The organism is Symbiobacterium terraclitae (genome assembly GCF_017874315.1).
Lineage (GTDB): Bacteria > Bacillota > Sulfobacillia > Symbiobacteriales > Symbiobacteriaceae > Symbiobacterium > Symbiobacterium terraclitae.
In genome coordinates this window covers 1-53,875 of record NZ_JAGGLG010000030.1, presented here as the reverse complement: position 1 = coordinate 53,875, position 53,875 = coordinate 1, and the positions used below count along the sequence as shown (strand labels likewise).

Below are 53,875 nucleotides of genomic sequence, written 5' to 3'. Positions count from 1 at the left end.
GAATCGACTCGGAGTGCTTGACGAAACGCCGGATGCGTGACCCGCATGTCCGGTGTTGTGAGAGGCCGTAGGGCGACCCTACGGTCTACTCGATTACAGAAAGGTGAGTTGCCATGCAGCCTCAGCGGGTCTACACCCGGCGCAGGGAGGCCTACGAGAGACTCCACGAGCGGCAGCGGCGCGCCGCGCTTCGCCTCAGCAACGGCCGGCTCGCCGCGCTGGTCACAGGACTCGCGCTCGCGGTTCTGCTCTACCGGGCCTTCGGCGCGCTGGCCGGCTGGGCCGCGGCCGCGCCAGCCCTCATCCTGTTCGCTACCCTGGTCTGGCGCCACCGGCGCCTAACCCGCAGGCTGCGGTACACGGAGGTCCTGATCGCACTCAACCGGCGGGGTGAGGCGCGCACAGCGGGCCGCTGGAGCGAGTCCCCCGACCGGGGGACGGAGTTCGCCGACGACAGCCACCCGTACGCCGCCGACCTGGATCTTTTCGGGCAGAACTCGCTGTTTCAGCGGGTGTGCTCGGCCCACACGGTGCGGGGGCGCCAGGCCCTGGCGGCCTTGCTGGCCGGACCGCCGCCGGACCCGGCGGAGATCCGGGCCCGGCAGGAGGCTGTGGCGGAGCTGGCGCGCGCCCTCGCCTGGCGGCAGCGGCTGGAGGCGGAGGCGCGAATGGTCGAGGGGCGCCTCGCACCGCCCGAGCCGCTGGTCGCGTGGGCCCGCGAGTCCCACCCGGCCTACGCGCGCCCGCTGGTGCGGTACGGCGCGCTGGCGCTGCCGGCGCTCACCCTCCTCGCCATCCTGCTCTGGGCCGTCAGTGTGCTGCCCTGGCAGGTTCCCGCGGCCTGCCTGGCGGTGCACGCCCTGGTCCTGCGCATCGGCCGGGCGGAGCGGTCTGCCGCGCTGGACGCCGTCTTCCACCAGGAGCGGCAGCTCAGCACCTACGCGGCCATGCTGGCGCTCCTGGAGCGCCGGCGCTTCGCCGCACCGTGGCTGCGGGAGCGGCAGGCCCGCCTGAGGAGCGCAGGAGGCGAGACCGCCTTCCGGCAGATCCGCCGCCTCTTCAGGCTCGCGGAGCGCATCTCCGACCGCGCCAACGCGGTGTTCATCGTGGTGAACCTCGTGCTCCTGTGGGAGGTCCACTGCATGATCGCCCTCGAGGCGTGGAAGCGGGAGTCCGGCAGGCGGCTGAGCACCTGGCTGGAGACGCTCGGCGAGATCGAGGCGCTGGCCAGCCTCGCCAACATCCGCTTCGAGCACCCCGACTGGGCGATGCCCACGGTGGCCGACGGCCCGGTGGGCCTCTCCGCCCGGGAGATGGGCCACCCGCTGATCGGGGCGGAGCGGGTCTGCAACGACTTCGCCCTGGCGGAACCCGCCCGGGTGGCGGTGATCACCGGCTCCAACATGTCGGGGAAGTCCACCTTCCTCCGGACGGTGGGCGTCAACCTGGTGCTGGCCTACGCGGGCGCCCCCGTCTGCGCCGCCCAGTTCACCTGCGGGCGCTTCCGCCTGTGGACCTGCATGCGGGTGGCGGACAGCCTGGAGCAGCGGATCTCGTCGTTCTACGCGGAGATCCTGCGCATCAAGCGCATCGTCGAGGCGGCCCGCGGCGGTCAGCGGGTCTTCTTCCTGCTGGACGAGATCTTCAAGGGCACCAACTCGCACGACCGCCACCAGGGGGCGAAGGCGCTCGTCGCCCAGCTGCAGCAGGCCGGGGCGCTCGGGCTTGTCTCCACCCACGACCTGGAGCTGGGCGAACTGGAGCGGGAGAGCGGCGGTCGCATCGTTAACTACCACTTCCGGGAGTACTACGAGGGCGACGAGGTCCGCTTCGACTACAGGCTGCGGCCGGGCGTCTCCACCACGCGCAACGCGCTCCACCTGATCCGGCTGGCCGGCATCCACCTGGCCGGGGAGGCGCAGTAGCGCTACCTTCCCCCAGGCGGCTGTCCCCGGCGGAAGAGCGGCGGGCGGGCCCGGATGCCCGCGCCCGGCGGGATGGGCGGCTCCTGCTGCAGCACCGTGCGTGGCGTCGGCAGGACATCGGCCAGCTGGCGGTACCGGTGGCCCAGCGCCTGCCACGCGAACTCCGCCGCCCGGGCGCGGGCTGCCTCGCCGAGCCTCGCCCGCTCCTCCGGCGAGTCCAGCAGCCGGCGCAGCCCCTGGGCGAGCGCGGCGCTGTCGCCGGCGGGAAAGAGGTAGCCGGCCCCGCCGGCCAGCAGCTCGGCCGCGTAGTCGTAGGGCGTGGAGAGCAGCGCCTTGCCCAGGAAGGCCGCGGTGGCCAGCGTGGCGCTGGAGGTCTGCTCCATGACCACGTACGGCGTGACGTACAAGTCGGCCGCGTGCACGTACTGGACGACCTCCTCCTCGGTCAGGTAGCGGGCCACGAACCGCACGTGGCCGCCGATGCCGAGGTGGGCCACCTGCTGTTCCAGGCGGGCCCGGTACCCCTCCCCGCGCAGCCTGACCTCCTCGGGGTGCGTGGCCCCGGCGACGACGTAGAGCAGCTCGGGGTGGTCGGGCGCGACCTGCGCGACGGCGGCCAGCGCCGTCTCGATGCCCTTGCTGGGGCTGAGCAGCCCGAACGTCAGGGCGACGGTGCGGCCGCTGAGGCCGAGCCGCTCCTTCCACTCCTCGCTGTTCCCCTCCGGCGGCAGCGGGGCCCCGTTGGGGATGTGGACCACCTTCCCGGGCGGAACGCCGAACCGGGTGGTGATCAGCTCCCGGGCCCGCTCGCAGAGGACGACCACGGCTGCGCTGGCCGCGGCCACCCTCCGGACCATGTCGATCATCTGGGGCGGGGCGCTTGCCATGATGGTGTGGAAGACCGTGATCACCGGAGCGCGCAGGGCCCCGAGGAGCTCCAGCACGTGCGCCCCCAGCGGCCCCCCGAACAGCGCGAACTCGTGCTCGAGGATGACCGCCCGAAGCGGGAGGGCGTTCAGGACGGCCGCCGCCTTCCTGTAGTCCCCTTTCACGTGCTGGTGGATCTGCGCCACCACCTCGGGGCCGGCGAGCGTATCTGTCGGGCTCTTGACCAGCGCAACCACCGGGACGAAGTCCTCCCCGGCCGCCAGGAGCGCCTGGCGCAGGTGGAACGCGACGCTCGCGATGCCGCAGCGCCGGGGCGGGTAGGTGCTGATCACGCCGATTCCCATCTCGTCCTCACCTCAAGCGGGGGTGCAAGCCACCTCCAGCACCTGATTGCGCGACTGCCAGATACGCTCCATCGCCGCGTAGTCGTTGGCGTCGTGGGCTGTGAACATGGGGTCCAGGAAGGCCATGCGGTAGCCCAGTTCCCGCACCAGGCGATGGAGGTCCTCTGCGGTGTGTCCGTCGAAGAACCGCGCGGTTTCCTGGTTGAATTCGATGATCATAGTCGGGCGATGGCGTCGCAGCGTCTCCGCGGCGCCCTGCAGGACCCGGTGCTCGGAGCCCTCCACGTCGATCTTGATCAGGTCCACGCGCTCCAGCCCCGCCAGGGTGACGAGCGTGTCCAGCGGCACGCCCAGCACCTGGTACTGCACGCCGTCCCACGGGCGTTCATCACCGGTGAAGGCGACGTGAGATCCCCCGACGACCTGCGTGATGTGGCGGAACCGCAGGATTTCGGGCCGACTCCAGGCGGCAGCGTGCACCGCAACGGCCCCGGGGCAGCCCATGTTCGCCAGGTTCTGCGCCAGCAGGCCGAGGGTGACCGGCGAGGCCTCCACGGCCAGCACGCGGCCGGCGTCACCCACGCGGGCGGCGGCCAGCGCGGCGTGGATGCCGAAGTTGGCTCCCACGTCGATGAAGGTGCCGCCGGGCGGGAGGAAGCGGACGATGGCCTCCATCACGTGGGGCTCCCAGCGGCCCCTGCGCCGGACCTCGCCGACGATGCTGATGTCGGATTCCACGCCCAGCAGGGTGAGGCTCGGCCGGTTGACCGCGGCCGCGACGTCGGACGGCAGGGGTACCGTGAACGTGCAGGCGGTGTAGGGAACGGGCGGCGGAACCTTCGAGGCCTTGCGGTGGATCAGTCGCGGCCGGCGCCTCTGGACCATGGGATCACTCCCTCGAGCGACATACATGTGCATTCTATGCCCGGGTTTACAGAATCGTGCGTTCCGGTCTACCTGAGGGCGGCATAAGGGTGCCGCACACGCTCATATCCTCCTCCGACGGCGTGAGGGGAGGAGAGGGCATGGCACGAAAGGCGCTGATCACGGGAGTCACGGGGCAGGACGGCGCCTACCTGGCGAAGCTGCTCCTGGAGCAGAACTACGAGGTCTACGGCGCCTACCGCCGCAGTGCCTCGGCCAACTTCTGGCGGCTGGCCGAGCTCGGGGTGGAGGAACAGGTCCGCAAGGTGCCGCTGGACCTCCTGGAGCTGAGCAACATCCAGCGGGTCCTCGAGCAGGTCCGTCCGGACGAGGTGTACAACCTGGCCGCTCAGAGCTTCGTCGGCCTCTCGTTCGAGATGCCCGTCTACACGGCCGAGGTCGACGCCCTGGGCGTGACGCGGCTCCTGGAAGCCCTGCGGCAGGTGCGTCCCGACGCACGCTTCTACCAGGCGTCCACCTCCGAGATGTTTGGCAAGGTGCAGGAGGTCCCGCAGCGCGAGCAGACGCCGTTCTACCCCCGGAGCCCGTACGGCGCGGCGAAGGTGTACGCGCACTGGATCACGGTGAACTACCGGGAGGCGTACGGCATGCACGCCTCCTCCGGGATCCTGTTCAACCACGAGTCCCCGCTCCGGAGCATGGACTTCGTCACCCGCAAGGTGACGGCCACCCTGGCGCGCATCCGGCACGGCCAGGCGCAGGTGCTGGAGCTGGGCAACCTGGAGGCCCGGCGCGACTGGGGCTTCGCCGGCGACTACGTGCGGGGGATGTGGCTGATGCTGCAGCAGCCCGAGGGCGGAGACTACGTGCTGGCCACCGGGGAGACCCGTTCGGTGCGCGAGTTCGTGGAGCGTGCCGCCGAGGCGGCCGGCTACCACCTGACCTGGGAGGGGGAGGGGGCCGGGACCCGGGGGTTCGACCGCACCTCCGGGCGGCTGCTGGTGCAGGTGAACCCGGCGCTCTACCGCCCCGCCGAGGTGGACCTCCTGATCGGCGATCCCACCCGGGCTCGCCACCAGCTGGGCTGGGCACCGACGGTGAGCTTCGACCAGCTGGTGGAGATGATGGTGCGGGCCGACATGGACCGCGTGGCCCGGGGGGTGCCGCTCCGTTGAGGGATCTCAGCGGCGCGGCGCGGAAGAACGGCGTTCGAAGATGGGGAAACGGAAGGTGTTCGATGCTGCGGCCACCCGCCTGCGCGTGCTCTCCGCCGGTGCGGGCTCGGCCGCAGTCTCCGCGCCGGGCGCACCGGATGGTGCCGTTGACCCCGGCGCCGCCTCGGCCGCCGCACCGGACGGTGCCGGTCCCGTGGCTGGATGCGCCTTCTGCGGGGGCTCGGCGGGTGCACCGGCGCCCGCTGGCTTCGACGGCGCCTCGGCTGGCGCAGCGGGGAGCGCCGCCAGCTTCGGCGCTGGATCGGCTGCCGCAACCGGTACTGCCGCTGGCGTCGGCGCCGCCTCGGCTGCCGTGACGGGTGCAGCCGCGGGTCTGGGCGCCGCATCCGTAGAACCGGCTACCGCCGCCGGCGGCCCCGTCGGGGCGTCCGCGGACGGACCGGCCGCCGCCGGAGCATCCGCAGCCGTACCGGCCGCCCCCTGCGGATTCGGGCCGGCGTCGGCGGGGGCAGGGGCGGGTGCCACAGGTGCGCCCGCCGCCCTGGGCTGAGCGCCGATGGCATCGCCAGGTGCGTGGAAGCCCCCCTGGTCCATCCCCGGAGCCTGGGCGGCGGCCGCCTCCTCGGGTCCGGCCGCCGGCGCGAAGACGGCGAAGGGCACGGACGGCGCCCCCTCTGCGGCGGTGCCCGGCTCAGGGAGCACGGGGGTGCGCGGGGAAGGATCGCGCCCCTCCGACTCCCACACGATGCGCGGCCGCCGGCCTGCGACGGGGTCAACCGGCGCCCGCAGCCCCGGGCGGCCCGCGCGCGGCTGCGCCGCCGGCCGCGCGGGGGATAGCGGTTCGACAACCTCTGCTGCCGGCCGGGACTCCCACCATTCCAGCGCCTGCACGATCCAGGCGTGGGACGGCTCGCGCTCGCCCCGGGAACGGCCGCAGGTCGCCATGAGCGCCAGCCAGATCGCCCGCGCGACGGCGTGCGACACCCGGATTTCGGGCGGGACCTTGATGCGCACCTCCACCTCGGCGCCGTCGGTCGGGCGGGAGATCACCCCTACCGGCACGTCGACCAGGTCGCGCAGGCAGTCGGCCACCGCGACGACCAGGTCGCTGCGCCGCGGCAGGAACCAGCGGCGCCGGCCCCCCGAGACCAGGATGGACGGGAGGTCATGGGCCGCGCATGGCTCGGCCACCAGGCGGATCACCGCGTCGGCCACGAGCCCGGGCGCCGCCGGCACCCCGCCAGCCATGCGGACCCAGCGGAACAGTTCATCCAGCGACTGCGCCGCGACGCCGCGGGCATCGCCGTGGGCCCGGCAGCCGATGATGCGCCCCTCCAGGGGGGAGTCGACGAACAGGCACCCCACGTCGGGCTGCCAACGCACCCGGTGGCCGGCCAGCCGCAGGACGCGTGCGATCTGGGGAATTGCGTCTGCCGCGATCCGTTCGACGGGCCGGTCGCCCAGGAAGAGCAGTGCCTCCACGATCGTTCACTCCTCAGATCAGCAATACGGCCTGCGTGGCGGGACCGCCACGATGGTTTGTGGCCCGACACCGCTGGGTGTCGGGCCACGTTGCTCAACCCCGGAATACCCCTGGCTGCCGGGTGATGAAGACGCTGCTGGGCAACCCGACCTGGCTCGGGCAAGGGTTGGGCGGGCATGTGGGGACCACGGGTCCAGGGATGATGGTGGCCGGCGTGATGGACACCGCCTGGTTCCGGATGGTCTGGACCTGCAGCAGGATGCACACCTTCTCCTCGAACTGATCGGGGACGCCGTCGCCGTCTGTGTCGATGAGCAGCTCTTTCTCGGCCTCGACGCAGGCGTTCTGCACCAGGCAGGTGTCGCCCGGGCACGCACCCGGAACCGGGACGCACGCGCCGAACGGGCAGTCGATGACCAGGTCCAGGGTCTCTGCCAGGATGAACGTGCAGTCACTACCCGTGAGGCTGAGGTCGGTGGCGAGGGGTTGCGTGATCGCGGCGAACTTGAAGAGGAGGTCCTTATGCAGTACGCCGTTGATAAGAACCTTGTTGGTAAACACCTCGCACTCAGTAATGGAGATGCGCTTCGACAGCGCGACGACTTCGAGCGCGACCAGGGTAGCCGATGTCAGGAGCCCTGCTCCGGCACCTGCCGCAGCGAGCTCGGCCAGATCAAGGACGATGCGCTCCAGAACCTCGGATTCGCCCTGCCCCGAGACGATGGGCGCTGCAATGGAAACCGGGTCGGGCTGCGGCCTCATCAGGTACTGCGGATCCGTGTTGTGATCACCGGACATGGACGCCTATTCCCTCCTCACTGGGTCGTGCTACATAATACGGTCTTCATGCGCGGATGACACCACGGGGCTGCGCGACTTTGTATAATGGAGGGACTGTTGGTGCGACTGCTCGGAGGTGACGCCATGTACGAGCGATGGGCCGTTCACGCCCTGGGCGCGACGGGCGGCGTCCTGATCCTGTGGGGCCTCTTCACCCTGCCGGCCCCGGTCGCGCTGCTCATCGCCGGCACCCTCCTGTCCGGCGCGGCCGTGCTGCTTCACCTGCGGAGCAGCCCGCCGCCACACTCCCAGCCCCAGCCGCCGCCGGCCATCGCTGCGCTCCTGGCGCTCATGCGGAGAGGGGTGCCGGGCGAGGACGAACCGGCGGGCGAGATCGACTGGGGCAGGGACGAGGCGCCGGAGGGTGGGGAGCCGCCGGGAGCGGACCCAGCCCAGCCCACCGGGACCCAGGGCGGTGAAGGGAAGGTTGCGGTGGCGCAGGCGCAGGAGGCGTCCGGCGCGGGCGGTGCTCCCCGGCATCGGGGGCGCCCGTTCCGGCCCGGGCGCTGGGCGGTGGTGAAGGCGACGGCCACTACTTATCAGGAGGGCGGCGAGACGGCCACCCACCGGGTTCGGGTCAGGATCAGCGGGGGCGGGCGACGTTCGCCCTGAGGGCCACCACTCCGGCCCGCTGCGCATAGGGTGGCAGAGAACGGCCTGCCAGGCCGAGACTGCACCACAGGAGCGCGATACACATGCCTGTGCGTCTGAGTCTATGCATGATCGTGCGCGACGAGGAGACCTTTCTCCCCCGCTGCCTGGAGAGCGTGCGCGGCGTAGTGGATGAGATCGTGGTGGTGGATACGGGATCGCGCGACAACACGGTGGAGGTCGCCCGCCGGTTCGGCGCCACCGTGTTCGAAATGCCGTGGCCGGACGACTTCAGCGCCGCGCGCAACGCCTCGCTGGAGCGGGCGACGGGGGACTGGATCCTCATGCTGGACGCCGACGAGGTCCTGCTGCCCGCGTCGGCCGCCGGCCTTCCGGCGCTGCTGGCCGACCCGGATGTGGAGGGCTACTTCGTGCAGATGCGCCACCTGGTCGGCTCCGCCATGCAGCCGGAGGTGGAGGAGAGCTCGCTCTTCCGGCTCTGGCGCAACCGCCCGGAGTACCGTTTCGCCGGGGAGGTGCACGAGCAGATCCTGCCCACCATCCTGGCGCGGCGTCCGGGGAGCAGGACGGCCCACAGCGGGCTGCAGGTCGTGCACTACGGTTACCTGCGGGAGGTGCGGGCCGCCCGGCGCAAGTTCGAGCGGAACCGGCACCTGCTGGAGAAGGTGATCGCCCGCAGCCCGCAGGACGCCTTCGCCCACTTCAACCTGGGCATCGAGTACTACGACCAGGGGCTGCTGCAGCAGGCCGCGGCGTCGTTCGCCGCCGCGCTGGTCCGGGCGCGGCCCGGCGACGTCTGGCGCCCGAAGCTGGTGAAGGCGTACGCCGCCACGCTGCTGGAGCGGGAGGAGTGGGCGTCGCTCTTCCGCCTGCTGGACGAGGAGATCGCACGCTACCCCGACTACACCGATCTCTATTTCTTGAAGGGCGTGGCGCGGGTGCGGGCGGGGCAGGCGGAGCAGGCCGTCTCCGCCTTCGCCCGCTGCCTCGAGCTGGGGCCCGCCCCCGCAGCGCGCTACTCCTCGACAGACCCGGGGACCGGCTCTTACAAGGCGCAGCTGGAGCTGGGTGCGGCCCTCGAGGCCCTGGGGCGCGACGCGGAGGCCCGCGCGGCCTACCGGGAGGCGGCGCACAGCCGGCCGGGCTGGCACGAGCCGCTGAAGCGGCTGGCCGCGCTGCTGGGCCGGACGGCCGGGGACGACGAACTGCTGGAGGAGCTGCGGGCGTTCTTCCCCGGCCGGCAGTATGCCGACCAGGTTCAGGTGGCCACGCTGCTCCTGCACGCGCGGCGCCCCCACCTGGTCGTCCGTCTGCTGGAACCGTTCCGCCAGGAGGGCAGGCTGGACCGGGCCGGTCTCTTCGTGCTGGCGAGGGGCCTGGCGGGAGCCGGAGACCGGGAGGGCGCCCTGGCGATCTGCCGCCTGGACTGGACCGGCAGCCCCCTCGCCCCGCAGGTGCAGCGCCTCAGGGCAGAACTGGAGGCCAGGGAAGCGCAGCCCGCCGGAGGTGAGGAGCCATGACGGATGCGTGGCAGGACGTGCGGGTGGTGCTGCTGGCCGGCGGCCGGGGGGAGCGCTTCTGGCCCCGTTCGACCGAGGCCAGGCCCAAGCAGTTCCTCCAGGTGGACGGCAAGGAGTCGCTGCTCCGGGCCACGTTCACCCGGGCCGCCATGCTCACGGCGCCGGAGTCGATCTACGTGGTTACGCACGAGCGGTACGCGGACCTGGTGCGGCAGGAGCTGCCGGCCCTCCCCGAGGCCAACCTGATCCTGGAGCCCTGCGCGCGCAACACGGCCGCCGCCCTGGGCCTGGCGGCCCGGCGGCTCGGGCCCGATTCGGTCATCGTGGCGATGCCCTCCGACCACCACATCACCGGGCCGGCCCGCTTCCGCGTGACACTGCAGGCCGCCGTGGAGGTGGCCAGGCACGGGTACCTGGTGGCCATCGGGATCCCGCCGACCCGCCCGGAGACCGGGTACGGCTACATCAGGCGGGGGGCGCCGCTGGAGCTCCCCACGGTCCTGCCGGCCTTCCGCGTGGACCGCTTTGCCGAGAAGCCCGACCGGGCAACGGCCGAACAGTACCTGGAGTCCGGCGAGTACGCCTGGAACAGCGGCATCCTCGTCGCGCGGGCCGACGTCCTCGACCAGGAGATCGGCCGCCACATGCCCGAGCTGCACGCCGTGCTGGAGCAGGTGCAGTGGGCCGCCCCGCTTCCGCCCGGCCTGGCCGGGCAGTTCGCCGGGTTGCCCGGCACCTCCGTCGACAAGGGGGTGCTGGAGCGCTCCGACCGGGTGGCCGTGGTGCCGGGTCACTTCGGCTGGAACGACGTGGGCGACTGGGCCGCGCTCAGCCGCCTGCTGCCGCTGGACGAGAACGGCAACGCCGTGATCGGCGAGGTGCTGCTGCAGGACGCCCGGCGGGTGGTGGTGCACGGCGGCGACCGGCTGGTGGTGCTGCTCGGAGTCTCCGACCTGATCGTCGTGGACACCCCCAAGGTGCTGCTCGTCTGCGCACGGGAGCAGGCCCAGGAGGTGCGGCAGGTCGCGCGCATCGGCGCCGCGTTCGCCGACGCCCTGTTCGCCTGCGGCGATGCGGAGGACCTGCGAGGTGGCCCCCCGTGCCCGGCGTGATCTACCAGTCCGTATTCTTCAACGGCAGCGGCTACGCCGCCGAGTCGCGCACCTTCGTCCAGGCGCTGGTGCGGGCGGGCATCGCCGTCAGGATCGACCCCCTGGACCCGGTGCCACAGGGCGAGGGGGCAGAGGCTTATGCCCCGCTCCTCCCGCTGCTCCAGACGCCCGTGAGCGCCGGGGACGCCCTCCTCGTGCAGGCCCAGCCCGTGCCCTGGGTCAAGGGGCGTCCGCCCGCGGCCCGGGCCATCCTGCGCACGATGTACGAGACCGAGCGCATCCGGCCGGAGTGGGCCGCGCAGTGCAACCTGTTCGACGAGATCTGGCTGCCCTCGCGCCAGAACGTCGAGGCCTTCGTCGCCTCCGGCGTGCGCCCGGAGAAGGTGCGGCTGGTGCCGGGCGGGGTGGACGTCCGCCGGTTCAGCCCCGGCGCGAGCCCGCTCCCGCTGGCGCACCACCGGGGCTTCGCCTTCCTCTCGGTCTTCGCGTGGCACTGGCGCAAGGGCTGGGACCACCTCCTGCGCGCCTACTGCCTGGAGTTCGGCGCCGACGAGCCCGTCACGCTCTACCTGAAGGTCGACCCGCTGGACAGGCGGCCGGACGTGGCCGGCGAGCTGCTCTTCTACATCCGGCACGTGCTCGGGCGCGACCCGGCCGACGTGCCGGAGATCGTGCTGCTGGACTTTCCCCTGTCCGACGCCGAGATGGCCCGGCTCTACGCAGCAGTGGACGCCTTCGTCCTGCCCACCCGCGGGGAGGGGTACGGGCGCCCCTTCCTGGAGGCGATGGCCTCAGGCCTTCCGGTGATCGGAACCGCCTGGGGGGGGCAGGCTGACTTCCTGCGCGAAGGGGTGGCGTACCCCGTTCCGGTGGCCGGGATGGTCGCCGCGCCGGACGGCGACCTGCACACCTTCCGCGGCCTCCGCTGGGCGGAGCCGGACGGGGAGGCGCTGCGGCGGGCCATGCGCCACGTCTTCACCCACCGGGAGGAGGCGCGGGCGGTGGGCGCCGCCGCCCGGCGGCTGGTGGAGGACGGTTGGGACGCGGAGCGGATTGCGGGCGACCTGGCCGACCGCCTGCGGAACCTGGCGGACGAGGGGAGGTAGCGCCATGGCGGTCTGGGTGCAGCGTGCCCCCGGGAGGGAGGTCCTCCCGCTGGACGTTCGGCGGGTCGCCCTCATCCTGCTGTCGGGGCGCGGGGAGGAGGGGCTGGAGCCCTTGCTCAACCTGGCGGTGCCCGGGGTTGACGGTGTGCTGCGCGCTGCGGCCGGCGTCTCCGGGCGCGCGCTGGCCGGGCCGGACGGGGCCCGGCACCTGGCGGGTTACGACCTGGGCCTCTGGCTCCGCCCGGGCGAAACGCCGCTGGTGGGCCTGCAGCCCACGATCCTGCGGGCGGCAGCCGTTCGGATACCGCTGCCGGCGCTGGTGCCCGTGCACTACCCGGTGGGGGCGGGGGAGATCACCCTGCTCGGGCTGGAGCCCCGCTGGATCTCCCAAGCAGCCGGCGGGCGGGTGTTCCTGCCGGTGCCCATCGAGAGCGACCGCCCGCCGGCGGCCGACGTGCCGGCGGAACGGGACGACCTGGCGTGGGCGGTTCTCTACCGGGCGCTGCAGGCCCTGACGACGGGCGACCGCCGCCAGGGCCTGCAGATGCTGGATCACATCTACCGCCAGGTATACGGAAAGAACCAGAGCCTGACCGCCCTGGTCGTGCGCAACGGCCTGGCCGCGGCACTCGCCCTGGGCGAGCGCCCGTGGCAGGACGAGTGGCTGAGGCGGGCCGGTCCCTTCACGGATTACGGCGAGCTGCGCCTGCTCTGGGCGCTGATCCCGTACGTCCGAGGCGACTTGGAGACGGCCGCGGACCGGCTCCGCCGGGTGCTGACCGAGCGTGAGGAGGACCGGTCGGACGGGCTGATCAGCGGGGGCGGCGCAACCACCTACCGGGCGCGGACGTTCCTGGGACGCGCCCTCGCGCGGATGGGCGACCTGAGCGGGGCGGTGACCGAGTGGGTGATGGCGCTCCGCGTGGGGCCCGACTACCTGCCGCCGCTCCGGGAGCTCGCCCGGCTCCGGATTCACGCCGACGTGCTCAACCGGATGGAGCTGCAGTACTTCTGGATCGGCAGGTCCCGCGCAGCGGTGGAACTGGTGGCCGCCATCTACGCCCGGAGCTCCGACCCCGCACAGGCTGCGCCCATCCTGGCGGCCCGCCCCGACGTGAAGCTGCCGGCGGACCTGCGCCGCGCCGTGCAGGGGCGGGGCGACCGCCGGCAGAAGGCGCCGGTCCGGGGGCAGAAGGGAGCGCGGAGCGGCGGACGCGCGCCCAAGGGGCCGGGCATCGTGTGGGAAGGGCCGCTCTTCACGCTCTCCAGCCTCGGGCGGGTCAACCGGGAACTGGCCGCCCACCTGCTGGCCCTGCGCTGGGATCTGGGCGGGCTGCCCACGGAGCCGGACGGGTACCGGCCCGACGCGGACGGGCGCTTCCGGGCGCTGGCCGACCGCCTCTGGCACCGCCCTGACCGCCCGGCGGTCTGGGTGCGCCACCACTGGCCGCCCAAGTTCGAGCCGCCGCCCGCGGGCCGGCTGGTGGTGATCCTGCCCTGGGAGTTCGGACCGCTGCCGTCCGACTGGCTGCCGGGCATCGCCGCGGCGGAGGAGGTCTGGGTCTACTCCCACTGGGTCCGCCGGGGGGTCATCGACTCCGGGGTGGACCCCGACCGGGTGCACGTCATCCCCTGCGGCGTCGACCCCGAGGTCTTCCGCCCCGGCGAACGGCCGCCGGCCGGAGCGGAGCCGTTCCGGTTCCTCTACGTGGGCGGCACCATTGGCCGCAAGGGGTACGACCTGGCGCTGGACGCCTTCCTGGCCGAGTTCGGGCCGGACGAACCCGCCGAGCTGGTCGTGAAGGACTTCGGCTCGGAGACCTTCTACCGCGCGTCCAGCGGCATCGGCACGGTCCGGGAGGCGGCGGAGGCCACGGCCGGATCCGCGCGGCGGGTGCGCCTGATCGCGGCGCGGTTGGACGACGCGGGCCTGGCCGGGCTGTACCGGGGTACCGACGTGCTGGTGGCCCCCTACCGGGCCGAGGGGTTCTGCCTGCCGGCGCTGGAGGCCATGGCCTGCGGCACGGCAGCCGTCCTGCCGGCGATGGGCCCCGCCCTGGACTACGCGCCCGAGGGCGGCGCCCTGCTGGTTCCGGCGCAGGAGGTCGCGCTGGGGAGCTCCGTGGGCGGATTCCAGCTGGCTGCGCCCGGCCGGGCGTGCCAGGTGAGCCTCGCCGAGCTGCGCCGGGCGATGCGCTGGGCCTTTGACCACCGGGAAGAAGTCTGGGAGATGGGAAAGCGGGCGGCCGCGCACGTGCACGCCCGGTTCACGTGGGCGCACGCCGCACGGGCGGCGGAGGCCCGGCTGCAGGCGCTACTCAGCCGGCAGCCCGGGACCAGAACGCCCTGACGGCCGCGGCCGCTCCCTCGCCCTGCCGCCGGCCCGCCTCCAGGGCGTCGAAGGCGCGCGCAATCTCCATCAGGTTCTCGGCGAAGACGCGCTCGGTGGCTGCGTCGGGCAGGACCGTCATCACGCGGATGCCGGCCGCCTCGAGCCGGGCGCGCTCCCGCGCCAGCATCTCGTGCCCCAGGACGTACCTGGGCCCGCCCATCGGGGCGATGATCAGCACGCGCTCGCAGCCCAGGGCCTGGTCCGCGTGGGTCCCTGAACGGGCGCCGCCGTCGATGTAGCGGCGCCCGTCGATCGTGACCGGGGGCAGGAGGTTCGGCACCGCGCAGCTGGCGGCGACGGCCCGGGCGATGGGCACGCCGGACGCACGGGTCCACATCACCACCTCGCCGGTGTCCTCCGCGACCGCTGAGATGCGCAGGTCCTTCGCGGGCCAGGGGGCGTCGCCCAGCGGTACGGCGAAGATGGACACCCACTCCTCCTCGGTGAGGCCGGCGCCCGTGACCACCTTCGCCACGGCCGCCGGCGGCAGGCCCATGCCCGCCTGCACGAGCCCGGCCAGCTGGCCGGGCTCCGCACCGTACGCCAGGAGCGACCCGACCACAGACCCCGCAGAGGTGCCGACCACCAGGTCGGCATCGTTCAGTTCCACGCCGGCCTCCGCCAGGGCGGCCCAGAGCCCCAGCATCCAGGCGATGCCCAGGATGCCGCCGCCGCCCATGACCAGCGCCCGCCCCGCAAGCCTCGTTCCTTCCTGCACTGCGGATGCCTCCTTTCAGCGGCTGGGTGGAGCGGAACTGCCCGCGCCCAGTATGGCAAAGATCGACAGGGGAGATACTGAAGCCGTGCCCGTTCATCGGACCTCCCGGGCAGGCGGCCAGGGGTCCGTGGGGGCAAGTTAATGTCGTAACATTTCGTCCGTAACCCATTCACATCCAATGCGTCTGTACTAGAGGAACGCTCCTTAGAGAGATTCTAAACATCAGCCAAGGAGGTACCATCAAGATGCGACTGGTAGGCAAGCCCGCCCCCGACTTCACCATGCCGTCCACCAAGAACCTGGAGACCCTGAGCGAGACCGTCAGCCTCTCCGACTACCGCGGCAAGTGGCTGGTCCTCTTCTTCTACCCGCTGGACTTCACCTTCGTGTGTCCCACCGAGATCACCGCCTTCAATGACCGGGTCCAGGAGTTCAGGGACGCCAACTGCGAGATCCTCGGCGTCTCGGTCGACTCGATCTACTCGCACCGGGCCTGGATCCGGACCCCCAGGGAGCAGGGCGGCCTCGGCCCCGTCAACTACCCGCTGGCCTCCGACATCACCAAGGAGGTCTCGAAGGCCTACGAGGTCCTGATCGAGGAGGAGGGCATCGCCCTGCGCGGCCTCTTCATCATCGACCCCGACGGGATCATCCGCTACCAGGTGGTCCACGACAACAACATTGGCCGCAACGTCGACGAGGTCCTGCGCGTGCTGGAGGCCCTGCAGGCCGGTGGCCTCTGCGCCGCCAACTGGAAGCCCGGCGACGCCCTGCTGAACGCCTGATCGGGAGGAGGTCTGCGGCATGCCCATGCGCCTGGGCAGCCCGATGCCCCCCCTGGAGGGGGAGACCGGGCGGTACAACGCCGAGGGGTTCGACCCTGCCCAGCTGAAGGGCAGCCCCGTCCTCGTCCACTTCTGGTCCGTCTCCTGCCACATCTGCCACGAGGTGATGGACCAGGTGTCGCGGTTCCGCGATGAGTACCAGCCGAAGGGGCTGAAGGTGGTCGCCATCCACATGCCCAAGGAGGAGGGCGACCTGGACACCGCCAAGGTCGAGCGCGACATGGCGCAGTACGGGATCACCCAGCCCGTCCTCCTCGACCACCAGCACAGACTGGCGCAGGCGTTCCAGAACCAGTTCGTCCCCGCCTTCTTCCTCTTCGACGCCCAGGGGAACCTCTTCTTCCGGGCGGCGGGCGACAAGGGGCTGCAGAATCTCGGACCCAAGCTGGAGCAGCTGTTCGCGTGATGACATTGGATTGGAGCGGTCGCCCCGCAGCGGGGCGGCCGCTACTTTATATGGCTTAGGGTCCGTGCTCGAATGCGTCCCGGATCGAATCCGCAGCCGTACCGATGGGACGGGCGCACGGCCGCTGGTATACTGACGCGGAGAAGAGGTGGCCGGCGGGCCGGGAGGTGGCTGCGGGATGGGCTGGAAGACGGTGCGCGACCTGCTGCCGGCGCTGCTGCTCCACGTGGCCGCCGCCGCGGTGCACGTGATGAGCACCGTCGGCCTGTCGGGCCGGCCCGGCGCCCTTTACGAGGGAGCGCTGGCCCTCATGGCGCTGGTGGTTCCCATGTCCGCCCTGCTGGCCCTGCTCTCGGGCATGCGCCGGCTGGGCGCGGCGCTCTTTCTCCTTTCCTACCTGGGCGTCGCGGCCCTGACGCTGATCGGCCACCTGGGTCTCGACTACCTGGTCACCGCCTTGTACTCGGATCCGTCGCCCTACAGGACCGCCTTCTTCGCCAGCGCGATGGTGATGCCGCTGATCCAGGTCCACGGCATCGTCGAGTCCCTGCGGGCGTGGGGGCTCCTCGCCGAGCCCAGGCGGAACCGGCTGCTTTCCAAGTGACGACAGGGCCCCCACCCCGGGCGGGTGGGGGCCTTCCTGCGTGCGCGCACCCGGTGTGACAGGGGTCACCGGTCGTGCGGCAGCCGTCTGGGTATGATATGATTCAGAGGTGATATGATTCCGTCACGGAGGTTGATGGCACTGCGAACGGCCGATACCCTGATGCGCGCCTCCACCCGCTGGCTCGCCGTGGTCCTGCCGTTGGGGGTGCTGCTGCGCTCGGCTTTCGTGTGGCTCTACACGCCAGGCCGGTTCTACTGGGGAAACCTGATCCACGCTCACAGCCACACCGCCTACTTCGGCTGGGCAGGACTCGGGCTGATGGGGCTGATCCTGCACCTGCTCCCCGGCTTCACCGGCCGGCCCGTCGCGGACTCCCGCCCGCTGGCCTGGCTGGAGCGCCTGGCGCCCTGGGCGGTGGGCGGCGCCCTGGTGACGTTCGCCTGGTGGGGCTACGGCGGCCCTTCCATCGCCTTCTCCGCGCTCAACGAGGTGCTCTGGGTGCTGTTCGCCGTGGCTTTCTGGCGGGAGGTCCGGCAGATGCCGCTGCGCACCTGGCCCCCGGCCCTCTGGCTCATCGGGGCGGCCGTTCTCATGCTGCTGCTCTCCATATCGGGGACGACGCTGGTGATCATCTCCGAGGCCATTCTCGACTCCGCCTTCCCCCTGCTCTACCAGGCCGGCGTCTACCTGTTCCTCGAGCTCTACGGCGACGGCTGGGTGGAGGTCGGCCTGATGGGCGTGGTCCTGGCCATGTCCGCCGGGGCGTCCGAGGAGCGGCCGGCCGTCCGTCGGATCGCGCTGGCGGCCCTGCTGCTGATGGCGCCCGCCGCGCTGCGCATGCTGATCCCCCGGGGGCTGGAGGGCCCCCTGGCCTGGCTGAGCGTGCTGGCGGGAGCGCTCTTCGGCGCAGTGCAGTTCTGGTTCCTGGCGCTGGCCCGGCGGCGGTGGCTCCCGGAGGCCGCACGCCCCTGGTGGTACCTGGCCGGCCTCAGCCTCGCCGCCAAGGCGCTGCTGGAGTTCCTGCCGCTGCTGCCCGCCTTCTCTGCCATGGGGCTGAACCGCAGCCTGGTCATCGGTTTCCTGCACCTGAAGCTGCTCCTGCTCTCCTCCAGCGGCCTCCTGGGCGCCCTGACCGTGGTGCGGGGGGCGGCCAGCCCGTGGGCGTTCCGCCTCTTCGCAGCCGGCTCCGTGGCGATGGTGGCCGCGCTGGCGGCGCACGGGTTCCTGGCCGAGGCGGTCCGCGGGACGAGCTGGCCGCTCTACCTCGTGGCCTTTGCGGCGGCGTTCCCGGCGGCCATCGGCGGCATCTGGGCAGCGCGCAGCTGGCGGTGACGCATCCGCCTCAGTGCACCGGCTGGAGAGGGACGGGTCCCTCCGCGGGCGGCCCGTGCAGCGGCGGGAGGTGCGGCCGCGGCAGGTCGGCGAAGAGCTCCGGGAAGAGCCGGTGCTGCTCCTCCGGCGCCACGAGCCCCAGTTGCACCCCGGTGGCACGGGCCACGACGGGGTCGAGGGCGCAGAGGTCCGACCGGCTGATGTCCGAGAGCGCGGTGCGCCCTAGGGTCACGGCCACCTGCTCCATCTCGGTGACGCAGGCGTTCAGGAACCGCTGCAGGTTGCGTGCGGCGCGGTCCACGTCCAACTTGTCCGTCATCTTGCCCGTGTAGACCACCAGGCTCGTGGGCGGCTCGAAGGGCACGGCTTCCACGGCCTGGTCGCCGATCATGGCCATCACCGCGGCGGTCCCGATGTAGACGGCGTCGGCCCCCAGCGCCATCGCCTTCAGCATCTGCCCGGGGGTGATCAGGCCGCCGGCGGCGATGAGGCTCACGTCGCCGGTGGCCATCTGGCGCGCCAGGTAGTCGCGCGCCCGGGCGACGGCGTAGAGCGTCGGCAGCCCGACGTCGTCCTGCAGCGTGGGCGCCCCGCCGTGGGTACCGCCCTCGGCCCCGTCCACGGTGACGAAGTCGACCCCGGCCTCCAGCGCCACCGCCAGCTCCCGCTCCAGGTGGTGGGTCGCGGCCAGTTTCACCCCCACGGGCACGCCCGTCTCGGCCCGCAGCCTTCGCACCAGCTGGACGAAGGCCTCCGGCGAGTCCACGCCGGGCAGCCGGGAGTGGATGACGGCGTCCTGCCCCTCGGCCAGGCCGAAGGCCTCCCGGTAGTCCGGGCCGATGTTCCTGGCCCGGGTCCGCTGGGCGGTGGAGCCCTGGGCGCCCTGCCCCAGCTGGATCTCGATGGCGTCCAGCCGCCGGTACTTCTCGGGGTCATTGAGCCAGCCGCCCCGGTTGAACTGGCCGATCAGCAGCCGGGCGGCGGCCCGCTCCTCCTCCAGGAGGCCCGCCTCGCCGGTGTTGGTCGCGGTGCCCACGGCCGTGGCCGCCCTCGCCAGGGCGATCTTGGCCCGCTTGGAGAGGGCGCCGCCGAACGACATGCCGGCGATCATGACGGGAATCGCCACCGTGAGCGGCCTGCGGGCCCGCCGCCCGATGGTGACCGCCGTGGCGATCGGCACGTTCTCGGGCGTCGGGAAACGGCAGAGGTGGACGGGGTTGAACAGCAGCTTCTCCCAGGGGGAGAAGTGGAGGGGGCTGCCCAGCGGGCGCGCCACGGGCGCACCCTGGGCAGCCCGCATCGCGATCTCCAGGACGTTGACCCCGCCGACCTTGCGGGTGGCGGCGACCATCTCGGCGAGCGACTCGGGGTACTGGTCGCGCACCATCCGGGTGATCGCCTTGTCCACCGTCTCGTTGACGGCCGAGCGGATCCAGTTCTCAATGAGCCTCAGCATGCCCCGCCCCTCCCTGCGGCTGCTGCTCGATGGCCTTCTGGATCTCGGCCATCTTCTGGACCAGCTCGCCGCAGACCTGTTTGACCATGCCCAGCTGGCGGGCGGCGCTCTGCTCCTCCACGGCCACGTCCAGCAGCTCGCGGTGGTCAAACCGGTTCAGGGTGTTGTAGTGCTCCCGCTCGATCATCGCGAGGGTGCCGGCCACGGTCTCGATGCGGCTCAGTTCCGACGAGATGTAGTTGCAGGCGGCCTTCAGGTCTTCGTGCTGCATGGCGCTGACCTCCACACGGTGTTCTCCTGCAACAGTGTGCCCAAGCGCGGGCGGGATTGTGCGGGCGGACCAGCGACGGTTTTCCGCGGCATGGAGGCCAAAGGGTTTGCGGAAGGTTGGATGACGCCCGCCGGCGCTGGTCAGCTCAACCGTTGCAAGTCGGCTGGGGAGGACGCCCGGGGGCATCAACAGTAGAGGCGAAGAGAGCCAATGCGGCGAGAGGGGCTCCTGGGCGGGCTGTCACTTCCCCTGTCTGCGCCGCTCGGTGACCGTCTCCCCGGCGATGCCCCAGTTGTCGGTGTCGACCTCCTCGATGATCACGAAGGTCGTCTGCGGGTTCTTGCCGAGCACGTCCTGCAGCAGGCGGGTTACGCCCCGGATCAGCTCCTGCTTCTGCTCGGCCGTCGCCCCCTCCCGGGTGATCTTGATGTTCACGTACGGCATCTTCCCGGCCTCCTTTCACGCGTCAGTGTGGATCCTGGAGCCGATATACTCCCTGCCCGGCGGGCTCCCCTGCCGGGCGCGGCTTTTTCGGGGTGTGAGCCAAAGGTGCCATCGTCCGACCCTACTGCTCAATTACTTTATAGGCACCACATTCAGAACGAGATTTATTACGATAGGACCAGAACACCGATTGGAGGGGAACCGATGGCCAGAGCGCCGAGACGTTTCACGATCGCGGTGAACCCCGCTTACTGCAAGGGCTGCGAGATCTGCGTCCAGATCTGCCCCAAGCAGGTGCTGCGGCTGGGCGACCGCCTGAAGGTGGTCGTGGAGGCGGCAGACCAGTGTACTGGGTGCGGCAACTGCGAGATTTACTGCCCCGATTTCGCCATCGAGGTTTCCGAGCTGGAGGAGGTGGGCGCGCATGCCTAGCCTGGCCCTACCCGCCCGCAGGAAGGTCCTGATGCAGGGCAACGAGGCCATCGTCGAGGGCGCGATCGCCGCCGGGATGCGCTTCTACGCCGGCTACCCGATCACGCCGTCGACGGAGATCGCAGAGCTGGCCAGCGAGAAGCTGCCCCGGGACGGCGGCCGGTTCGTGCAGATGGAGGACGAGATCGCCTCCATGGCCGCGGTGGTGGGCGCCTCGCTGGCGGGCCGCAAGGCCATGACCGCCACCTCCGGCCCCGGCTTCTCGCTGAAGCAGGAGAACCTGGGCTACGCCCTCACCGCCGAGGTGCCCTGCGTCGTCGTCAACGTGCAGCGCCAGGGGCCGAGCACCGGCCTGCCCACCTCGCCGAGCCAGGGCGACGTGATGCAGGCGCGCTACGGTTCCCACGGCGACTACGCCGCCATCGCCCTCTGCCCGGCCTCGGTGGGCGAGGCCTACCGCCTGGCGGTGCGGGCCTTCAACCTGGCCGAGCGCTTCCGCATGCCGGTCATCCTGCTGGCCGACGAGATCATCGGTCACCTGCGGGAGTCCGTGGAGCTCCCCGACCCGTCCGAGCTGACCGTGGTGGACCGGGCGCGGCCCACCCTGCCCCCCGGCGAGCACAAGGCCTACCGGCCCGGCCCCGACGGCGTGCCGGTGGTGCCCGACTTCGGCACGGGCTACCGCTTCCACGTGACGGGCCTTATCCACGGCGAGGACGGCTCCCCCACGAGCAACCCGAAGGTGGTGGAGCAGGCCGTGCGCCGCCTCACCACCAAGGTCACCGATCACATCGACGAGATCTACGAGGCCGAGGAGCGGGACCTCGCAGACGCCGACGTCGCGGTCTTCGCCTACGGCGGCACGGCGCGGGCGGCGCGCCGGGCGGTGCGCGAGGCGCGCGCGAAGGGCCTGAAGGTGGGCCTCTACCGGCCGATCACCCTCTGGCCGTTTCACGACGAGCGGGTGCGGGCCGCGCTACAGGGCAGGCGGGCCGTGGTGGTGCCCGAACTCAACCTCGGGCAGATGGCCCGCGAGGTGGAGCGGGTGGCCGGCGCCGGCACGAAGGTCGTGCGCGTGAACAAGGTCTCCGGCGAGCCGCTCACCCCGGGCGAGATCCTCGCCGCGATCGAGGAGGTGTTCTGAGGTGGCAGCAGCAGAGAAGGTGCCCGTCAAGCGCTACCTGCGCCTGGCCAAGCTGCCGCACATCTGGTGTCCCGGCTGCGGGCACGGCATCGCGCTCCAGGCCCTGATCCGGGCGATTCACAGCACGGGGCTCTCCCAGGACAACACCGTGATCGTCAGCGGCATCGGCTGCTCGTCCCGGGCCTCCGGCTACCTTGACTTCGATACGCTGCACACCACCCACGGTCGGGCGCTGGCCTTCGCCACGGGCATCAAGGTCGCCAACCCGGACCTGAACGTCGTCGTCATCACCGGCGACGGCGACGCCGCGGCCATCGGCGGCAACCACCTCATCCACGCCGCCCGCCGCAACATCGGCATCACGTGTGTCTGCTTCAACAACACGATCTACGGCATGACCAGCGGTCAGTACTCGCCGCTCACGCCGACCGACGCCTACGCCACGACAGCCCCCTACGGCAACATCGACACGCCGTTCGACCTCTGCGAGCTGACGAAAGCCGCCGGCGCCAGCTACGTCGCCCGGGCGACCACCTACCACGCCCGGCTGCTGGAGAAGCTGATCGCCAAGGGCCTGCAGAACGACGGCTTCTCCTTCATCGAGGCCGTGGTGCAGTGCCCCACCTACTTCGGCCGCAAGAACAAGTTGGGCGACGCCTTCCGCATGATGAAGCTGATGCAGGAGCGGTCGGTGCCGGTCAGCAAGGCCGCTGCGATGACCGCGGAGGAGCTGGCCGGCAAGATCGTCATCGGCGAGCTGTGGCACCGGCCGCGCCCCGAGTACACCAAGGCATACGACGCCGTGATTGCGAAGGCAGGTGGTGGGCGGTGAAGCAGATCATGCTGACGGGTTCCGGCGGCCAGGGGATGATCCTGGCGGGCATCATCCTGGCGAAGGCGGGCATCCGCGACGGGTACGAGGTCACCCAGACCCAGTCCTACGGGCCGGAGGCCAGGGGCGGCGCCAGCCGCGCCGAGGTGATCCTGGACGTGGAGCCCATCGACTTCCCCAAGGTGACGCAGGCCGACGTCGTCCTGGCCATGACCCAGGAGGCGGCGGAGAAGTTCCACACCAAGCTGCGGCCGGGCGGCACGCTGATCGCCGACCCGCTGTACGTGCACACGGTGCCGGCGGTGGACGGCCAGGTGCACCGGGTGGAGATCACCCGCCTGGCCCGGGAGGCGACGGGCCGCCCGATCACGGCCAACATCGTGGCGCTGGGGGCGCTCAACCGGATCTGCCGCCTGGTCAGCGACGAGGCGCTGGTGGATGCCGTGCTCGAGAGCGTGCCGCGCGGCACCGAGGAGGTCAACCGCAAGGCGCTGGAGGCGGGGATGCGGGCGTAGTTGCCGCCGCCGGGGGCACCCCGGGATCCCTGCCGTCGCCGACCGCACCGGCCTGGACAAGATGAGAACGAATCTCATTGATATCCAATCTCATCCAGAAAACAGGCCGTGGATCCCTTGACTGGTATGTGCTCGAACGGTATTCTAGTAGTGGTGTTCGGGAATACCATAACGGCCTTCCGCAATGGGCCAAAGTGACCAATCAGGCGGCACACCGACAGTGATGAAGGCGTGCGCCTCAAAGGAGGAGAAGAGTCCGTGGCCGTCAAGATCATTGATACTTGCATCTCGTGCGGCGCCTGCGAGCCGGAGTGCCCCAACGAGGCCATCAGCCCGGGCGACACCATCTACGTGATCGATCCTAACAAGTGCACCGAGTGCTACGGCTTCTACGGGGAGTCCCAGTGCATCGCGGTGTGCCCGGTTGAGTCGATTATCCCGGACGAGGACAACCCCGACGACATCGAGAGCCTTACCGCCAAGTTCAACCGGCTCCATCCCGGCGCCGAGATGAAGAACACCGACAGCTGGGTCAAGCCCGGCTAAACTGCCGACGAACAAGTGAGGACGGCCTGCGGGCCGTCCTTTCTTTGCGCCCTGAGACGACAGAATCATCTGTAAAGACCCGCAACTCAGTCCGATGTGCCGGCGTCTTATTGGCGAGAACGCAGGCAGAGGTGGACGTGCGGTGCAGCGGGGAGAGTCGGCGCGGCTTGCGGTGGGATTGGCGACGCTCGTGCTCCTGGGGCTGGCGGGTGCGTTCGCCCCGCACCGGTCCGAGCCGGTCGGGGCGGCGTCGGAGCTTGCGGCGGCGGAGGCGGGTGCCCTGGCCGGCGGCGCTCCGGGGGCGGAGGGGCCGGCGGGCGCACCGGGGCTGAGCGGCGGTTCGGAGCAGGCCGGCGGGCAGTCGCCGGTGAGCGCGCCGGGGGCTGCGGCTGAGCCCGGGACGGCGGTCGCGTCGGGTTCGCCGGGCGAATCGGGACCGGCGGACGCCTCCGAACCGACAGCCGGGAAGGCCGACGCAGCAGCCCATCCCCTTCCCGACTACCAGCCGATGCCGGTGGAGAGGGTGGAGCCGCTGCTGCCCGACCCGCCCGCCGATCTGCCGGACCACTGGCGGGGGCTGCACGAGGTGGTCCACGGCGTCGCCAGGGAGTACCCCGGGCGGATCAGCGTCGTGGCGGTGGACCTCACCAGCGGCAGCCGGTACGAGTTCCGCGCCCGCGACCCGTACCTGCCGGCCTCCACCTTCAAGCTGCCGGTGGCCCTCTGCACGCTGGAGGCCATCGACCGGGGCGAGCTGACCTGGGAGACGCCGATCACCTACACCGAGGCCGACTGGGAGCCCGTCGGGGCGGGCGGCTTCGCGGATGCGGCCTTCGGCACCCAGTGGACCGTGCGCAACCTGGTGGATCGCTCCATCATCTCCTCCAACAACGTGGCCGTGAAGATGCTGGCGCGCACCCTGACCTGGGACGGGCTGCTCGCGTGCACCACCGAGATGGGCGGGCCGGTCACCCGCACGGAGGAGGGGTCGACGCCCGTCACCGCCGCGGATGAGGCGGCCTGGTGGCTGCGGCTCTGGCAGCTGAGCCGGGATCGGCCTGAGCTGGCCGAGGAGCTGCTGCGCCCGCTGCGCCGCGTGACCTACACCGGGCGCATCCAGGCGGGAACCCCCCGCCCGGAGCTGGTCACTCACAAGTTCGGCACATACGCCGGCTACGACCACGACGGTGCGATCGTCTGGGGGGAGCGGCCTTACGTGCTCGTGGTGATGACCTTCGGCGACGGCGGGGAGTACGCGGCTGACGTGGCGATCGAGCGCATCGCCGCCGCCGCCTGGGAGGCCGTGACGGCCATGGGGAGCGCGAAGTGAAGCCCGCGTGCGCGCCGCGGGCTCCGCACCGTGGCCGGATTCCGGCCCATGCAGGAAGGTCAGGTGGGAATGTGTAAAACCTTTCAGTAACGTTACAGGGGGGAGGCGCGAACCGTGCTGGCCTTTGATGTGTACAGCCACTGGGAGACCGACCTGAGACCCTTCACCGTCGCGGCCCTGCGGTCCATGAGCCCCGAGCAGCTGGCCTGGAAGCCCCCGGGGTGGCACTCCAGCGCCCTGGAGCTGGCGGACCACATGCTGGCGGCGGAGTGGATCTGGATCTACCGCAACGCCCTCAGGCGGGCTCCCTGGGAGGAGCGCTGGCGGCCCGGACGGTTCGCGGACCTCGACAGCCTGCTGGAGTACTGGGCCGAGGTCCACCGTGTCACCGTGGAGTGGCTGAAGGAGACCCCGGTCCGGGAGCTGAACCGGAAGCTGCCCATGCCCTACCCGGGCCAGCCATGGGCCACGATGAACTGGGTGGTCTACCACGTGATGGAGCACGAGATCCACCACCGCGGCCAGATCTTCATGCTGATGCGCATGCAGGGGATCGATCCGCCGGAAATCTAGGCACAGGGAGACGCAAGAACCGGGCCCGAGACCGGCGGAGGGGGGTGAGCGCGTGCGGCGGTCCCGCGCACGGCAGCTCAGCCAGTACGCGCGCTTCCTCGAGCGCTTCCTGGGCCGCTGCGACCTGGCGGATGCCTACTACCGCCGCGCCCTGGCCGCCGACCCGGACGACGCCGACATCCGGGGCCAGTACGCGGTGTTCCTCGAGACCGCTCTCCACGACTACGATGCGGCGGAGGAGCAGTACCTGGCCGCCCTTGCCCTCGCGCCCAATCACCCCACGCTCCTGGGCGACTACGCCGACTTCCTGGAGCAGTCGCGGGGCGACTGGGACGCGGCAGAGCGTTACTACCGCCGGGCGCTGGAGGCGGACCCCCTGCACGTCAACAACCTGACGAACTACGCCACCTTCCTCGCCGAGGTGCGGCAGGAGTACGACCGTGCGGAGGCCCTTTACCAGCGGGCCCTCGAGGTGGCGCCTCTCCACCGGAACGCCCTGTTCAAGTACGCCATCTTCCTCACGGACGTGAAGGAGGCGTACAGCGATGCCGCAGACCTCTACCGGGTGGCGCTCTCGGCTTATCCGGGCAACGCCGCCATCATGGCGAACCTGGCCGGGGCGCTCTTCCTGGCGGGCCGGACGGGCGCGGCGCGGGAGATGCTCCGCTTCGCACTGGCGCACCCGGCGCTGCAGCGGCCGAGCGCAGACGCGGCCGAGTGCCGGTTCTACCAGGTCGTCTACGGCGACCCGCCGGAGCGCATCCCCGCCCTCGGCGCCCTCCGCCGGCTGCTGGACGCCGGCGTCCGCTCGCCGGGGTTCCGGCTGGAGCCCCACGTCTCCGCAGCCTGGGCGGGGCGCCACCCCTGGGCGGCGTGGCTGGGCCCGCTGGCGGCGGTGCTCACCGCCGGGGCGGACATCGGCGTGCTGGACGGATGGGATGCGTGGGCCGCGGCGAGGTCCGACCCCATTCACTGAGGAGTGCGCAAAGCCACCGGGCCGCAGCCGGCCCGGTGGCTTCCTGACATCTTATGCCCGTACCTTGACCCCCGTGAGCTCCTCCAGCGGCCGGATGAGGGCGGCCTCGTCCAGCTGGCCGTAGCCGGCGGCCCGGGCCTCCTCCAGCAGCTGCTGCGTCAGGGCGCCGAGGAGCATGCGGACGTTCTGGTCCTTACCCAGGCTGACCGCCAGCGCCACGTCCTTGTGCAGGTGGTCGACGGAGAAGGCGGCCTCGAAGTTGCCGGGGAAGATGAACTTGGGGATGTTGCGCTCGATCTGGGCCGAGTTGCCGGTGGCGCCTGAGATGATCTCGTAGAGCACCTTGGGGTCGACGCCGGCCTTGGTGCCCAGGACGAAGGCCTCGGCCAGGGCAGCCGCGTGGATGCCCACCAGGAGGTTGTTGCAGAGCTTGGCCACCGTGCCGGCGCCCACCGGGCCCAGGTGGTAGAGCTTCTTGCCCTCGATCTGCAGGTAGGGCAGCACGGCCTCGTAGGCAGCCTTGTCGCCGCCGCACATGATGGTCAGGGTGCCCGCCTCGGCGCCCCACGGGCCGCCGGAGACCGGGGCGTCGATGAACTGCACGCCCTTCTCAGCGCACATCGCGGCGATGCGCTGGGCGTCGGCGTAGCCGATGGTGGAGTGGTCGACGAAGATGTCGCCGGGCTGCGCCCCCTCGAGCGCCTGCCGCAGGATGGATTCCACCACGTCGGGCGTGGTGAGGCACGTGAAGAGCACGCGCGCGTTCCGGGCCACCTCCGCGGGGCTGGACGCCCGCTTCCCGCCCTCGGCCACCAGCTCGTCCACCACCGCCTGGCTGCGGTTGAAGAGGGTGACCGTGTGCCCGGCCTTGATCAGGTTGCGTGCCATGTGCCTGCCCATGCGACCCAATCCGATGAATCCGAGGTTGGCCATATCGAGATCCTCCTCAGCAAGTCTGCATGTCCATCGTACCATATCTGGAACAGCGGAATGCGCCCAAATGTGGTACAGTGCAGGAGATGGGGGGATTGCGCATGGTCGACCTGAGCCTCATCGAGGCCGCCCGCCAGCTGCTGGCGGACGTGACGCCGCTGCCCTTCGACTGCGGCACGCTCTGCGGGCACCGCTGCTGCACGGACTTCGCGCCCAACGAGGGCGTCTACCTCATCCCCGGCGAGCTGCCGCTGTTCGACGGCACCGAGGACTTCACGCGCTGGCAGTTCCACCGCACCGACGAGTACGAGTTCGCCCCCGCCTGGGAGCGCCGCTTCGACTCGGTTCCTTTCCTGCAGTGCACCCGGCTCTGCGACCGGTCCCGGCGGCCCTTCGAGTGCCGCACCTACCCGCTCTGGCCCTACCTGCGCGCGGATGGCACGCTGGAGATGCGATACTCGTTCCTGGCGCACGGTATCTGCCCGCTGCCCGAGCGGTACCGGATCGACCAGCTGGATCCCGCCTTCGTGGACGCCGCCCGGCGGGCCTGGGAGCTGCTGATGCAGGACGAGGCGATGCGGGAGCACGTGGAGTGGCTCACCGCACAGTACGACGCCCTGGAGTTGCCGCCGGCATGACCCGAGCCCTGCCCGACTACCTGGCCTCGGGGCTGCGGGTCGTCTTCGTCGGCTTCAACCCCGGCGAGACGTCGGCCCGGGAGGGGCACTACTACGCCTATCCCGGAAACCGGTTCTACTGGCTGCTCTGGCAGGCCGGTCTGACCGACCGGCTCTACGCGCCGCACGAGGACGCGGCGCTGCTCGACCTCGGATACGGGCTCACCGACCTGGTGGGCCGGTCGACCCGGTCCAGCGGCGACCTCACGGCTGCCGAGCTGAGGGCGGGGCGGGAGGAGCTGCTGGCCAAGCTGGCGCGGTACCGGCCGCGGGTGGCCTGCTACAACGGCAAGGGCATCTACGCGGCCCTGTCCGGCCGCGCCCGTGTCGCGTACGGCCTGCAGGCCGGGTCCGTGGTGCCCGGGGTGCTGGACTTCGTCGCGGCCTCGCCCAGCGGGCGGAGCCGGGAAAAGCTGGAGGAGAAGCTGCGGCTCTACCGGGAGCTGCGGGATCTGATCGCGGAGGGGGGATGAGCATGGCCGACTGGGGTGAGTACGTGCACGGGGTCAGCGCACAGATGGCCCTGTATCGGGAGTCCGCCCGGCGCCTCTGCGAGCTGGCGGACCTGCGGCCGGGGATGACGGTGGTGGACCTGGGCGCCGGCACGGGCCTGACCAGCCTGGCCGCGCTGGATCTTGTGCCGGAAGGGCTCGAACTGATCGCCGTGGAGGCGAGCCCCGCGCTGCTGGCCGCGGCCCGCGCCCGCCTGGGGGGCCGGGCGGCGGCGTACCACAACGCAGACGCTGTGGCGGCGGCCTCGCTGCTGTCCGGCAAGGTCGACCGGGTGCTCTGCAACCTGGCCCTGCTGTCCTTCCGTGACCCCGAGGGCGTTCTGCGGGCCTGGCGGAGCCGGATCGGGCCCGCCGGACTGCTCTGCTTTTCGCTCTCGGGTACCTGGTTCAACGCCTTACGCGACCAGGTGACCCCGCAGTACGTCCTGCTGCGCGAGCTGCACCGGCAGGGCCTGCTCCCCCGGGGCGTGCCGCCGGTGGAGCGGCTGCCCAACCAGCGCTCGATCGAGGGCACCCTGCGGGACGCGGGGTTCAAGCCCGTCCACTACGAGGTGCAGGAGATCCCATCCCCGCGGCCGGAGACGGAGCCCGGGGGCGAGCTCTACAACCTGATGCGGCTCAGCCCCGCACTCCCGGGACGCGACCGGGCCGAGGCCGTACAGCGCAGCCTGGACGCCCTGCCGGGGGTTGCCGAGGCGATCGCTGCCAGCGGCGCCCGGTGGCGCGTGGTGCACTTCACCGCCCAGCCGGCGCTGACGCCGGAGGAGGTCCTGCAGGAGCGGCTCGGCGGCCGCCTCGCCCATCAGAGGGCGGGGCAGTAGCGCTGGCGCAGCAGCCGGTCCAGGGCGGCGGCGGACTCCCGGAGATCCTCGGTCCAGCCCGCGGCCGTTCCCAGGCGCCGGGCCTCCAGCGCCGCGTCGATGACCGGCAGCCACCGGGGCTCCACCCGGCGCCGCACCCAGTCGGCGCCCTGCGACTTGGTGGTCGGCCTGCCCGTCTCCAGCGCGCAGAGGGAGCGGAAGAGGTTCAGCAGGTCGTCGACCTGCTCTTCCGGCCGGTCGGCGTTCCCCGGGCCCTCCGCCAGCATCTCCCGCACGGCCGCCCGCACCTGATCCGGGCTGACCGGCGGCAGCACCTCGGCCGGGGGCGGCCCGGCGAAGGCGATGCCGTTCTCCCGCAGGTTGCAGACGTTGTCAGCCGACAGCATGATCTCACCGACTTCGGGGCGGAACACCCCGCGCTTGCAGCCGGGAACCGGGATGGTCGTGCCCTCCGGGACGATGCACTCCTGCGGGGCGTAGTCGCCCTCCAGCCGGCGGGCCGCGGGGTCGGCGGCCAGCAGTTCGCGGTGAAAGGCCTCCAGGGCCGCCAGGTCTTCCCGGGCGAGGCGCCCCCGGGTGACCACCAGGAAGTCCAGGTCGCTCGTGGCCTCGCAGTAGTCGCCCAGCGAGAGCGACCCGCCCAGGTAGACGCCCACCAGCCTCTCGCCGAGAATCCGGCCAAGGCCGTCGGCCAGGCTGCGCATCACACGCTCGGCGTGGGCGGGGATGGGTTGGCTCATCGGCATTCCCCTTCTCACTCGTGTTCTTCATCGAAGACGAGACTATTTTCGCCGGAGGCTGTTGGCAGCCCTGCGCACCGGTTCAGGATGTCCTGCCTCCGCTACCCGCCGAGGTGTGCCAGGAACTTGTCCGTGGCCTTGAGACCCATCCCGGTCAGCTCCACCACCACGCGGGATCCGGTGCCGACCAGCCCCTGCTCCACCAGCTGTCTGACGGCGGCGGGGGCTGCGGCGGAGGTGGGCTCGACGTAGATCCCCTTCTCGGCGAGCAGGTGGGCCGTCGCCCAGATCTCCTCCTCGGAGACGGTCAGGGCGACGCCGCCGCTTTCGCAGAGGGCCTTGAGGATGCTCTCGCCCTTCACCGGACGGGCGATGGCGATGCCCTCGGCGGCGGTCTCCCGCTTGTCCACCTCAGGGACCTCGTGCAGCCGCTGCCGCCAGGCCTCGTAGACCGGTGCGCAGACCGCCGCCTGCACCGCGGCGATCCGGGGCATCCGGGCGATGATCCCTGCCCGCACGAGGTCGGCGAAGCCCAGGTAGAGCCCCAGCACAAGGCTGCCGCCCCCGACGGGTGCGACCACCCAGTCGGGCGCCTGCCAGTCCTGCTGCTCGCAGATCTCATAGGCCAGGGTCTTCAGGCCGGCGACGAAGTACGGGCTCCAGTTGTGGCTGGCGTAGAAGGTCTGGCTGGCCGCGGCCAGGGCCGCCCGGGTCGTCTCCTCCCGGGAGCCGTCGACCCGGACGAGATCCGCCCCGTGCATGCGGATCTGCGCTGTCTTGCCAGCGGAGGTGGACGCAGGCACGAAGATGCGGGCCGCGATGCCGGCCCGGCGAGCGTAGGCCGCCACCGAGGCGCCGGCGTTGCCCGAAGAGTCCTCCACGATCTCCGGCACGCCCCACTCCTTCAGCTTGCTGATCATCACGGTGGAGCCGCGGTCCTTGAACGATCCGGTGGGGTTGAGCTGGTCCAGCTTGAGGAGGACGGGCTGGCCGAAGAGCGCGTCCGCGACGAGCGGGGTGAAGCCCTCGCCCAGTGAGACGATGCTGTCGTCCCGTTCGATGCCCAGCGCTTCCCGGTACCGCCAGAGGGTGAGGGGGCGGCCGGAGAGCGCATCGCGGGTGAACATCCGGTCCGACTGCAGCAGCAGGTAGGCGCCGCACCGGCAGCGCCAGCGGGGTTCGGTCTCGGGGTAGGCCTGGTTGCAGCAACTGCAGGTAAGCATGCGTGTCCACCTCCTGCCGCCAGTGTACGGACAACCGCCGGGCCGGCACAAGACTCCCTCGTGCGGGTTGCGTCCGGCCCCTGCCGGTTGCCCCGGCGCGACGCCGCCGTCACGGGGGTCGTTCCCCGTCGGGAACGCGCAAAAGCGACCACCGGGCCCGCCGGGCCGGGTGGTCGCTTGCGTCATCTAATCGTCGCTTCCCTGGGGAAGCAGTATGCCGAAGTTCGGGCGCACCTTGAGGGCGAAGAGGATCACGATGGCCGCGGTGATGGCGAGGCCCAGCGGATAGGCAACGGAGACCGGCAGCCGGAAGCCCTCGGGGGCCATCAGGATGTAGGGCGTGCGCAGGGCCAGGCCGCTCTGAATGCCGCGGGAGGCGGCGGGGCGGTCGAGGAGCGTCGCCAGCCGGTCGGGGTCGATGCCCCGGCCGTTGTCGCTCACGCTGATCTCCGCCTGCCCGCCGTTGACCTGCGCCCGGATCGCGATCTGCCACGGCCTCTTCACGCCTTTCAGCCCGTGGACGAGGGCGTTCTCCACGATGGGCTGCAGGGTGAGCGGAGGAAGCGGCACCGCCTGCGCAGCCGGGTCCAGGGCGTAGGTCACCGTAAGCCGGTCGCCGAACCGCGCCTCCTCCACGGCGAGGTAGTTGCGCACGTGCTCGATCTCACGGGCCAGGGGCACGGTCTCCTCCTGCGTCGACTGCAGGTTGCGCCGCAGGAAGTCGGCCAGGTGACCGAGGACCTCCCGGGCCTTCCCGGCGTCGAGCCGGATGAGGGCCATCACTGTATTGAGGGCGTTGAAGAGGAAGTGCGGTTGGATCTGCGCCTGCAGCGCCCGGATCTCCGCCTTGTCCAGCAGGGCCGCCTGCCGCTGCGCCCGCGCCAGGGTCAGCTGCGTGGAGAAGTGGTAGCCGAGGCCCTCGGCCAGCTCCAGCGGCGCCCGGGAGCGCTCCGGGTTGAAGTAGAGCTTCAGGGCGCCGACCACCTGGCCGCCCTCGTGCAGCGGCACGACCACGGCGGCCTGCAGCGGGCAGTGCGGGTGGTCGCATTCGATGGCCGCCGCATCCGCGGCCACCTGGGTGCGGTCCTCCGCGATCGCCCTCCGGGTGACCGCCGTGAAGAGCCGCGCCCCGGGCCGGTGGTGGTCGTCGCCGATGCCCACGTGGGCCAGGATCCGCTCCGTATCCGTCAGGGCGACCGCCGCCATCCCCGTCACCGACCGGATCAGGCGGGCCGCCTCCAGCGCACTGTCAGGCGAGAGGCCCTGCTCGAGGATGGGCAGGGTCTGCGTGGCGATGGCCAGGGCCTTGCGGGCCGCATCCGCCTCCCTGGCCGCCTCCGCGTCCAGGATCACGCGGGCTGCTACCACGAAGAAGGCCACGCCGAGGCTGTTGGCCACGATCATGGGCAGGGCGATCATCCGGACGAGGGCGAGGGCCGCCGGGTAGGGCTTGGCCACCAGCAGGATGATCACCATCTGCATGATCTCCAGCACAGCCGCAGCGAGCAGCGCGCTCCCGGGCGAGAGGGTGCTGTGCATCCGGCCCGGCATGCGCCGCAGGAAGCCCGCCACCAGCCCCTGAGAGGCGGTGGCGAGGCCGCAGGCGAGGCCGGTGAAGCCTCCCAGCAGCAGGCGGTGGCCGCCGGCCAGGGCGCCGGCGATGAGCCCCGTCACGGGTCCGCCGAGGAAGCCGGCCAGGATCACCGAGACCGCGCGGGAGTTGGCGATCGCCTCCTCCGGCAGGAGCGGCGTGCCCACCAGCGTCGCGGGGGCGGCACCCTCAGGGCCGATCACCACGCCGGTGTAGGTGCCGAGCACGCCGGAGAGACCGAAGGCAAGCCCCAGCCACAGCCGCTCGGCTGGCTGCATGCGCCCCTCCACCATCCGGCGGAAGGCGGCGCTGCGGGTGAACAGGAAGGCCAGTGCGATGAGCACGCCGACGCGTTCTACGAGCAGGATCAAGAGGTTCATGGGCATGGGCGCCCCCCGTCACCAATCGGGGCCGGACCTTCATCTCCGTCCGCCCGGGTCTGCGAGAAATCCTGCGCCACGGTCTCGCTGGACCATGTGCACGTCTTCATCCTACCCCAGATCGCCCGCCGGTGCGAGATCCCTGCGAACGTCATCGCCGGAGATGGGCTCGAGAGCGCTTGCAGGGCGCGGGCGCCGCTCCCGGGGGCCACGGCGACTGGCGGGCCGGGACAGGCCGGGGTATAATGGTTCCCGACACGGAACGTCCCCGCGGTAGCAGCCACCCGCGTCACCAAAACTGCGCTCACCGGCGTGCACGCAGTCAGGGGACCGGGGCTTGGGCCCCGGTCCCCCTTTGGGTGAAGCCCGGGCCGCGACTGAGGAGGAGATCGCTTGAACCTGCACGAGATGGATCTGCGGCACCTCATCCACAACGAGGTCCGCTTCCGGGATCTCGCCCGGAAGGGGACAACCATCATCACCCGCGCGGAGGGCTCGACCATCTACGACACCGAGGGCCGGGCGTACCTGGACGCGCAGGCAGGCATGGTGCTGGTGAACATCGGCTACGGGCGCAAGGAGCTGGGCGCGGTGGCGGCGGCCCAGATGGGGCGGCTGATGTACTACCACACCTACTTCCAGTACGCCAACGAGCCGGCGGTGCGGCTCGCGGCCAAGCTGGCCTCCCTTGCCCCGGCCGGCCTGGGAAAGGTGTTCTTCACGCTGGGCGGCGCCGAGTCGGTGGAGACGGCGGTCAAGATCGCCCGGCTCTATCAGCGGGCCAGGGGGCGGGCCGAGGGCCACAAGATCATCTGCCTGGACCTGGGCTACCACGGCAACAGCCTGGGGGCGCTCTCGGCCACGGCGTTCGCGGCGCACCGGGCCTACTACGACCCGCTGGTCCCCGGCTTTGTGCACATCCCCTCGCCGGACACCTTCGAGGGGCCCTACCGGGCCGACGACCCCGGGGCCGGCGCCAGGTACGCCGCCCTGCTGGAGGAGCGCATCCTCGCCGAGGGTCCGGAGACCGTCGCGGCCTTCCTGGCCGAGCCCATCCTGGGGGTGGGCGGCATCATCATCCCGCCCGACGACTACCTCAGGCACGTGCGGCAGATCTGCGACCGGTACGGCGTGCTGCTGATTCTCGACGAGGTGATGACCGGCTTCGGCCGCACCGGCACCCTCTGGGCCTGCGAGCAGTTCGGCGTCGTGCCGGACCTGCTCTGCACGGCCAAGGGGCTGACCAGCGGCTACCTGCCGCTGGGCGCCGTCCTCGTGGGCGACCACGTGATCGAGGCCATCGCCGAGGCCGACCTGCCCTTTGAGCACGGCTTCACCTACGCCGGCCACCCCGTCTCCTGCGCCGTGGCCATGAAGAACATCGAGATCATCGAGCAGGAGCGGCTGGCCGAGCGGGCGGCCCGCATGGGCGAGCGGCTCCGGGCGGGTCTCGTCGCCCGGGATAACCCCTACATCGCCGAGGTGCGGGGCCGCGGGCTGATGGTGGCCGCAGAGCTGGTGCGCGACCGGGAGACCCGCGAGCGGTTCCCCGCCGGCGACCAGCCATTCCGCTTCGCCGTGGAGGCCGGCGCCCTCCGGGAGGGCGTGATCACCGGCATCGCCCCGTACCGGGACACGCTGATGATCACCCCGCCGCTGGTGATCACGGAGGAAGAGGTGGACCGGCTGGTGGACGTGTACGACCGCGTCATCCGACAGGAGGGGGACCGAAGGAGGGGATAGACACGGGAAAGCCTGCTCAGGAACCCTGCCCCGGCAGCCGGCACCCGTGCTCGTCGCACTGCCCCGCGGGCACGATGGCCCGCCTGCGGGCGATGAAGTCGTAGACGGGCTGCCCCAGGCCGCTGACCCCGGCCGCGACCAGCAGCGGCCAGAGCGGCCAGAAGAGCGGCAGCCGCGCTGCGATCGCCGCAACGGCCCAGATCCCCTCCGCCCACCGGCCGGTGCGCGCGGACCGCACGTGCAGGCGGGCAGCGAGGCGTTCCGGCGGTACGCCTGCCTCCTCGGCGGCGCCGGGCTCCCGGATGGAGACGAACCGGAGCCGCCCCAGCCAGTCCAGCCGGGCGAGGCGCCGGCTGGCACGGGTGCACAGGGGGCACCAGCCGTCGTAGAACACGATGATGGACTCCACCGACACACCCCCCGTCCTGTCCGAGCACAAGGCCAGGGCGTCCCGCAGCTGCTGGCCGAACGCCTCGGGGCAGCTGTGGCCGAGGCCCGGGATGACCTCCGGCCGGCCCCAGGACCGGACCGGTGCTTCTATTCTGGTTCCTCGGGGAGGTTCCTGCAAGGAGAAGGGCCCGTCCCGATGGGGAGACGGGCCCGCATGCCTGATGGTGGCTCGCTATCCCAGGTCGATGGGGATCTGGCGGCTGCGGCGCCCCTCGGCGCGGGGCAGCCGGACCTCCAGGACGCCATGGCGGTAGTGGGCCGTGACCTTCTCCGGGTCGACGCTGGACGGGAGCGTGAAGGCGCGCTCGTAGGTGGCGACGTCATCCTCGCCCTGGCCGCGGTGAACGGCCCGGATGGTGAGGAGGTTGCCGTCCACGGTGACGCTCAGGTCCTCCGGGCTCACCCCGGGCACCTCGACCCGGATGGAGACCTCCTGGTCGTCCTGCTGCACCTTCAGCTGCGGAAGCGAAGGCAGTGCAGGCCAGGGGCTGCCGAAGAAGTACTGGTCCCACTGAGCCATCATCCGCTCGATCAGGTCAAACGGGTTCCACGGACGAACCGGGTAGGACATCATGGCCTTTCCCCTCCCTGCGGTGTAGTCTGCGGAAGCCGGAGACCGGTTCCTACCTTGAGTATGGACCCGCCCACTCCGGAACTCAAAGGTCAAAGAAAGTCAAAATCAAACTTCTCGGGCGGTGGCGGCCCGATCGCCCGTGCTTTCGGCGGGTTCCGGCCTCTTGCGCTGCCGCACTCGCCCACTCGTCCCGGCAAGGCCCGGCCGCGGGCTCATAGACTGGAGCGGGAGGTGAGGCGGCGTGATGAGGACCGACCGGGCGGCGCTGCTCGCACAGCGCCGGGTGACCGAGGGGGACGTGATCGTGGTGCGGCCCGCCCCGCCGCGGCGGGCGGCGGCGGCAGCGCCCGTGACGGAGGCGGGCCGTGTGCCTGATGCCGGTCAGGGACGGGAGACCGGTCCGGGGTGGGAAGGCCGTCAGGAGACCCCCGAGGCGGCAGAGCACAACGTGTACGAGTTTGGCACCTGGCGCCTCGTTCCCGCAGACGGCCTGTCGGGCCGCTGATCCGGCCCTCGCGGGGGCGGGCCGGCGCCCGGCGGGTTCAAAGCGGTCCTGAGCGGCGGAGCAGCAGAGCGGTGGCAATACCTGCCACAGATTTATGTCACCTGCCAGGTGCCATCCTCATAGGCTAGGTTGGGTCCGGGTCGAGTGCCGCCGGCACCGGCGCGCCCAAACTTCGAACACGGGGTGGTAGCCTTGGCCAGAAAGCAGCCCCGGCGGCCCCGGAGCGGGGCCGACTTCCTGTTCGGCGATGTGACGCGGGATATGATGGGAATGGCCCGGCTCGCCGGTTTCGGGGAACCGCCCGAGGACAGCGACTGCTGCTGGGTCATCGTCGCCACCACCAGCTGCACGCACTCCATCCGGGAGACCGGCGCGGCCTGCTGCTGGATCGTGGTGGCCACGACCGGCTGCTCGACCACCGAACTTGCCGACGAGACGGGTGATGAGACAGGTGATGAGACCGGCGACGAGACCGGTGATACGACCGGCGACGACGGTGGCTTTGCGGCCGAAGACCAGAGCGGTGACGGCTCCGGCGACGGGAGCGGCGATGAGGAAGGCGGTGTCGCTGCGGCCGGCGATCAGAGCGGCGGCGAGTCCGAAGACGGCAGCGGCGACGGCAGCGGTGACGGCAGCGGCGACGAGCCAGGCGACGGCAGCGGTGACGGTTCAGGCGAAGCAGGGGAAGGTCCGCTTGGCGCTGCGGGCGCCGGCGAGGCCGGCGACGGGACCGGCGAGGCGAGTGGCGATGCAAGCGGCGATGAGGCTGGCGAAGCGTCCGGAGGTCCGTTTGACGCTGCGGCCGGCGGCCAGGCTGGGGACGGGTCAGGCGGCGGTTCTGGTGACGAGGCCGGCGATTCGTCGGGGGACGAGACCGGCGATCAGTCCGGCACCTAGGGCGATCAAGCGGAAGTAATCCGGCCGTGTGCGGGGCGAACCGCTCTGCCCCCACACGGCCGACTTGACAGGATGTGACTCACCGGGTGGGCATCCCAGTCGTAACCGTGGACTCGGCGCCGGCCTTCCTGATGAGCCTCGGCCTGATCACCGGCGAGGCCGTCGTCGACGGACAGCTGGATGTGATCAGCGCCTCCCGGCGCAACCGGAACCTCCACGTCACCTCCGCCAACTGCGGCAGCTTCCTGATCAAGCAGCCCGCGGAGCCCGGGGCGCCCGCCGCGGAGACCGTGCGGCAGGAGGCGCGCTTCTACGCCTGGTTCCGGCAGGCGCCCAGGGCCGAACCCGTGCGGGACCTGCTGCCCCGGCTCGTGCACGCCGACCCCGACCGGGCGCTGCTCATCCTCGAGCTCCTGCCCGAGGCCACCCCGCTCTGGCGGCACTATGAGCGCGCCGGGCCGGAGGCATTCCCTGCGGAGGCTGCGGCGCTGGTCGGCGAGGCGCTGGCCAGGCTGCACGAGGCCTTCGCAGGGGTCGACCCGTCCCGGGACCCCGCCCTCTCCTGGCTGGGGAGCGACCTGCCCTGGAGCTTCGCGCTGCACCGCCCCCGCATCGACGCCCTGCGCGACATGAGCGCCGCCAACCGGGAGATGGTTCGGATCATGCAGGCGCGCCCGGCCGTCTTCCGCGGCCTCGACGCCCTGCGCGCCCTGTGGCGGCGCGAGACGCTGATCCACGGCGACGTCAAGATGGACAACTGCCTCGTCCTCACCGACAGCACGGGGGCGCAGCGCGTCGCCCTGGTGGACTGGGAGTTGGTGCAGCTGGGTGACTCCGCCTGGGACCTGGCCGGAGCCCTGAACGACTTCCTCTTCTTCTGGGTCGTCTCGATGCCCCACGACCGGCCGCTGGAGGAGATGATCGCGGCCGCCCGGTACCCGCTGTCCGTCCTCCAGCCGGCGGTCCGGGCCCTGTGGCGGGCGTACGCCGCCGAACGCAGGCTGCCGGCTCGGGAGGCGGAAGCGCTGCTGGAGCGCGCCGTGCGCTTCGCGGCGGTCCGCACGCTGCAGACGGCCTACGAGATCGCCGGCCACTTCGCCGTCATGCCCGTCCCGTCGGTGCTCCTCATGCAGGCGGCCCTCAACCTGCTGGCCGATCCGGCGCGCGGCAGGAGGGAGCTCTTCGGGCTGGAGGCGGTCGGATGAGCGCGCCGCCCCTTCACCCGGACATCCGCGCGGTCGTGCAGGCCGTGGACATTCAGAGTCCGACCCGGTTCGCCCTGCGCGGCGCGGTGCGGGACCTGACCCGGATGGAGGTCGTCACCCCGTCGGGCGGGTCGAGGGAGCAGCCCGCCGAGCCCCTGGTCCGGGCGCTGGAGGCGGAGCTCTACCAGGGCTTCTACTGCCGGCCGAGGCCGGGCGGGCCGGCCGCCGGCGCCGACCCTGCGGAGGCCAGCGGGTTCATCGCCGCCCTCTCCCGCGCCAACCGCGGCCGGGGAGCCTGGGAGGGCGGGTGGGTCGTCGCCGGGGTCGAGCCGGACGGGCAGGTCGCGGTGCGGAAGGACGGGGTGACGTTCTGGGCCGGGCCGGCGCAGGTCCGCACCCGCACCGGTGCGCCATCGGCGGCGCCTTCCCCCGGGGAAGCCTGCTCCGTGCAGCTGGCGAAGGAGCTGCGGCACCTCTTCCCCGCGTACTACATGGCGCTGGGGAACAGGCTGCCGGAGGCCGGCCCCTTGCTGCGCCTCTACTGGAACCTGTCGCCGGCCGCCGCCATTCCCTACGTGCGGATGGTGACCGAACTGCTCAACCGGGAGGAGATCCCCTTCAAGGCCAAGGTCCTGTCGCACCCCCGGCAGTACCGGCGGGCCGACGCCGGGGTGCTCTACGTGCACCGGACCGACTTCGGCCGGCTCCGCCCGATCCTCCGGCAGCTGTACCGCGGCCTCGGCTCCAGGCTCCACCGGGAGGTGCCCATGTTCACCAAGCCGCTGGCGCCGGGGCTGGGCCTCGCCGAGGACCCGGGCGGAGGGCTCAGCTTCGGGCAGTCCCGCTGCCGGGTGGTGGCGGAAGGGCTGTACCGCTGCCAGGCCGAGGGCGCGGCCGACCTGGACGCCCGCCTCCGCGTGGTGGCCGGGGTGATGCGGGAGCGCGGGCTCGACCCCCTGCGCCCCTGGCTGGAGCCGGGCTCGGCGGACGACTACGCGCGGGGGCTGTCACCTTAGGGGGGAGCGCATGGACGGATACCGCGCCGAACTTCTGGAGGCCGCTGCGGCCATCGGGCGCACGCTCTGCCGGGATGCCTGGTACGACCGGACCGGGCGGCACTGCAACTGGATGGGGCGGCAGGACATCCAGGACGGGCTGCTGGCGCGCTACTCGGTGCGCGCCGCCGCGCTGGGCCCCGAGCTCTACGGCGGCAGCGCAGGCATCGCGCTCTTCCTGACCGAACTCCACCGCGCCACCGGCGACCCAGCCTTCGCCGCGACCGCACGGGCTGCGCTGCGCCGCTCCGTGCGGTATATGCAGCGCTCCCCGACCGGGGCCTCGCCGCTCTCCTTTTTCGCAGGGCACCTGGGCTTGCTCTGGGCGGCCTGCCGGCTGACGGACGCGGCCGCCGGCGCGGATCTCGCGGACGAGATGGGCTGGCTTGCCGCCTGCGTTCTGGATGGCATGGCCACGGCCCACACGCTGGACGTGATCAGCGGCAACGCCGGGGCGATTCCCGTGCTGCTGGCCCTTTCGCGGCGCCCGGGGTACAAGGCGTTCGCCGACCTGGCCGTGGCCTGCGGGGAGGAGCTCTGCCGGGAGGCCAGCTGGTCTGGGGAGATGTGCTGGTGGGATTCCGGCAGGCTCAGCGGCACCCGGGACGCGCGGCCGGCCACCGGCTTCTCCCACGGCGCATCGGGCTGCGGGCTTGCGCTGATGGCGCTCCACGCGGCCACCGGGGACGGGAGGTTCCTCCGCACCGCCCGCGGCGCCTTCGCCTTCGAGGACTCGCTCTACAGCCCCGCGGCGGGGAACTGGGTCGACACCCGCTTCCCCTACCGGGCCGAGGAGGGGGAGGTGCAGGGCACCTTCCAGCGGGGCTGGTGCCACGGCGGGCCGGGCATCGCCATCGCCCGGATGCTCGCGGCGCTGCTGGATCCCGAGATGGCCGCACAGCACCGGCGGATGGCCGAGGCCGGCGTGCGGGTGGCCGGCGCCGCGCTGTCGGAGCGGCTGACCCAGACCGGGTACGATGCGACGCTCTGCCACGGCATCGCCGGGCTCTCGGAGGTCCTCCTGATGTACGGCGACTGGTTCGACGGCAGCTGTCGACAGCGGGCCGTGGACGCGGCGCTGGCGCTCGTGCGGCGCTACGGGGCGTCGGGCGGCTGGCCGTCGGGTGTGAACGCCGGGGGCCCCAACCCGAGCCTGATGATCGGCACCGCCGGGATCGGCTACCACCTGCTGCGCCTGTGCGACCCCACGGTTCCGCCGGTCCTGGCGCTCATGCTGACGCCGGGGCGGCTGAGCCGGTGATGACGTGAACGACAGCGACCGTCGCCAAGAAACAGCCCGCGGCCACCGCGCGGTGCGCCGCGGGCTGTTCTGATATCGCAGACTGATGCATTTCATAAGCGGACTGGTTCGCTACAGCGACCAGCCCACTGCCGTACTTCGCGGTCCGCCGCACTTCAGCGACCCAGCCGAACCGGCAGCATCCCCCGCAGGACCGCACCCTCGGGTGACACGTGCATCACGAGGGCGTATACCTCCACGCCCGCCTGCGCCACCTCCCGCAGGGTGTCGCCGAAGACCGGGTCGATGTCGTCCCAGGGCCCGAAGGCCTCGGCGTCGTCCCGCTGCACGATGAAGCAGACGGCCGCCCGGTACCCGTGCTGCAGGGCCCCGGCCAGCTCCCGCAGGTGGCGGGCGCCGCGACCGGTGGGGGCGTCGGGGAAGCGGGCCACCCGCACCCCGTCAGCGTCGGGCAACACCGAGGTGACCGACTTGACCTCCACCAGGCAGGGCGGCAGGTCCGGCGCCGTCAGCAGGAAGTCGATGCGGCTCTCGCCGTACCGGTACTCGGGCCGCACGTCGGTGTAGCCGGCGAAGGGCGGGCACTCCCCCCGGGCCGCCGCCAGGCGGAAGAGCTTACCGGGCAGCGAGGTGTCGACGGAGACCCACGTGGACCCGGTGCGGACCGTCAGCAGCCGGCCGGCGGTCTTGCGCCCGGGCTCGGGCGAGCCTGCCGTCAGGGATACGACCACCGGCGCGCCGGGCACGAGGAGTTCCGCCATGCGCCCGGAGGAGGCCACGTGCACGGCCAGTTCCCGCCCGTCGTCGAGGCGGACCCGGGCGACAAACCGGTTGGGGCGGTTGATGAATGTGGCAGGGACTCGGGTTTCGATCACGTCGATGACCCCCTTCGGGGAAGTGCTGGGGCTGCTCCACGCTCGCAGCACGCCCAGCCAGATGCTCCCCACCGGGCACTTCGACTCGTCACCTCCCCAACCCTGCGCGGGGAGGTACAGGCGGCCCGCCTGTGTAAGAAAGAAGGAGTGCCCCGCAAAGGAGGATGCGCCTTGCCTGGACAGAAGCGACGCCTGGTGCCCGAAGATCTGTACAGATTCGTCACGGTCAGCGATCCGCAGATCTCCCCTGACGGCGAGGTTATTGCCTTCGTTCGCACCCACATTGACCCCGAGTCGAAGGAGCGCCGGTCCCACATCTGGATGGTGCCCGCGGCAGGGGGCCGGCCGGCGCCCTTCACCCAGGGGCCGAAGAACGACAGCTCCCCCCGCTGGTCGCCGGACGGCCAGACCCTGGCCTTCGTCTCCGACCGGGGGGGCGACAGGCAGATCTGGCTGATCGGCCGGCACGGCGGCGAGGCCTGGCAGCTGACCCAGATGCGCCACGGCGCGAGCAACCCCGTCTGGTCGCCGGACGGCCGCTACATCGCGTTCACCTCGGCCGTGGGCCCCGAGGACAAGCGGGAGCTGCTCACCCGGGCCAAGAGCGAGGCCGACAAGAAGGCCGAGGAGAAGAGGGCCAAGGACGAGGCCCGCACCTTCACCGCCATGCGCTGGCGGGACGATGCCACGGGCATCAAGCCCGACCGCAAGGCGCAGATCTGGGTCGTGCCCGTGCCGGCGCCGGGCGATCCCCAGCCGAAGCCGGTGCAGGTGACGTGGGGCTACTTCGACCACGGCGGCGCCGAGTGGTCGCCCGACGGCCGGTTCCTCGCCTTCGGTGCCAACCGCACCGAGGACGAGTCCTTCCGGATCCGCGACATCTTCGTCGTGCCGGTGCCCCACGAGGGCTCGCCTGCAGCCCGGGCGTCCGTGGCCCCGCCCGCGCCCGGCGCCGCGGAGCCCGGCGAGGAGGAGAAGAAGGCGCTGGCCGAGCAGCTGCAGAAGGCCGCGGAGGAGGCGGAGGCCGCCTTCCGGCCCGTCAACATCACCGGCTCCATCGGGGCGTTCTACGGCGCCCGGTTCTCGCCCGACGGCACGACCCTCGCCGTCATCGGCCACCAGAACGAGTACCATAATGCCACGCAGCCGAAGATCTACCTCTATCCGGCCGGCGGCGGCGAGCCCCGCATCCTGGACCATTACGACCTGCAGTTTTTTGACAGCGTCGGCGCAGACGTGCGGCCCGGCGGAAACGGGGTGGAGGTCACCTGGTCGCCCGACGGCCACTGGATCTACGTGCCCGTGGTGGAGCGGGGAGCCTGCTCCGTCTACGCCTTCCCCGTCAGCGGCGACAGGCCGCAGCGCCTGGTGGGCGGGCAGCGGGAGATCTCTGGCGGGACCTTCGACCGCCAGGGCCAGAGGCTGGCCTTCGTGGCCGGCTCCATGTTCGAGATCAGCGACCTCCACGTCTACGAGGTGGCCACGGGCGAGGAGCGGCGGCTCACCGCGGTCAACGAGGAGCTCTTCGCCGGAATCGAGTGGCCTGAGGTCCAGGAGCTCAACTTCAAGGCGAGGGACGGCTGGGACCTGCACGGCTGGCTGATGAAGCCGGTGGGCTTCCGGGAGGGGCAGAAGTACCCGCTCGTGCTGGAGATCCACGGCGGTCCCCACACCTGCTTCGGGTACGCCTTCTACCAGGAGATGCAGCTCCTGGCGGCCGCGGGCTACGGCGTGCTCTTCATCAACCCGCGCGGCTCCACCAGCTACGGGCAGGCCTTCGTCGACGCGGTGCGCGGCGACTATGGCAACCGCGACTACAAGGACCTGATGGACGCGGTGGACCACGCGCTCACCTTCGGCTGGGTGGACGAGAAGCGGCTGGCCGTCACCGGCGGCTCCTACGGCGGCTTCATGACCAACTGGATCGTCACCCAGACCGACCGCTTCGCCGCCGCCATCACCCACCGGTCGATCTCCAACTGGGTCTCCTTCAGCGGCACGCCCGACTTCGGGCCGTTCTTCAACCAGATCCAGCACAAGGTGGAGGACCCCTGGTCGCCCGAGGGCGTGCAGGAGCTCTGGCGCATCTCGCCGCTGGCCTACGTGAAGAACGTGAAGACCCCGATCTGCATCATGCACTCGGAGTTCGACTACCGTTGCCCCATCGAGCAGGCGGAGCAGTTCTACATGGCCATCAAGTTCTACGGCCAGGCGCCCACCGAGCTGGTGCGGCACCCCAGGTCCAACCACGACCTGACCCGCCAGGGCCCGCCCGCGCTGCGGGTGGACCGGTTCCACAAGATGCTGCGCTGGTTCGGGAAGTACTGCCCGGCGGCCACCGCATAGCCGCGTTCCGCACTGGTGAAACTGGTCCCGGGCAACGGGTCAGCCAGGCCCTGCCAGAGGCGAGCAGACAGGGGGAAGGAACGTGGTCAGGATCGGGATCATCATCGGGAGCACGCGCCCGGGGCGGAACGGCGAGGCGGTGGCCCGCTGGGTCTACGAGCACGCCAGGAAGCGGACCGATGCCGAGTTCGAGTTGGTGGACCTGAAGGATTTCAACCTGCCGGTGTACGACGAGCCGATGCCGCCGTCGTTCGGGAAGAACTACCAGCACGAGCACACCAAGCGCTGGTCCGCGAAGATCGACTCCCTTGACGGCTTCATCTTCGTGACCCCCGAGTACAACCACGCCACGTCCGGCGCGCTGAAGAACGCCATCGACTTCCTCTACCTCGAGTGGAACAACAAGGCCGCAGCCTTTGTGGGCTACGGCAGCCTCGGGGGAGCGCGGGCCATCGAGAACCTGCGCACCATCATGTCTGAGGTGCAGGTGGCCCACGTGCGCCAGCAGGTCTCCTTCTCGCTGTTCACCGACTTCGAGAACTTCAGCATCTTCAAGCCCAACGAGGAGGTCCACCTGCCGGCGCTCAACACCATGCTGGACCAGCTGGTCGCCTGGACCAAGGCCATGAAGGCCGTGCGCCAGGAGATGAACCTCAGGGTCTAGAGGGCGTCCCGGGGCCAGAAGCGCGGCCGCATGTCCGGCCGAACCCATCCCGCCGGCACCGGGGTATACGGCGTGAGAGGGACGAGCCGCCCGTCTTGCCAGCGGGCGGCTCGTGCGCGCAGCATCTCGGCCACCAGCTGGTCTGCGAACTCCTCCGGCTGCCGTTCGAAGATCCGCCTGCTGCTCTCGACAAACCACGGGGCGTTCAGCAGGTAGGCCCGCACCCGTTCCGCATCCATGCCTCCTTCCAGCATCAAGGCGGAGCCGAAGAGGCGCTTGCACGCGTGCCAGCCGATCTTCTGGGGCTGCTCCCGCCACTTCTCGTACCGGCGTCGGGCGGCGTCCAGGGCGGCGGGAACGTCGTCGATGCGGGGGCCGTGGCCGGAGCAGGCCCAGGCCACGGGCAGGCGGGCCAGCCGGTCCAGCGTGGCCAGCATCTGCTCGACGGGGTCCGGGCCGTCGGTGCAGAGGTTGAGCCAGGCGACGTCGTCCCTGTGGAACACGTCGCCCAGCACCAGCACCCGCTCGGCGGGCGCGTAGAAGGAGAGGTGGCTGGCCGTGTGGCCCGGGGTGGCCAGCACCCGGAGCACCACCTCGCCCGTGTCCAGCTCATCTCCGTCCCGCAGGACGCGGTCCACGCGGTAGTGCTGGACCGGATGGTCCAGAAACGCAGCGTCGCAGGCGTTGGGGTGGCGGCCGTTGACCAGCGCCGCGTCCGGGGCGCTGGCTGCGACGGGCACGCCGTAGGCCTGCTGGAGGCCGTGGTTGCCGCCTGCGTGGTCCACGTGGAAGTGGGTGTTGGCGATCAGGTGGAGCTTCGCCGGCGGCACGCCCAGCTGGGCGAGGAGCCGCTCGGTCTCGGGCAGGTCGCTGCCGAAGCCCGTGTCCACGAGGATCGGCCGCGGGCCGGTCACGAGGGCCATGTTGGCGCTGGGGAAGCGCCGCTGCAGCATGAGGATGCGCTCGCCGCTTCGCATGGCACTACCCCGGCGGCACGCCCGGCCGGCCCTGAAGCGTCATCGCGGCCGCCGACATGGTGACGACCAGCTTCCCGCCCGCCTCGCCCTGGCGGGCGAAGCTGGCCCTGACCCGCTCCTCGCTGTGCATGCCGACCCTCCCCTGCGCTCTCGCCACTGCGCGCTGGCGGGTCCAATCAGGTTACTGCAATTGTAGATTAAAGCGCGAATTGCAGCAACCCCGTGTGCTCCTGGGGGGTGGCAGGCGCATCCCAGTCGGGTGACTGGAGCCGTGCACCTTGGCCTCCTTTGCCAGGGGGCTGGCCATCCTACCTCGCATGCGCGCGTCTACCGCCGGGGACGAGCCGCATAGGAAGGGGTAGAGTCGGACTTGCCGGGAGGTCGTTGCCCTTGCGCACGCCGAGCCTGCCCCTCAGAGCCGCCTGGACCGCGCTCCTCACCGTGGCGCTGGGTCTGGTCCTCATGCTCCTGTTCGCCACCCTGGAGCAGCGCCCCCTGGACGCAGAGGCGCTCCGCTTCTTCCCCGCCGACATGCTGGAGCGCGGCCGCCAGTTCACCCGCGAGGCCCGCCTGGCGGCCAGCCTGAGAACCCTCGCCTCGCTGGGGGCGCTGGCTGCCCTCTGCTTCCACCCCGCCGGCGCCAGGGTGCTCGTCTGGCTGGAGGAACGGGGCAGGGGCCGCTGGTGGCGGGAGGTCGCCTGGGTGGCGGTGGGCGCGGCCCTGATCACCGCCCTGGTGGAGCTGCCGTTCGACTACTACCTGGGCCACGTGCACGAGCGGGCTTACGGCCTGACCCGCGAGACCCCCTGGGCATGGCTGGGCGACCACCTGCTCAGCCTGCTGGTGGGGACGGGCACCTCGCTGCTGCTGTGGCTGGCCCTCTACGCCCTCATCCGCCGCAGCCCCGCGCGCTGGTGGGCGGGCGCCGCCGTCGTGAGCGCAGGCTTCAGCCTGCTGATGGCCGCGCTCTACCCGGTCCTCCTGCTGCCCCTCTTCTACGAGGTGCGGCCCGTGTCGGACCCCCAGGTCACCGCGATGATCCGGAGCCTGGCCGACCGGGCGGGGGTGCGGGTCGAGCGGATCGCTGAGCTCGGGGTGGGAGCCGAGTCCAGCCGGCTCAACGCGATGGTGGCCGGACTGGGGCCCACCAAGCAGGTCTTCCTCTACGACACCCTCCTGCAGGAGCTGTCGCCGTCGGAGCTGGAGGCTGTGCTGGCGCACGAGCTCTCCCACGCCGTCAGCGGCGACCTGCTGAAGGGCTGGCTGCTGAGCGCCGCCCTGAACGCCGCCGGCCTGGGGCTGGCGGCATGGGTGCTCCGGGAGATGCGCGGGGTGGCGCCGCTGCGCCTGCCGGCGGCGCAGGCGGCCCGGGGAGTGGCGCTGCTGCTCCTCCTGATGAGCCTGTGCGAGATCGCGGCGACCCCGGTCCAGGCTGCGCTTTCCCGCCGCATGGAGGTCCGCGCGGACAGGTACGCCCTGGAGCTCACGCAGAACCCCAGGGCGTTGGTGCAGAGCTTCCAGAAGCTGGCCCGGGCCAACCCCGGCGACGTGGCGCCGCCGCCTCTGGTGGAGGTACTGAGCCACTCGCACCCGTCGATCATCCGGCGCATCCGGGCGGCTCTGGAGCCCGGCCGCTAGTCAAACCGCCGGAAGGCCAGGCAGACGTTGGTGCCGCCGAAGCCGAAGTTGTTGCTGAGGGCGGCCTTGAGCCCGCGCACCTCCCGGGCCTCGTTGGGCACGTAGTCCAGCCGGCACTCGGGATCCACGTTGTGCAGGTTGATGGTGGGCAGCATCACCTGGTGGTAGAGGGAGAGGACGGTGAGGATCGCCTCGATCGCACCGGCCGCGCCGAGCAGGTGGCCGTGCATCGACTTGGTGCCCGAGACGGCCAGCTTGAAGGCGTGGTCGCCGAAGACCTCCTCGATGGCCTTGCTCTCCTGCACGTCGCCGAGGTCGGTGGAGGTGGCGTGGGCGTTGATGTATCCCACGTCCTCCGGGTTGAGGCCCGCACTGCGCAGGGCTCCCCGCATCGCCAGGGCTGCGCCCTTGCCCTCGGGGTGGGGCGCGGTGATGTGGTAGGCGTCTCCCGACATGCCGGCGCCGGCCAGCTCGGCGTAGATGCGTGCCCCGCGGCGCTTGGCGTGCTCCAGCTCCTCCAGGACCAGCGCGCCGCCGCCCTCGCTCATCACGAACCCGTCGCGGTCGACGTCAAAGGGGCGAGAGGCGCCCTGGGGATCGTCGTTGCGGGTGGACAGGGCCTTCGCCGAGTTGAAGCCGGCGAAGGCCAGCTCCATGATGGTGGCCTCGCTGCCGCCGGTGATCATCACGTCGGCGTCGCCCCGGCGGATGATGTGCATCGCATCGGCGATGGCATGGCCGGCCGACGCACAGGCCGAGACCGTGCCGTAGTTGGGGCCGTGGAGCCCGAACCGCATCGAGATCAGCCCGGGCGCGCTGTTGATGATGCACCGGGGGACGAAGAAGGGGGAGATGCGCCGGGGGCCGCGCTCCCTCAGGATCAGCGAGTTCTCCTCGATCGCCTCCAGGCCGCCCATGCCGCTGCCGAAGACGACGCCGGTCCGCTCGGCGAGCTCGCCGTCGAACGAGAGGCCGGAGTCCGCCACGGCCTCGATGGCCGCCGCCAGGGCGTAGTGGATGAAGGTGTCGTAGCGCCGGACCTCCTTGGGGTCCATGACGGTCGCGGGATCGAAGTTCCGCACCTCGCCGGCGAAGTGCGTCGCCAGCCGGGAGGGGTCGAACTTGGTAATCGGTCCGATGCCGGAGCGACCCGCGACGGCCGCCTCCCAGTTGGTCCGGACGTCGTTGCCCAGCGGCGAGATCAGCCCCAGTCCGGTTACCACTACCCGTCGTTCCATAGCAGGGATCCACTCCTTCGCTTAGGGTTCAGGAAGCAGGTACGCCCGCAGCATGGCCACGAGGCTCTGCCGCATGGCGTTGAGTTCCACCTCGGGTGTGCCGGTCACCCAGTAGATCGCCACCCCGTCCGCCAGCGACAGGAGCAGGGCGGCGACGGTGCGGGGCTCGACGTCCGCCCGGAAGCGGCCGCTCGCCACGCCCTCGGCCACGATGCCCTCCACGTACCGTACGAGCCCGGCGAACCGGTCGTGCAGCCCCTGGCGTACCTCGCCGTCCTGCACGGCCTCAGCCAGGGTGACCAGCAGAAGCCTTCCCGTGCCGGGGTGGCGCACCCGCAGGGCGCTGGTGAACAGCTCCACGCAGCGGACCAGCCGCTCCCAGGGGTCCTCCGCCCGGCCGGCCATCCGGGCGAACAGCTCCGGTGCCCGCCCCAGGCGCTCGCGGACCAGCGCCAGCAGCATGTCGGCCTTGGTGGGGAAGTAGCGGTAGAGCGCGCCCACGCTCAGCCCGGCCTGCTGTGCGATGTCGTTGATGGTCGCCACCTGGTAGCCCTTGGTGACGAAGACCTCCATGGCGGCGTTGAGGATGGCCTCGCGCCGCCGCCTGAGGTGCATCTGGCTGACCCTGGGCACGTACATCAACTCCTTCGTTCACCGCAGGCAGGAGGGAGGGGTGGAGGGGTGGAGGGGGCGGGAGCCCCCCCGGGGATGGCCGCAAGGCAGAGACCAGGCTTCACGGCGAGGGGCGGCTTTGCCGGCCCGAGCCGTGGCACGGAGCTTACGGCTGGCACGGGGTGGAGGTGAGGAGGGGGCGGGAGCCCCCTCCTCACTTATAATAAAACGAGCGCTCACTCACTTTATACCACAGAATGGCACGCTGCACAAGCCGCTGCACAAGTACGGGGTGGCCCACCGAGCTGGCGCCGGCCGGTGCGCTGCGTAAGGCAGGGCCCGAACTGGCGTAGGCGCGCAAAGGCACCGGTTGCCGTGGCAACCGGTGCCCTGCGCGGATCCCGTTACTGCTGGCCGGACTTCTGCGCAGCACGCTGCATCGAAGCGGCGTTACGCTTTGCGCCGTGCTGGGCCCCGCTGACCCCGGTGATGTTGTTACCGGAGAGCTGGGCGTTGGAGGTCGAACCGGCAGCGCCAGAGGTGCCCAGGGAGCCGAACTCATAGTTGGTCTGGCCCGCCTTGCCGGCCGCCCGCTGCATGGCGGCAGCGTTCCGCTGAGCGCCATGCTGGGCGCCGCTCACACCCTTGATGTTGCTGCCAGACAGCTGCGCACCCTTAGCCATGCTGAAACTCCCCCTCATCAGATGTGGTGTGGAGTCTCAATCGGGACCGCCCTTAGTATGAGCCGCCCCGTGCGCGCATACCCGATCGCTTCGCTGGAAGCAGAGGAGGATTGCGCCATCGGCTCGCGCCGCCGCTCGGGCAAGACTAACTGCATCAAACGCGCAGAAGGGGTGCGCACTGTGCCGGAACAGACGGAGACCACGCGTGAACGCATCGTCGTGCTCGGGGCGGGCTATGCCGGGCTGACCTGTTTCCTGGAGCTGCAAGACCACCTGCCCCGGGGCTGCGACCTGGTGCTGGTGAGCCGCGACCGCTACCACTGGTTCACGACGGAGCTGCACACTTACGCGGCCGGCGAGGAGCCCGAGTCGGTCCGCATCCCCCTCCGGCGCCTGGTGAAGCGGCCGGGCCGGCTGATCCTGGACTACGTGACGGCGCTCCACCCGGCCCGGCGGGAGGTCGAACTGAAGGTCGGCGGCCGGCTGGGCTATGACATCCTGGTCTTCGCCCTCGGCAGCGAGCCGGAGTTCTTCGGCCTGCCGGGTGTCGCGGAGCACGCCCTGACCGTCGGTGACCCGCACTCGGCGACCAAGGTGCGGGAGCGGGTGGCCGAACTGGCGGAATCAGGCGGGAGCCCGGCGCACGTCGTCATCGTGGGCGGCGGTCTCACCGGCGTGGAGCTGGTGGCCGAGCTGGCTGACGAGTACCCCGGGCGCCTCCGGCTGACGCTCCTCGAGGCGGCGCCCGACATCATGGCCGGGTTCGCCCCCGACCTGGTGCAGGTGGCCCGCAGGGTGCTGGAGGAGAAGGGGATCCGCATCATCGCGGGCACCCCCATCGTCAGCGTGGACGAGACGACCGTGCACCTGAAGCGGGGCGATGAGATCGCATACGACGTGCTGGTCTGGGCGGGCGGCGTCCGGGGGCATTCGCTCCTGGCCGAGTCCGGCCTGGAGCTGGGTGGGCGCGGCCGGGGCAAGGTCGACGCCTTCCTGCGCTCGGTCAGCGACGACCGCATCTACATCATCGGCGACTCGGCGTCTTTCACCGACCCCGGAACCGGGCGGGAGGTGCCGCCCACCGGGCAGGCGGCGGTGCAGATGGGCCACGCCGCCGCGCACAACATCCTGCGCCGCCTGCGCGGCCAGGAGGAGCGGCCCTTTGCCTTCCGCATGCGCGGCCAGTTCGCCACGCTCGGCCGGCACGAGGGCGTTGGCATGATGGGCGGGGAGAGCCTGGCCGGCCTCCCCGCCATGATGGTGAAGTATCTGGTGGAGGGCCACCACGCCTGGGAGATGGGCAGCGGCGTGATGCCCCTGGTGCGCAAGCTGGTGGCCGCGCCGGTCAACTACCTCAGGGGCCGGCGGCTGCGGACGCGCGCCCGAACCTACGGCTGGCTCACGGAGCAGCGGCCCTGATGCGTTCGGAGGCGCATGCACCGTCGGTAGGGTCAAGGAGCGCCAGCCCTGAGCGGCGTGGCGGCGTCTGCACCGTCGACAGGCTCACGGAGCAGCCGCCCTGAACAGCATCGTGGCGTACGCGCCCCGCGGCAGGGTAAAGCGCAGCACGAGGCGCAGGTGCCCCGGGTAGCGCTCGTCCGGCAGCGGACCCTCGGCGTGCAGGGAGCGGGGTGTCACCCAGGCCTCCCGGGGCGAGCTGCGGAGGAAGTACCCCGGCAGGAGGTCCGCCTCCAGCTGGCCCGGCCGAAGACGGCGCTCCCGGAGGACCTCCTCCAGGACAAGCCCCGCCTCGGGCGCCGGGAAGCGCATTCCCCGCCCGGGCAGCGGGATGACCATCTGCCGCAGGGCCGGCGTGGGCGGCGCAAACAGGTACCGGCTCGCCCGCCCTGCTGCCTCGCGCACGGCCGAATCCGGGGACGCCGCCCGGGCGGCGTCTGCGACGAGCCGCGCCAGCACCTCGTTCCACAGGAACGACTGGTAGGCTGAGAGCCACATCTCCAGCTCCTCCCGCCGGGCGGTGGCCAGCGCCTCCCGGAACCGGTCAGGGCGCTCGGCCAGCAGCGCGAAGCAGCGCTGCTCGAAGGCGGTCTTCGCCAGGGCCCGGCACGCCTCCCAGTCGCCCCACGACTCCCGCACCCGGCGCTTGCGGGCCTTCGCCTCGGACTTCTCCCCGGGGTAGATGTGGGTGAGCGCGATGGCGAGGGCCGTCTCCCACCGGCCCTGCAGCATGTGCTCCGCGATGAAGCCACGCTCGGGGTCGTAGCTGCCGAAGCGCTGGTCGTCGAAGTAGTTGGGGAAGCCGTCGGCGGCGATGCGCGCCGCCCCGGCCCGCAGCCGTTCGGCGGCCTCCGGGCTCAACTCCCGCACAGTCACCTCGAAGTGGTTGGCCAGGATGCGGCCCGGCCCCATGGGCTCGGTGCTGTAGCCGATCGCCTTCAGCCTGTAGGACGGGGTGGCGAGGGAGTGGTCGGCCGGGTGCTCGATGGTGACGTACTGGAAGGTGTGCCCGTGCCGGTCCTTCTTGCCGCCGTACTGGATGCGGGACAGGGGGATGCGCCGTGCGCGGGCGATCGCGGCGACGGCGTCTGCGGTGTTCCACCCCTTCTTCTCGAGCAGGTAGACCCGGTATGGGGCTGGCTTCTGCCGGATGCGGAGGTCGACGGCCTCGCGCACCACGAAGTCCTCGGGCGTCGTCTTCAGCCGCATGTCGGGAGCGTTCATCCTTTCCGCAGCAGCCCGGGCCCGCGGGTGAGCGCCCGCGCCATCTCGGGCAGCGAGTTGAACGTGAGGTCGGGGGTCTCGTAGCCGTTCCTGGGGTAGCGCAGCCGGTAGTTGGTGGTGCGCAGCCAGATGGTGGTGAGGCCGGCCATCTTCGCCGGCGCGAGCCCCAGGGAGACCCGGTCGCTGGCGTAGGCGGCCTGTCCGGGCAGGGCGTTCACCTTGCGGAGGGCCCACGTGAAGATGGCGGGATCGACCTTGCCCGCGGCGTCCAGCCGGTGGGAGAGGGCAAGCTCGTCCGACAGGGCCACCAGGCCGAAGCTCAGGTGGAACCGGGCCAGCCGCTCCCGGGTCCCCGGCGGTCGGTAGGGTCCGATGACCCCCAGCCGGAACCGCTGCCGGAGCTCGTGGAGGGCGAGCTGCAGGCCCGTGACCAGCATGTCCTGCTGGCCGGAGGTGGCGATCACCTCGGCGACCACCTCCTCGGCCGGTGCCTCGGGCGCGAGGTGGCGCACGGCCCCCAGCAGCGGCTGCACCGGGCGGGGTGCCGAGATCGCCTGCATCCACGCCCGCTCTACCTGCTCGAGGGTCACCGCGCGGCCGCGCCGCTGCAGCGCCTGCACCACGCCCCGGCGCCAGCGCTGTTCCGTCCCGTTCTCGTTGAGCAGGACGGACGGGTCGAAGAAGAGCCACTGCACCTCGCCTTGCGGCGGCACGGTCATCCCTCCCCGGCGTCCGTTACCGCCGTTAGGTTTCCACAGTCCACAGCGGAATGCCTGCCCCGGAAACCGAAAGGGGCTGTCCCAAAAGTCATCGAGGATGACTTAGGGACAGCCCCCTTTTCTTTTTGTCTAAATACAAAAGAAGCCGCCCTTCTGTTACAATGG

The 53,875-nt window shown here is 71.4% G+C and carries 54 protein-coding genes; 32 read left to right on the top strand and 22 right to left on the bottom strand.

Annotation, left to right across the window (positions count from 1 at the left end):
* The first annotated feature begins 113 nt into the window (after nt 1–113).
* Nucleotides 114–1,925 carry a MutS family DNA mismatch repair protein gene (locus tag J2Z79_RS14855; protein WP_209467674.1) on the top strand — a complete coding sequence of 604 codons (1,812 nt, stop codon included), beginning with the start codon at nt 114–116 and terminating at the stop codon, nt 1,923–1,925.
* A gap of 2 nt (nt 1,926–1,927) precedes the next feature.
* Here J2Z79_RS14855 and J2Z79_RS14850 read toward each other — a convergent pair whose 3' ends face one another.
* Entirely contained in the window at nt 1,928–3,157 is a 1,230-nt protein-coding gene (locus tag J2Z79_RS14850; protein ID WP_209467673.1) for a glycosyltransferase, read from the bottom strand.
* Nucleotides 3,158–3,169: 12 nt separating this feature from the next.
* Nucleotides 3,170–4,042, bottom strand: a complete 873-nt coding sequence (locus J2Z79_RS14845; RefSeq protein ID WP_209467672.1) for an FkbM family methyltransferase — start codon at nt 4,040–4,042, stop codon at nt 3,170–3,172.
* Nucleotides 4,043–4,182: 140 nt separating this feature from the next.
* Between J2Z79_RS14845 and gmd the strand changes: the two genes are divergently transcribed.
* Entirely contained in the window at nt 4,183–5,217 is a 1,035-nt protein-coding gene (gmd, locus tag J2Z79_RS14840; RefSeq protein WP_209467671.1) for a GDP-mannose 4,6-dehydratase, read from the top strand.
* 6 nt (nt 5,218–5,223) lie between these two features.
* Here the strand turns inward: gmd and J2Z79_RS14835 are convergent, their stop codons facing one another.
* Nucleotides 5,224–6,699 carry a hypothetical protein gene (locus tag J2Z79_RS14835; protein WP_209467670.1) on the bottom strand — a complete coding sequence of 492 codons (1,476 nt, stop codon included), beginning with the start codon at nt 6,697–6,699 and terminating at the stop codon, nt 5,224–5,226.
* A 94-nt stretch (nt 6,700–6,793) separates the two neighbouring features.
* Nucleotides 6,794–7,498 carry a DUF3794 domain-containing protein gene (locus tag J2Z79_RS14830; RefSeq protein WP_209467669.1) on the bottom strand — a complete coding sequence of 235 codons (705 nt, stop codon included), beginning with the start codon at nt 7,496–7,498 and terminating at the stop codon, nt 6,794–6,796.
* Nucleotides 7,499–7,624: 126 nt separating this feature from the next.
* Here J2Z79_RS14830 and J2Z79_RS14825 point away from each other — a divergent pair, with 126 nt between their 5' ends.
* The 5 genes from J2Z79_RS14825 (at nt 7,625) to J2Z79_RS14805 (ending at nt 14,240) form a co-directional block, all read left to right on the top strand.
* On the top strand, nt 7,625–8,152 hold the full coding sequence (locus J2Z79_RS14825; protein WP_209467668.1) for a hypothetical protein: 528 nt from the start codon (nt 7,625–7,627) through the stop codon (nt 8,150–8,152).
* Nucleotides 8,153–8,235: 83 nt separating this feature from the next.
* Nucleotides 8,236–9,672 carry a tetratricopeptide repeat-containing glycosyltransferase family 2 protein gene (locus J2Z79_RS14820; protein ID WP_209467667.1) on the top strand — a complete coding sequence of 479 codons (1,437 nt, stop codon included), beginning with the start codon at nt 8,236–8,238 and terminating at the stop codon, nt 9,670–9,672.
* A complete protein-coding gene (locus J2Z79_RS14815; RefSeq protein WP_209467666.1) occupies nt 9,669–10,784 on the top strand; it encodes a mannose-1-phosphate guanylyltransferase in 1,116 nt (371 codons plus the stop codon). The genes J2Z79_RS14820 and J2Z79_RS14815 overlap by 4 nt, the downstream gene beginning before the upstream one ends.
* Nucleotides 10,772–11,890 (top strand): glycosyltransferase, encoded by a 1,119-nt coding sequence (locus J2Z79_RS18985; RefSeq protein WP_342589506.1) that lies wholly within the window; start codon nt 10,772–10,774, stop codon nt 11,888–11,890. Before J2Z79_RS14815 ends, J2Z79_RS18985 begins: the two co-directional genes overlap by 13 nt.
* Before the next feature lie 4 nt (nt 11,891–11,894).
* Entirely contained in the window at nt 11,895–14,240 is a 2,346-nt protein-coding gene (locus J2Z79_RS14805; protein ID WP_209467665.1) for a glycosyltransferase family 4 protein, read from the top strand.
* Here J2Z79_RS14805 and J2Z79_RS14800 read toward each other — a convergent pair.
* On the bottom strand, nt 14,209–15,000 hold the full coding sequence (locus J2Z79_RS14800; RefSeq protein WP_209467664.1) for a patatin-like phospholipase family protein: 792 nt from the start codon (nt 14,998–15,000) through the stop codon (nt 14,209–14,211). The two genes, J2Z79_RS14805 and J2Z79_RS14800, sit on opposite strands and share 32 nt — an antisense overlap.
* A 245-nt stretch (nt 15,001–15,245) precedes the next feature.
* Between J2Z79_RS14800 and J2Z79_RS14795 the strand changes: the two genes are divergently transcribed.
* From J2Z79_RS14795 to J2Z79_RS14780, 4 genes are all read left to right on the top strand, one after another.
* Nucleotides 15,246–15,785 (top strand): peroxiredoxin, encoded by a 540-nt coding sequence (locus tag J2Z79_RS14795; protein ID WP_245302813.1) that lies wholly within the window; start codon nt 15,246–15,248, stop codon nt 15,783–15,785.
* A 19-nt stretch (nt 15,786–15,804) separates the two neighbouring features.
* Entirely contained in the window at nt 15,805–16,251 is a 447-nt protein-coding gene (locus tag J2Z79_RS14790; RefSeq protein WP_245302812.1) for a TlpA disulfide reductase family protein, read from the top strand.
* 178 nt (nt 16,252–16,429) lie between these two features.
* On the top strand, nt 16,430–16,855 hold the full coding sequence (locus J2Z79_RS14785; RefSeq protein ID WP_209467663.1) for a hypothetical protein: 426 nt from the start codon (nt 16,430–16,432) through the stop codon (nt 16,853–16,855).
* Nucleotides 16,856–16,990: 135 nt separating this feature from the next.
* Entirely contained in the window at nt 16,991–18,190 is a 1,200-nt protein-coding gene (locus J2Z79_RS14780) for a hypothetical protein (RefSeq protein WP_209467662.1), read from the top strand.
* A 10-nt stretch (nt 18,191–18,200) separates the two neighbouring features.
* On the opposite strand, the gene J2Z79_RS14775 is transcribed toward J2Z79_RS14780, so the two are convergent.
* The 3 genes from J2Z79_RS14775 to J2Z79_RS14765 all read right to left on the bottom strand — a co-directional run bounded on the left by J2Z79_RS14775 (nt 18,201) and on the right by J2Z79_RS14765 (nt 20,361).
* Nucleotides 18,201–19,646 (bottom strand): FMN-binding glutamate synthase family protein, encoded by a 1,446-nt coding sequence (locus tag J2Z79_RS14775; RefSeq protein WP_209467661.1) that lies wholly within the window; start codon nt 19,644–19,646, stop codon nt 18,201–18,203.
* A complete protein-coding gene (locus J2Z79_RS14770; protein WP_209467660.1) occupies nt 19,630–19,917 on the bottom strand; it encodes a hypothetical protein in 288 nt (95 codons plus the stop codon). Before J2Z79_RS14770 ends, J2Z79_RS14775 begins: the two co-directional genes overlap by 17 nt.
* Nucleotides 19,918–20,157: 240 nt before the next feature.
* Nucleotides 20,158–20,361: a tautomerase family protein gene (locus J2Z79_RS14765; RefSeq protein WP_209467659.1), complete on the bottom strand. Its 204-nt coding sequence runs from the start codon at nt 20,359–20,361 to the stop codon at nt 20,158–20,160.
* A gap of 204 nt (nt 20,362–20,565) precedes the next feature.
* Between J2Z79_RS14765 and J2Z79_RS14760 the strand changes: the two genes are divergently transcribed.
* From J2Z79_RS14760 to J2Z79_RS14725, 8 genes are all read left to right on the top strand, one after another.
* On the top strand, nt 20,566–20,793 hold the full coding sequence (locus J2Z79_RS14760) for a 4Fe-4S dicluster domain-containing protein (protein WP_209467658.1): 228 nt from the start codon (nt 20,566–20,568) through the stop codon (nt 20,791–20,793).
* Nucleotides 20,786–21,937 carry a 2-oxoacid:acceptor oxidoreductase subunit alpha gene (locus J2Z79_RS14755; RefSeq protein ID WP_209467657.1) on the top strand — a complete coding sequence of 384 codons (1,152 nt, stop codon included), beginning with the start codon at nt 20,786–20,788 and terminating at the stop codon, nt 21,935–21,937. The genes J2Z79_RS14760 and J2Z79_RS14755 overlap by 8 nt, the downstream gene beginning before the upstream one ends.
* A gap of 1 nt (nt 21,938) precedes the next feature.
* The gene (locus J2Z79_RS14750) at nt 21,939–22,769 is read left to right on the top strand and encodes a 2-oxoacid:ferredoxin oxidoreductase subunit beta (protein ID WP_342589505.1); all 831 of its coding nucleotides are present in this window, start codon (nt 21,939–21,941) and stop codon (nt 22,767–22,769) included.
* Nucleotides 22,766–23,284: a 2-oxoacid:acceptor oxidoreductase family protein gene (locus tag J2Z79_RS14745; protein ID WP_342589504.1), complete on the top strand. Its 519-nt coding sequence runs from the start codon at nt 22,766–22,768 to the stop codon at nt 23,282–23,284. The genes J2Z79_RS14750 and J2Z79_RS14745 overlap by 4 nt, the downstream gene beginning before the upstream one ends.
* A gap of 258 nt (nt 23,285–23,542) precedes the next feature.
* On the top strand, nt 23,543–23,830 hold the full coding sequence (locus tag J2Z79_RS14740; RefSeq protein ID WP_209467656.1) for a YfhL family 4Fe-4S dicluster ferredoxin: 288 nt from the start codon (nt 23,543–23,545) through the stop codon (nt 23,828–23,830).
* A 142-nt stretch (nt 23,831–23,972) separates the two neighbouring features.
* Nucleotides 23,973–25,160 (top strand): serine hydrolase, encoded by a 1,188-nt coding sequence (locus J2Z79_RS14735; protein WP_209467655.1) that lies wholly within the window; start codon nt 23,973–23,975, stop codon nt 25,158–25,160.
* A 114-nt stretch (nt 25,161–25,274) separates the two neighbouring features.
* Nucleotides 25,275–25,733: a DinB family protein gene (locus tag J2Z79_RS14730; protein WP_209467654.1), complete on the top strand. Its 459-nt coding sequence runs from the start codon at nt 25,275–25,277 to the stop codon at nt 25,731–25,733.
* Nucleotides 25,734–25,785: 52 nt separating this feature from the next.
* Nucleotides 25,786–26,709 (top strand): tetratricopeptide repeat protein, encoded by a 924-nt coding sequence (locus J2Z79_RS14725; protein ID WP_209467653.1) that lies wholly within the window; start codon nt 25,786–25,788, stop codon nt 26,707–26,709.
* A gap of 51 nt (nt 26,710–26,760) precedes the next feature.
* On the opposite strand, the gene J2Z79_RS14720 is transcribed toward J2Z79_RS14725, so the two are convergent.
* A complete protein-coding gene (locus tag J2Z79_RS14720) occupies nt 26,761–27,684 on the bottom strand; it encodes an NAD(P)-dependent oxidoreductase (protein ID WP_280953743.1) in 924 nt (307 codons plus the stop codon).
* Nucleotides 27,685–27,737: 53 nt separating this feature from the next.
* Between J2Z79_RS14720 and J2Z79_RS14715 the strand changes: the two genes are divergently transcribed.
* From J2Z79_RS14715 to J2Z79_RS14705, 3 genes are read left to right on the top strand one after another with little or no spacing between them, the layout of a single operon-like run.
* Nucleotides 27,738–28,280 (top strand): hypothetical protein, encoded by a 543-nt coding sequence (locus tag J2Z79_RS14715; RefSeq protein WP_209467651.1) that lies wholly within the window; start codon nt 27,738–27,740, stop codon nt 28,278–28,280.
* On the top strand, nt 28,277–28,792 hold the full coding sequence (locus J2Z79_RS14710) for a mismatch-specific DNA-glycosylase (RefSeq protein WP_209467650.1): 516 nt from the start codon (nt 28,277–28,279) through the stop codon (nt 28,790–28,792). Before J2Z79_RS14715 ends, J2Z79_RS14710 begins: the two co-directional genes overlap by 4 nt.
* Nucleotides 28,793–28,794: 2 nt before the next feature.
* The gene (locus J2Z79_RS14705; RefSeq protein WP_209467649.1) at nt 28,795–29,652 is read left to right on the top strand and encodes a class I SAM-dependent methyltransferase; all 858 of its coding nucleotides are present in this window, start codon (nt 28,795–28,797) and stop codon (nt 29,650–29,652) included.
* On the opposite strand, the gene J2Z79_RS14700 is transcribed toward J2Z79_RS14705, so the two are convergent.
* From J2Z79_RS14700 to J2Z79_RS14690, 3 genes are all read right to left on the bottom strand, one after another.
* Nucleotides 29,634–30,392 carry an aminoglycoside adenylyltransferase domain-containing protein gene (locus tag J2Z79_RS14700; protein ID WP_209467648.1) on the bottom strand — a complete coding sequence of 253 codons (759 nt, stop codon included), beginning with the start codon at nt 30,390–30,392 and terminating at the stop codon, nt 29,634–29,636. The genes J2Z79_RS14705 and J2Z79_RS14700 overlap by 19 nt on opposite strands.
* A 101-nt stretch (nt 30,393–30,493) precedes the next feature.
* A complete protein-coding gene (gene thrC, locus J2Z79_RS14695) occupies nt 30,494–31,615 on the bottom strand; it encodes a threonine synthase (protein WP_209467647.1) in 1,122 nt (373 codons plus the stop codon).
* Between the two features lie 186 nt (nt 31,616–31,801).
* On the bottom strand, nt 31,802–33,586 hold the full coding sequence (locus J2Z79_RS14690; protein ID WP_209467646.1) for a LytS/YhcK type 5TM receptor domain-containing protein: 1,785 nt from the start codon (nt 33,584–33,586) through the stop codon (nt 31,802–31,804).
* A gap of 393 nt (nt 33,587–33,979) precedes the next feature.
* Between J2Z79_RS14690 and J2Z79_RS14685 the strand changes: the two genes are divergently transcribed.
* Complete coding sequence (locus tag J2Z79_RS14685; protein ID WP_209467645.1) at nt 33,980–35,329, top strand: aminotransferase family protein; 1,350 nt, start codon at nt 33,980–33,982, stop codon at nt 35,327–35,329.
* A 16-nt stretch (nt 35,330–35,345) separates the two neighbouring features.
* Here J2Z79_RS14685 and J2Z79_RS14680 read toward each other — a convergent pair whose 3' ends face one another.
* Entirely contained in the window at nt 35,346–35,738 is a 393-nt protein-coding gene (locus J2Z79_RS14680; RefSeq protein WP_209467644.1) for a thiol-disulfide oxidoreductase DCC family protein, read from the bottom strand.
* 213 nt (nt 35,739–35,951) lie between these two features.
* Nucleotides 35,952–36,353: an Hsp20/alpha crystallin family protein gene (locus J2Z79_RS14675; RefSeq protein WP_209467643.1), complete on the bottom strand. Its 402-nt coding sequence runs from the start codon at nt 36,351–36,353 to the stop codon at nt 35,952–35,954.
* Nucleotides 36,354–36,594: 241 nt separating this feature from the next.
* On the opposite strand from J2Z79_RS14675, the gene J2Z79_RS14670 reads away from it, so the two are divergent.
* The 5 genes from J2Z79_RS14670 (at nt 36,595) to J2Z79_RS14650 (ending at nt 41,276) form a co-directional block, all read left to right on the top strand.
* Nucleotides 36,595–36,858: a hypothetical protein gene (locus J2Z79_RS14670; protein WP_209467642.1), complete on the top strand. Its 264-nt coding sequence runs from the start codon at nt 36,595–36,597 to the stop codon at nt 36,856–36,858.
* 192 nt (nt 36,859–37,050) lie between these two features.
* A complete protein-coding gene (locus J2Z79_RS14665) occupies nt 37,051–37,755 on the top strand; it encodes a hypothetical protein (protein ID WP_209467641.1) in 705 nt (234 codons plus the stop codon).
* An 86-nt stretch (nt 37,756–37,841) separates the two neighbouring features.
* Nucleotides 37,842–38,960, top strand: a complete 1,119-nt coding sequence (locus tag J2Z79_RS14660) for a phosphotransferase family protein (RefSeq protein WP_209467640.1) — start codon at nt 37,842–37,844, stop codon at nt 38,958–38,960.
* The gene (locus J2Z79_RS14655; RefSeq protein ID WP_209467639.1) at nt 38,957–39,976 is read left to right on the top strand and encodes a T3SS effector HopA1 family protein; all 1,020 of its coding nucleotides are present in this window, start codon (nt 38,957–38,959) and stop codon (nt 39,974–39,976) included. The genes J2Z79_RS14660 and J2Z79_RS14655 overlap by 4 nt, the downstream gene beginning before the upstream one ends.
* Before the next feature lie 10 nt (nt 39,977–39,986).
* Entirely contained in the window at nt 39,987–41,276 is a 1,290-nt protein-coding gene (locus J2Z79_RS14650) for a lanthionine synthetase LanC family protein (RefSeq protein WP_209467638.1), read from the top strand.
* Between the two features lie 155 nt (nt 41,277–41,431).
* On the opposite strand, the gene sfsA is transcribed toward J2Z79_RS14650, so the two are convergent.
* Nucleotides 41,432–42,151 (bottom strand): DNA/RNA nuclease SfsA, encoded by a 720-nt coding sequence (gene sfsA, locus J2Z79_RS14645; protein ID WP_342589503.1) that lies wholly within the window; start codon nt 42,149–42,151, stop codon nt 41,432–41,434.
* Nucleotides 42,152–42,322: 171 nt separating this feature from the next.
* Between sfsA and J2Z79_RS14640 the strand changes: the two genes are divergently transcribed.
* Nucleotides 42,323–44,497 carry a S9 family peptidase gene (locus J2Z79_RS14640; RefSeq protein WP_209467637.1) on the top strand — a complete coding sequence of 725 codons (2,175 nt, stop codon included), beginning with the start codon at nt 42,323–42,325 and terminating at the stop codon, nt 44,495–44,497.
* Nucleotides 44,498–44,579: 82 nt separating this feature from the next.
* On the top strand, nt 44,580–45,161 hold the full coding sequence (locus J2Z79_RS14635; RefSeq protein ID WP_209467636.1) for an NADPH-dependent FMN reductase: 582 nt from the start codon (nt 44,580–44,582) through the stop codon (nt 45,159–45,161).
* Here J2Z79_RS14635 and J2Z79_RS14630 read toward each other — a convergent pair.
* Both J2Z79_RS14630 and J2Z79_RS18980 read right to left on the bottom strand, forming a co-directional pair.
* Complete coding sequence (locus tag J2Z79_RS14630; protein WP_209467635.1) at nt 45,158–46,138, bottom strand: MBL fold metallo-hydrolase; 981 nt, start codon at nt 46,136–46,138, stop codon at nt 45,158–45,160. The genes J2Z79_RS14635 and J2Z79_RS14630 overlap by 4 nt on opposite strands.
* Before the next feature lie 4 nt (nt 46,139–46,142).
* Nucleotides 46,143–46,268: a hypothetical protein gene (locus J2Z79_RS18980; RefSeq protein WP_280953741.1), complete on the bottom strand. Its 126-nt coding sequence runs from the start codon at nt 46,266–46,268 to the stop codon at nt 46,143–46,145.
* Nucleotides 46,269–46,528: 260 nt separating this feature from the next.
* On the opposite strand from J2Z79_RS18980, the gene J2Z79_RS14625 reads away from it, so the two are divergent.
* Complete coding sequence (locus J2Z79_RS14625; RefSeq protein WP_209467634.1) at nt 46,529–47,776, top strand: M48 family metallopeptidase; 1,248 nt, start codon at nt 46,529–46,531, stop codon at nt 47,774–47,776.
* Here the strand turns inward: J2Z79_RS14625 and fabF are convergent.
* From fabF to J2Z79_RS14610, 3 genes are all read right to left on the bottom strand, one after another.
* Nucleotides 47,773–49,014: a beta-ketoacyl-ACP synthase II gene (gene fabF, locus J2Z79_RS14620; protein WP_209467633.1), complete on the bottom strand. Its 1,242-nt coding sequence runs from the start codon at nt 49,012–49,014 to the stop codon at nt 47,773–47,775. The genes J2Z79_RS14625 and fabF overlap by 4 nt on opposite strands.
* A gap of 21 nt (nt 49,015–49,035) precedes the next feature.
* Nucleotides 49,036–49,647, bottom strand: coding sequence for a TetR/AcrR family transcriptional regulator (locus tag J2Z79_RS14615; protein ID WP_209467632.1), 612 nt, complete (start codon nt 49,645–49,647; stop codon nt 49,036–49,038).
* Between the two features lie 383 nt (nt 49,648–50,030).
* On the bottom strand, nt 50,031–50,309 hold the full coding sequence (locus J2Z79_RS14610; RefSeq protein ID WP_209467631.1) for a hypothetical protein: 279 nt from the start codon (nt 50,307–50,309) through the stop codon (nt 50,031–50,033).
* A gap of 180 nt (nt 50,310–50,489) precedes the next feature.
* Here J2Z79_RS14610 and J2Z79_RS14605 point away from each other — a divergent pair, with 180 nt between their 5' ends.
* The gene (locus tag J2Z79_RS14605; RefSeq protein WP_209467630.1) at nt 50,490–51,728 is read left to right on the top strand and encodes an NAD(P)/FAD-dependent oxidoreductase; all 1,239 of its coding nucleotides are present in this window, start codon (nt 50,490–50,492) and stop codon (nt 51,726–51,728) included.
* 84 nt (nt 51,729–51,812) lie between these two features.
* Here J2Z79_RS14605 and truD read toward each other — a convergent pair whose 3' ends face one another.
* Complete coding sequence (gene truD / locus J2Z79_RS14600; RefSeq protein WP_209467629.1) at nt 51,813–52,976, bottom strand: tRNA pseudouridine(13) synthase TruD; 1,164 nt, start codon at nt 52,974–52,976, stop codon at nt 51,813–51,815.
* Nucleotides 52,977–52,987: 11 nt separating this feature from the next.
* A complete protein-coding gene (locus J2Z79_RS14595) occupies nt 52,988–53,704 on the bottom strand; it encodes an HAD family hydrolase (protein WP_209467628.1) in 717 nt (238 codons plus the stop codon).
* Nucleotides 53,705–53,875 lie beyond the last annotated feature (171 nt).

Excerpts from the sequence above, each read along its gene's own strand:
- J2Z79_RS14825 (WP_209467668.1), top strand. The coding sequence starts at position 7,625 with ATGTACGAGCGATGGGCCGTTCACGCCCTGGGCGCGACGGGCGGCGTC.
- J2Z79_RS14765 (WP_209467659.1), bottom strand. The coding sequence starts at position 20,361 with ATGCCGTACGTGAACATCAAGATCACCCGGGAGGGGGCGACGGCCGAG.
- gmd (WP_209467671.1), top strand. The coding sequence starts at position 4,183 with ATGGCACGAAAGGCGCTGATCACGGGAGTCACGGGGCAGGACGGCGCC.
- J2Z79_RS14850 (WP_209467673.1), bottom strand. The coding sequence starts at position 3,157 with ATGGGAATCGGCGTGATCAGCACCTACCCGCCCCGGCGCTGCGGCATC.
- J2Z79_RS18980 (WP_280953741.1), bottom strand. The coding sequence starts at position 46,268 with ATGCACAGCGAGGAGCGGGTCAGGGCCAGCTTCGCCCGCCAGGGCGAG.
- J2Z79_RS14845 (WP_209467672.1), bottom strand. The coding sequence starts at position 4,042 with ATGGTCCAGAGGCGCCGGCCGCGACTGATCCACCGCAAGGCCTCGAAG.
- J2Z79_RS14770 (WP_209467660.1), bottom strand. The coding sequence starts at position 19,917 with ATGCAGCACGAAGACCTGAAGGCCGCCTGCAACTACATCTCGTCGGAA.
- J2Z79_RS14795 (WP_245302813.1), top strand. The coding sequence starts at position 15,246 with ATGCGACTGGTAGGCAAGCCCGCCCCCGACTTCACCATGCCGTCCACC.
- J2Z79_RS14855 (WP_209467674.1), top strand. The coding sequence starts at position 114 with ATGCAGCCTCAGCGGGTCTACACCCGGCGCAGGGAGGCCTACGAGAGA.
- J2Z79_RS14790 (WP_245302812.1), top strand. The coding sequence starts at position 15,805 with ATGCCCATGCGCCTGGGCAGCCCGATGCCCCCCCTGGAGGGGGAGACC.
- J2Z79_RS14675 (WP_209467643.1), bottom strand. The coding sequence starts at position 36,353 with ATGATGTCCTACCCGGTTCGTCCGTGGAACCCGTTTGACCTGATCGAG.
- J2Z79_RS14760 (WP_209467658.1), top strand. The coding sequence starts at position 20,566 with ATGGCCAGAGCGCCGAGACGTTTCACGATCGCGGTGAACCCCGCTTAC.
- J2Z79_RS14655 (WP_209467639.1), top strand. The coding sequence starts at position 38,957 with ATGAGCGCGCCGCCCCTTCACCCGGACATCCGCGCGGTCGTGCAGGCC.
- J2Z79_RS14650 (WP_209467638.1), top strand. The coding sequence starts at position 39,987 with ATGGACGGATACCGCGCCGAACTTCTGGAGGCCGCTGCGGCCATCGGG.
- J2Z79_RS14630 (WP_209467635.1), bottom strand. The coding sequence starts at position 46,138 with ATGCGAAGCGGCGAGCGCATCCTCATGCTGCAGCGGCGCTTCCCCAGC.
- J2Z79_RS14710 (WP_209467650.1), top strand. The coding sequence starts at position 28,277 with ATGACCCGAGCCCTGCCCGACTACCTGGCCTCGGGGCTGCGGGTCGTC.
- J2Z79_RS14775 (WP_209467661.1), bottom strand. The coding sequence starts at position 19,646 with ATGCTGAGGCTCATTGAGAACTGGATCCGCTCGGCCGTCAACGAGACG.
- J2Z79_RS14830 (WP_209467669.1), bottom strand. The coding sequence starts at position 7,498 with ATGTCCGGTGATCACAACACGGATCCGCAGTACCTGATGAGGCCGCAG.
- J2Z79_RS14815 (WP_209467666.1), top strand. The coding sequence starts at position 9,669 with ATGACGGATGCGTGGCAGGACGTGCGGGTGGTGCTGCTGGCCGGCGGC.
- thrC (WP_209467647.1), bottom strand. The coding sequence starts at position 31,615 with ATGCTTACCTGCAGTTGCTGCAACCAGGCCTACCCCGAGACCGAACCC.
- J2Z79_RS14755 (WP_209467657.1), top strand. The coding sequence starts at position 20,786 with ATGCCTAGCCTGGCCCTACCCGCCCGCAGGAAGGTCCTGATGCAGGGC.
- J2Z79_RS14705 (WP_209467649.1), top strand. The coding sequence starts at position 28,795 with ATGGCCGACTGGGGTGAGTACGTGCACGGGGTCAGCGCACAGATGGCC.
- J2Z79_RS14820 (WP_209467667.1), top strand. The coding sequence starts at position 8,236 with ATGCCTGTGCGTCTGAGTCTATGCATGATCGTGCGCGACGAGGAGACC.
- J2Z79_RS14780 (WP_209467662.1), top strand. The coding sequence starts at position 16,991 with ATGGCACTGCGAACGGCCGATACCCTGATGCGCGCCTCCACCCGCTGG.
- J2Z79_RS14610 (WP_209467631.1), bottom strand. The coding sequence starts at position 50,309 with ATGGCTAAGGGTGCGCAGCTGTCTGGCAGCAACATCAAGGGTGTGAGC.
- J2Z79_RS14720 (WP_280953743.1), bottom strand. The coding sequence starts at position 27,684 with ATGGTACGATGGACATGCAGACTTGCTGAGGAGGATCTCGATATGGCC.
- J2Z79_RS14805 (WP_209467665.1), top strand. The coding sequence starts at position 11,895 with ATGGCGGTCTGGGTGCAGCGTGCCCCCGGGAGGGAGGTCCTCCCGCTG.
- fabF (WP_209467633.1), bottom strand. The coding sequence starts at position 49,014 with ATGGAACGACGGGTAGTGGTAACCGGACTGGGGCTGATCTCGCCGCTG.
- truD (WP_209467629.1), bottom strand. The coding sequence starts at position 52,976 with ATGCGGCTGAAGACGACGCCCGAGGACTTCGTGGTGCGCGAGGCCGTC.
- J2Z79_RS14690 (WP_209467646.1), bottom strand. The coding sequence starts at position 33,586 with ATGAACCTCTTGATCCTGCTCGTAGAACGCGTCGGCGTGCTCATCGCA.
- J2Z79_RS14785 (WP_209467663.1), top strand. The coding sequence starts at position 16,430 with ATGGGCTGGAAGACGGTGCGCGACCTGCTGCCGGCGCTGCTGCTCCAC.
- J2Z79_RS14700 (WP_209467648.1), bottom strand. The coding sequence starts at position 30,392 with ATGAGCCAACCCATCCCCGCCCACGCCGAGCGTGTGATGCGCAGCCTG.